Source organism: Mesosutterella faecium, from assembly GCF_022809315.2.
GTDB classification, from domain to species: domain Bacteria; phylum Pseudomonadota; class Gammaproteobacteria; order Burkholderiales; family Burkholderiaceae_F; genus Mesosutterella; species Mesosutterella faecium.
The window spans coordinates 1-40,950 of sequence record NZ_JAKZJU020000003.1; the positions used below are offsets into that span (position 1 = coordinate 1).

At 54.0% G+C, this 40,950-nt stretch carries 65 protein-coding genes and 1 pseudogene; 45 read left to right on the forward strand and 21 right to left on the reverse strand.

The genetic code is table 11. The features are described from left to right. The first annotated feature begins 149 nt into the window (after nucleotides 1–149). Nucleotides 150–1,325 carry a tyrosine-type recombinase/integrase gene (locus tag MUN46_RS11435; RefSeq protein ID WP_243377415.1) on the forward strand — a complete coding sequence of 392 codons (1,176 nt, stop codon included), beginning with the start codon at nucleotides 150–152 and terminating at the stop codon, nucleotides 1,323–1,325. Here the strand turns inward: MUN46_RS11435 and MUN46_RS11440 are convergent. The 18 genes from MUN46_RS11440 to MUN46_RS11525 all read right to left on the reverse strand — a co-directional run bounded on the left by MUN46_RS11440 (nucleotide 1,252) and on the right by MUN46_RS11525 (nucleotide 10,398). After that, complete coding sequence (locus MUN46_RS11440; RefSeq protein WP_243377414.1) at nucleotides 1,252–1,479, reverse strand: helix-turn-helix transcriptional regulator; 228 nt, start codon at nucleotides 1,477–1,479, stop codon at nucleotides 1,252–1,254. The two genes, MUN46_RS11435 and MUN46_RS11440, sit on opposite strands and share 74 nt — an antisense overlap. Then, the gene (locus MUN46_RS11445; protein WP_243377413.1) at nucleotides 1,463–1,852 is read right to left on the reverse strand and encodes a DUF3310 domain-containing protein; all 390 of its coding nucleotides are present in this window, start codon (nucleotides 1,850–1,852) and stop codon (nucleotides 1,463–1,465) included. The genes MUN46_RS11440 and MUN46_RS11445 overlap by 17 nt, the downstream gene beginning before the upstream one ends. Continuing rightward, nucleotides 1,836–2,075, reverse strand: coding sequence for a hypothetical protein (locus tag MUN46_RS11450; RefSeq protein ID WP_243377412.1), 240 nt, complete (start codon nucleotides 2,073–2,075; stop codon nucleotides 1,836–1,838). Before MUN46_RS11450 ends, MUN46_RS11445 begins: the two co-directional genes overlap by 17 nt. Next, complete coding sequence (locus tag MUN46_RS11455) at nucleotides 2,056–2,337, reverse strand: hypothetical protein (RefSeq protein ID WP_285230614.1); 282 nt, start codon at nucleotides 2,335–2,337, stop codon at nucleotides 2,056–2,058. The genes MUN46_RS11450 and MUN46_RS11455 overlap by 20 nt, the downstream gene beginning before the upstream one ends. Nucleotide 2,338: 1 nt before the next feature. Then, the gene (locus MUN46_RS11460; RefSeq protein ID WP_243377410.1) at nucleotides 2,339–2,644 is read right to left on the reverse strand and encodes a hypothetical protein; all 306 of its coding nucleotides are present in this window, start codon (nucleotides 2,642–2,644) and stop codon (nucleotides 2,339–2,341) included. Continuing rightward, nucleotides 2,645–3,202 carry a hypothetical protein gene (locus MUN46_RS11465; RefSeq protein ID WP_243377409.1) on the reverse strand — a complete coding sequence of 186 codons (558 nt, stop codon included), beginning with the start codon at nucleotides 3,200–3,202 and terminating at the stop codon, nucleotides 2,645–2,647. Continuing rightward, complete coding sequence (locus tag MUN46_RS11470) at nucleotides 3,199–3,552, reverse strand: nucleoside triphosphate pyrophosphohydrolase family protein (protein WP_243377408.1); 354 nt, start codon at nucleotides 3,550–3,552, stop codon at nucleotides 3,199–3,201. The genes MUN46_RS11465 and MUN46_RS11470 overlap by 4 nt, the downstream gene beginning before the upstream one ends. Further along, entirely contained in the window at nucleotides 3,543–3,851 is a 309-nt protein-coding gene (locus tag MUN46_RS11475) for a hypothetical protein (RefSeq protein ID WP_243377407.1), read from the reverse strand. The genes MUN46_RS11470 and MUN46_RS11475 overlap by 10 nt, the downstream gene beginning before the upstream one ends. Beyond that, entirely contained in the window at nucleotides 3,838–4,242 is a 405-nt protein-coding gene (locus MUN46_RS11480; protein WP_243377406.1) for a single-stranded DNA-binding protein, read from the reverse strand. The genes MUN46_RS11475 and MUN46_RS11480 overlap by 14 nt, the downstream gene beginning before the upstream one ends. 22 nt (nucleotides 4,243–4,264) lie before the next feature. After that, nucleotides 4,265–4,600, reverse strand: a complete 336-nt coding sequence (locus tag MUN46_RS11485; RefSeq protein ID WP_243377405.1) for a hypothetical protein — start codon at nucleotides 4,598–4,600, stop codon at nucleotides 4,265–4,267. An 11-nt stretch (nucleotides 4,601–4,611) separates the two neighbouring features. After that, nucleotides 4,612–5,133: a siphovirus Gp157 family protein gene (locus MUN46_RS11490; RefSeq protein WP_285230615.1), complete on the reverse strand. Its 522-nt coding sequence runs from the start codon at nucleotides 5,131–5,133 to the stop codon at nucleotides 4,612–4,614. A gap of 9 nt (nucleotides 5,134–5,142) precedes the next feature. Continuing rightward, nucleotides 5,143–5,679, reverse strand: coding sequence for a hypothetical protein (locus MUN46_RS11495; RefSeq protein ID WP_285230616.1), 537 nt, complete (start codon nucleotides 5,677–5,679; stop codon nucleotides 5,143–5,145). A gap of 52 nt (nucleotides 5,680–5,731) precedes the next feature. Continuing rightward, on the reverse strand, nucleotides 5,732–6,391 hold the full coding sequence (locus tag MUN46_RS11500; protein WP_243377760.1) for a DEAD/DEAH box helicase family protein: 660 nt from the start codon (nucleotides 6,389–6,391) through the stop codon (nucleotides 5,732–5,734). A gap of 99 nt (nucleotides 6,392–6,490) precedes the next feature. Further along, nucleotides 6,491–7,573, reverse strand: a complete 1,083-nt coding sequence (locus MUN46_RS11505) for a ParA family protein (protein WP_237980499.1) — start codon at nucleotides 7,571–7,573, stop codon at nucleotides 6,491–6,493. A gap of 425 nt (nucleotides 7,574–7,998) precedes the next feature. Beyond that, nucleotides 7,999–8,451, reverse strand: a complete 453-nt coding sequence (locus MUN46_RS11510) for a hypothetical protein (protein WP_237980500.1) — start codon at nucleotides 8,449–8,451, stop codon at nucleotides 7,999–8,001. Between the two features lies 1 nt (nucleotide 8,452). After that, nucleotides 8,453–8,944: a hypothetical protein gene (locus MUN46_RS11515; protein WP_237980501.1), complete on the reverse strand. Its 492-nt coding sequence runs from the start codon at nucleotides 8,942–8,944 to the stop codon at nucleotides 8,453–8,455. Between the two features lie 316 nt (nucleotides 8,945–9,260). Next, the gene (locus tag MUN46_RS11520) at nucleotides 9,261–9,518 is read right to left on the reverse strand and encodes a hypothetical protein (protein WP_285230617.1); all 258 of its coding nucleotides are present in this window, start codon (nucleotides 9,516–9,518) and stop codon (nucleotides 9,261–9,263) included. A gap of 199 nt (nucleotides 9,519–9,717) precedes the next feature. Beyond that, on the reverse strand, nucleotides 9,718–10,398 hold the full coding sequence (locus MUN46_RS11525) for a S24 family peptidase (protein WP_285230618.1): 681 nt from the start codon (nucleotides 10,396–10,398) through the stop codon (nucleotides 9,718–9,720). A 376-nt stretch (nucleotides 10,399–10,774) separates the two neighbouring features. Between MUN46_RS11525 and MUN46_RS11825 the strand changes: the two are divergent. From MUN46_RS11825 to MUN46_RS11570, 10 genes and pseudogenes are all read left to right on the forward strand, one after another. Further along, nucleotides 10,775–10,951 (forward strand): annotated as a pseudogene (locus MUN46_RS11825) (helix-turn-helix domain-containing protein); the annotation flags it as partial. A 351-nt stretch (nucleotides 10,952–11,302) separates the two neighbouring features. Next, complete coding sequence (locus MUN46_RS11530; protein ID WP_285230619.1) at nucleotides 11,303–11,626, forward strand: hypothetical protein; 324 nt, start codon at nucleotides 11,303–11,305, stop codon at nucleotides 11,624–11,626. Continuing rightward, nucleotides 11,613–11,996, forward strand: a complete 384-nt coding sequence (locus MUN46_RS11535) for a hypothetical protein (RefSeq protein WP_237980505.1) — start codon at nucleotides 11,613–11,615, stop codon at nucleotides 11,994–11,996. Before MUN46_RS11530 ends, MUN46_RS11535 begins: the two co-directional genes overlap by 14 nt. Beyond that, nucleotides 11,968–12,996 (forward strand): AAA family ATPase, encoded by a 1,029-nt coding sequence (locus tag MUN46_RS11540; RefSeq protein ID WP_237980506.1) that lies wholly within the window; start codon nucleotides 11,968–11,970, stop codon nucleotides 12,994–12,996. Before MUN46_RS11535 ends, MUN46_RS11540 begins: the two co-directional genes overlap by 29 nt. Then, on the forward strand, nucleotides 12,981–13,322 hold the full coding sequence (locus MUN46_RS11545) for a hypothetical protein (RefSeq protein ID WP_243377377.1): 342 nt from the start codon (nucleotides 12,981–12,983) through the stop codon (nucleotides 13,320–13,322). Before MUN46_RS11540 ends, MUN46_RS11545 begins: the two co-directional genes overlap by 16 nt. Continuing rightward, nucleotides 13,319–13,717 carry a DUF1064 domain-containing protein gene (locus tag MUN46_RS11550; protein WP_243377376.1) on the forward strand — a complete coding sequence of 133 codons (399 nt, stop codon included), beginning with the start codon at nucleotides 13,319–13,321 and terminating at the stop codon, nucleotides 13,715–13,717. Before MUN46_RS11545 ends, MUN46_RS11550 begins: the two co-directional genes overlap by 4 nt. 4 nt (nucleotides 13,718–13,721) lie before the next feature. After that, nucleotides 13,722–13,979, forward strand: coding sequence for a hypothetical protein (locus MUN46_RS11555; protein WP_243377375.1), 258 nt, complete (start codon nucleotides 13,722–13,724; stop codon nucleotides 13,977–13,979). After that, complete coding sequence (locus MUN46_RS11560; RefSeq protein WP_243377374.1) at nucleotides 13,969–14,319, forward strand: hypothetical protein; 351 nt, start codon at nucleotides 13,969–13,971, stop codon at nucleotides 14,317–14,319. Before MUN46_RS11555 ends, MUN46_RS11560 begins: the two co-directional genes overlap by 11 nt. 153 nt (nucleotides 14,320–14,472) lie before the next feature. Beyond that, entirely contained in the window at nucleotides 14,473–15,357 is an 885-nt protein-coding gene (locus MUN46_RS11565; RefSeq protein ID WP_243377373.1) for an LAPAL motif-containing putative phage structural protein, read from the forward strand. A gap of 272 nt (nucleotides 15,358–15,629) precedes the next feature. Further along, nucleotides 15,630–15,860, forward strand: a complete 231-nt coding sequence (locus tag MUN46_RS11570) for a hypothetical protein (RefSeq protein ID WP_285230620.1) — start codon at nucleotides 15,630–15,632, stop codon at nucleotides 15,858–15,860. On the opposite strand, the gene MUN46_RS11575 is transcribed toward MUN46_RS11570, so the two are convergent. Beyond that, nucleotides 15,841–16,188 carry a hypothetical protein gene (locus MUN46_RS11575; protein ID WP_243377371.1) on the reverse strand — a complete coding sequence of 116 codons (348 nt, stop codon included), beginning with the start codon at nucleotides 16,186–16,188 and terminating at the stop codon, nucleotides 15,841–15,843. The genes MUN46_RS11570 and MUN46_RS11575 overlap by 20 nt on opposite strands. A 78-nt stretch (nucleotides 16,189–16,266) precedes the next feature. Between MUN46_RS11575 and MUN46_RS11580 the strand changes: the two genes are divergently transcribed. Beyond that, a complete protein-coding gene (locus MUN46_RS11580) occupies nucleotides 16,267–16,605 on the forward strand; it encodes an HNH endonuclease (RefSeq protein ID WP_243377370.1) in 339 nt (112 codons plus the stop codon). On the opposite strand, the gene MUN46_RS11585 is transcribed toward MUN46_RS11580, so the two are convergent. Beyond that, complete coding sequence (locus tag MUN46_RS11585; protein ID WP_243377369.1) at nucleotides 16,594–17,184, reverse strand: DUF4145 domain-containing protein; 591 nt, start codon at nucleotides 17,182–17,184, stop codon at nucleotides 16,594–16,596. The two genes, MUN46_RS11580 and MUN46_RS11585, sit on opposite strands and share 12 nt — an antisense overlap. A gap of 10 nt (nucleotides 17,185–17,194) precedes the next feature. Between MUN46_RS11585 and MUN46_RS11590 the strand changes: the two genes are divergently transcribed. The 30 genes from MUN46_RS11590 (at nucleotide 17,195) to MUN46_RS11725 (ending at nucleotide 38,176) form a co-directional block, all read left to right on the forward strand. After that, nucleotides 17,195–17,416, forward strand: coding sequence for a hypothetical protein (locus MUN46_RS11590; protein WP_243377368.1), 222 nt, complete (start codon nucleotides 17,195–17,197; stop codon nucleotides 17,414–17,416). Nucleotides 17,417–17,496: 80 nt separating this feature from the next. Beyond that, a complete protein-coding gene (locus MUN46_RS11595) occupies nucleotides 17,497–17,955 on the forward strand; it encodes a phage terminase small subunit P27 family (protein ID WP_243377367.1) in 459 nt (152 codons plus the stop codon). Next, nucleotides 17,955–19,637: a terminase large subunit gene (locus MUN46_RS11600; RefSeq protein ID WP_243377366.1), complete on the forward strand. Its 1,683-nt coding sequence runs from the start codon at nucleotides 17,955–17,957 to the stop codon at nucleotides 19,635–19,637. Before MUN46_RS11595 ends, MUN46_RS11600 begins: the two co-directional genes overlap by 1 nt. Continuing rightward, nucleotides 19,634–20,884, forward strand: coding sequence for a phage portal protein (locus MUN46_RS11605; RefSeq protein WP_243377365.1), 1,251 nt, complete (start codon nucleotides 19,634–19,636; stop codon nucleotides 20,882–20,884). The genes MUN46_RS11600 and MUN46_RS11605 overlap by 4 nt, the downstream gene beginning before the upstream one ends. A gap of 7 nt (nucleotides 20,885–20,891) precedes the next feature. Then, nucleotides 20,892–21,560, forward strand: a complete 669-nt coding sequence (locus MUN46_RS11610; protein ID WP_243377364.1) for an HK97 family phage prohead protease — start codon at nucleotides 20,892–20,894, stop codon at nucleotides 21,558–21,560. Between the two features lie 18 nt (nucleotides 21,561–21,578). Then, on the forward strand, nucleotides 21,579–22,757 hold the full coding sequence (locus MUN46_RS11615; protein ID WP_243377363.1) for a phage major capsid protein: 1,179 nt from the start codon (nucleotides 21,579–21,581) through the stop codon (nucleotides 22,755–22,757). A gap of 55 nt (nucleotides 22,758–22,812) precedes the next feature. Next, the gene (locus tag MUN46_RS11620; RefSeq protein WP_285230510.1) at nucleotides 22,813–22,995 is read left to right on the forward strand and encodes a hypothetical protein; all 183 of its coding nucleotides are present in this window, start codon (nucleotides 22,813–22,815) and stop codon (nucleotides 22,993–22,995) included. Continuing rightward, a complete protein-coding gene (locus tag MUN46_RS11625) occupies nucleotides 22,988–23,308 on the forward strand; it encodes a head-tail connector protein (protein ID WP_243377362.1) in 321 nt (106 codons plus the stop codon). The genes MUN46_RS11620 and MUN46_RS11625 overlap by 8 nt, the downstream gene beginning before the upstream one ends. An 8-nt stretch (nucleotides 23,309–23,316) precedes the next feature. Next, nucleotides 23,317–23,667, forward strand: a complete 351-nt coding sequence (locus tag MUN46_RS11630; protein WP_243377361.1) for a phage head closure protein — start codon at nucleotides 23,317–23,319, stop codon at nucleotides 23,665–23,667. Then, nucleotides 23,654–24,142, forward strand: a complete 489-nt coding sequence (locus MUN46_RS11635) for a hypothetical protein (RefSeq protein WP_243377360.1) — start codon at nucleotides 23,654–23,656, stop codon at nucleotides 24,140–24,142. Before MUN46_RS11630 ends, MUN46_RS11635 begins: the two co-directional genes overlap by 14 nt. Beyond that, a complete protein-coding gene (locus MUN46_RS11640) occupies nucleotides 24,139–24,705 on the forward strand; it encodes a phage tail terminator protein (protein WP_243377359.1) in 567 nt (188 codons plus the stop codon). The genes MUN46_RS11635 and MUN46_RS11640 overlap by 4 nt, the downstream gene beginning before the upstream one ends. A 9-nt stretch (nucleotides 24,706–24,714) precedes the next feature. Continuing rightward, nucleotides 24,715–26,190, forward strand: a complete 1,476-nt coding sequence (locus MUN46_RS11645) for a phage tail sheath subtilisin-like domain-containing protein (RefSeq protein WP_243377358.1) — start codon at nucleotides 24,715–24,717, stop codon at nucleotides 26,188–26,190. 10 nt (nucleotides 26,191–26,200) lie between these two features. Beyond that, nucleotides 26,201–26,566 carry a phage tail tube protein gene (locus MUN46_RS11650; protein ID WP_243377357.1) on the forward strand — a complete coding sequence of 122 codons (366 nt, stop codon included), beginning with the start codon at nucleotides 26,201–26,203 and terminating at the stop codon, nucleotides 26,564–26,566. Further along, nucleotides 26,563–26,850, forward strand: coding sequence for a phage tail assembly protein (locus MUN46_RS11655; protein ID WP_243377356.1), 288 nt, complete (start codon nucleotides 26,563–26,565; stop codon nucleotides 26,848–26,850). Before MUN46_RS11650 ends, MUN46_RS11655 begins: the two co-directional genes overlap by 4 nt. Nucleotides 26,851–26,985: 135 nt before the next feature. Beyond that, a complete protein-coding gene (locus MUN46_RS11660; RefSeq protein ID WP_243377355.1) occupies nucleotides 26,986–28,437 on the forward strand; it encodes a phage tail tape measure protein in 1,452 nt (483 codons plus the stop codon). Continuing rightward, a complete protein-coding gene (locus tag MUN46_RS11665) occupies nucleotides 28,437–29,654 on the forward strand; it encodes a DNA circularization protein (protein ID WP_243377354.1) in 1,218 nt (405 codons plus the stop codon). The genes MUN46_RS11660 and MUN46_RS11665 overlap by 1 nt, the downstream gene beginning before the upstream one ends. A 5-nt stretch (nucleotides 29,655–29,659) precedes the next feature. Beyond that, nucleotides 29,660–30,028, forward strand: a complete 369-nt coding sequence (locus tag MUN46_RS11670) for an SANT/Myb-like DNA-binding domain-containing protein (protein ID WP_243377353.1) — start codon at nucleotides 29,660–29,662, stop codon at nucleotides 30,026–30,028. A gap of 52 nt (nucleotides 30,029–30,080) precedes the next feature. Next, nucleotides 30,081–31,202, forward strand: coding sequence for a phage baseplate assembly protein (locus MUN46_RS11675; protein WP_243377352.1), 1,122 nt, complete (start codon nucleotides 30,081–30,083; stop codon nucleotides 31,200–31,202). After that, on the forward strand, nucleotides 31,199–31,732 hold the full coding sequence (locus MUN46_RS11680) for a phage baseplate assembly protein V (RefSeq protein WP_243377351.1): 534 nt from the start codon (nucleotides 31,199–31,201) through the stop codon (nucleotides 31,730–31,732). Before MUN46_RS11675 ends, MUN46_RS11680 begins: the two co-directional genes overlap by 4 nt. Nucleotides 31,733–31,739: 7 nt before the next feature. Beyond that, the gene (locus MUN46_RS11685) at nucleotides 31,740–31,892 is read left to right on the forward strand and encodes a hypothetical protein (RefSeq protein ID WP_022443418.1); all 153 of its coding nucleotides are present in this window, start codon (nucleotides 31,740–31,742) and stop codon (nucleotides 31,890–31,892) included. Between the two features lie 81 nt (nucleotides 31,893–31,973). Continuing rightward, complete coding sequence (locus tag MUN46_RS11690; RefSeq protein WP_285230511.1) at nucleotides 31,974–32,390, forward strand: phage GP46 family protein; 417 nt, start codon at nucleotides 31,974–31,976, stop codon at nucleotides 32,388–32,390. Beyond that, on the forward strand, nucleotides 32,387–33,427 hold the full coding sequence (locus MUN46_RS11695) for a baseplate J/gp47 family protein (RefSeq protein ID WP_243377349.1): 1,041 nt from the start codon (nucleotides 32,387–32,389) through the stop codon (nucleotides 33,425–33,427). The genes MUN46_RS11690 and MUN46_RS11695 overlap by 4 nt, the downstream gene beginning before the upstream one ends. Further along, nucleotides 33,418–34,041: a YmfQ family protein gene (locus MUN46_RS11700; RefSeq protein WP_285230512.1), complete on the forward strand. Its 624-nt coding sequence runs from the start codon at nucleotides 33,418–33,420 to the stop codon at nucleotides 34,039–34,041. The genes MUN46_RS11695 and MUN46_RS11700 overlap by 10 nt, the downstream gene beginning before the upstream one ends. Next, a complete protein-coding gene (locus MUN46_RS11705; RefSeq protein ID WP_243377348.1) occupies nucleotides 34,041–34,793 on the forward strand; it encodes a phage tail protein in 753 nt (250 codons plus the stop codon). Before MUN46_RS11700 ends, MUN46_RS11705 begins: the two co-directional genes overlap by 1 nt. A gap of 77 nt (nucleotides 34,794–34,870) precedes the next feature. Continuing rightward, a complete protein-coding gene (locus MUN46_RS11710) occupies nucleotides 34,871–35,044 on the forward strand; it encodes a hypothetical protein (RefSeq protein ID WP_022443423.1) in 174 nt (57 codons plus the stop codon). Between the two features lie 8 nt (nucleotides 35,045–35,052). Then, complete coding sequence (locus MUN46_RS11715; RefSeq protein ID WP_243377347.1) at nucleotides 35,053–35,892, forward strand: hypothetical protein; 840 nt, start codon at nucleotides 35,053–35,055, stop codon at nucleotides 35,890–35,892. Beyond that, nucleotides 35,889–36,251: a hyaluronate lyase N-terminal domain-containing protein gene (locus MUN46_RS11720; RefSeq protein ID WP_243377346.1), complete on the forward strand. Its 363-nt coding sequence runs from the start codon at nucleotides 35,889–35,891 to the stop codon at nucleotides 36,249–36,251. The genes MUN46_RS11715 and MUN46_RS11720 overlap by 4 nt, the downstream gene beginning before the upstream one ends. Before the next feature lie 8 nt (nucleotides 36,252–36,259). Then, complete coding sequence (locus MUN46_RS11830; RefSeq protein WP_422732577.1) at nucleotides 36,260–36,775, forward strand: hyaluronate lyase N-terminal domain-containing protein; 516 nt, start codon at nucleotides 36,260–36,262, stop codon at nucleotides 36,773–36,775. A 9-nt stretch (nucleotides 36,776–36,784) separates the two neighbouring features. Then, the gene (locus MUN46_RS11835; protein ID WP_422732578.1) at nucleotides 36,785–37,276 is read left to right on the forward strand and encodes a hyaluronate lyase N-terminal domain-containing protein; all 492 of its coding nucleotides are present in this window, start codon (nucleotides 36,785–36,787) and stop codon (nucleotides 37,274–37,276) included. Between the two features lie 9 nt (nucleotides 37,277–37,285). After that, nucleotides 37,286–38,176 carry a hypothetical protein gene (locus MUN46_RS11725; protein WP_243377345.1) on the forward strand — a complete coding sequence of 297 codons (891 nt, stop codon included), beginning with the start codon at nucleotides 37,286–37,288 and terminating at the stop codon, nucleotides 38,174–38,176. Between the two features lie 503 nt (nucleotides 38,177–38,679). Here MUN46_RS11725 and MUN46_RS11730 read toward each other — a convergent pair. Continuing rightward, complete coding sequence (locus MUN46_RS11730) at nucleotides 38,680–38,829, reverse strand: hypothetical protein (protein WP_285230513.1); 150 nt, start codon at nucleotides 38,827–38,829, stop codon at nucleotides 38,680–38,682. Nucleotides 38,830–39,097: 268 nt separating this feature from the next. Here MUN46_RS11730 and MUN46_RS11735 point away from each other — a divergent pair, with 268 nt between their 5' ends. The 3 genes from MUN46_RS11735 to MUN46_RS11745 all read left to right on the forward strand — a co-directional run bounded on the left by MUN46_RS11735 (nucleotide 39,098) and on the right by MUN46_RS11745 (nucleotide 40,863). Further along, nucleotides 39,098–40,336, forward strand: a complete 1,239-nt coding sequence (locus MUN46_RS11735; protein WP_243377344.1) for a radical SAM/SPASM domain-containing protein — start codon at nucleotides 39,098–39,100, stop codon at nucleotides 40,334–40,336. A 110-nt stretch (nucleotides 40,337–40,446) separates the two neighbouring features. Beyond that, nucleotides 40,447–40,599, forward strand: coding sequence for a hypothetical protein (locus tag MUN46_RS11740; protein ID WP_243377343.1), 153 nt, complete (start codon nucleotides 40,447–40,449; stop codon nucleotides 40,597–40,599). Nucleotides 40,600–40,653: 54 nt separating this feature from the next. Then, nucleotides 40,654–40,863, forward strand: coding sequence for a hypothetical protein (locus MUN46_RS11745; RefSeq protein ID WP_237980357.1), 210 nt, complete (start codon nucleotides 40,654–40,656; stop codon nucleotides 40,861–40,863). Nucleotides 40,864–40,950 lie beyond the last annotated feature (87 nt).

Here is a 40,950-nt window from a genome sequence, read left to right on the forward strand (position 1 = left end):
CTTGGTTCTTCTACACTCCTACCCGTTCATCTAAACCCCCGAAAATTAAGGCTTCTTGCCAAACGCACATCATCTGCGTTACTCTCGTTTCATCACGTTTCGTTTATCGTCATGGTGGCAGGGAGGGTGGCACGGTGGCAGGAAAAAGGGTGGCACAGAAATTAAAACTCTCGGATCCCGCGCAGCTTGCGGACGGGCTTTACAGCGTGGGGAATGGACTCTATTTACGGAAGCGCGGGGTGGCAGCGTCCTGGTATTTCAGATATACAGAGAACGCCCGGCGCCGGGAAATTGGCCTGGGCTCCGCATCCAGGCTCACGCCAACGGCAGCGAAGCGCTTGGCCGTGAAGCTGCGCGCGGACATAGCCGAGGGGAAGTTTCCTGGGCACGAGCAGCAGAAGAAGATCGTGCCAACATTCGGGCAGATATGGGAGCGTGCCGTCGACCACTTCGCCACGCTCAAGGCCTGGCGCTCTAGCTACACGGATGAGAAGTGGAGATCGTCGATCCGGCTTTACATGCTGCCGACGCTCGCAGCCAAGCGCGTGGACGAGATCACCAGGGACGACGTGATCAGTATCCTCGGGCCGGTGTGGCAGCACCACGCTGAGACCGGCCGCAAGATCCGCATGCGGCTCGAGGCAATACTGGACTACTGCGAGTTCAACGGCTGGAGGACGGGCGACAATCCGGCGCGCTGGCGCGGGAACCTGGACCAGGTCTTCCCGCCGCGCGTGCACCCTACCACGCACCTGATGGCCTACCCGTGGCGTGAGCTTCCGGCGCTCTGCCAGGCGCTCTCGGAGAGCAACTCGATCGGATTTAAAGCGATACTGTTCGGGACATTGACGGCGTCCAGGGCGAACGAATTCGTGCCTGCACGCTGGGAGGAGTTTGATTTCGACAGGAAGGTGTGGCTGATGCCGCGGAGGAAAGACGGTAAAGATTACCCGCACCGCGTGCCGCTTTCGGCCCAGGCTCTATCTATATTAGAGAGCCTGCCGCGCGAGGGGGAGTTCGTCTTCTCGCGCCTGGGGCGGGGGCACATATCAAAAGAGACGCCGCGGGTTCTGCTGCAGCGTCTCACTGGAAAGGGCTACACAATGCACGGCATGCGCAGCGCTTTCCGGGACTGGGGAGCTGAGAACGGAGAGGACTTCGTTCTCTGCGAGCTCGCGCTCTCGCACGCGGTCGGCAACGCAGTGACGTCAGCATACCTGCGCACCGACCAGCTCGATCAGCGTCGCCCTCTCATGCAGCGCTGGGCCGACTTTCTTTTGCCCGACGGATATAGTCCAGCACGTCTTTCTTCTGCCAGCGCATAATGCCGTCGAAGCGCACGGGCTGAGCGATACTTCCGGAAGCGCGCAGCCTGTCGAGCGTCGAGCGGCTGATGTCCAAGAAGTCCATGATGTCCGCCGCTTTGACCCAAACCTCGCCCGAGGCAGATGGATCAGCGAGTTTATTCTTGCCCGTCATTTTCTTTCTCCTTCTCCCGAAGTTTTATCGCGGCGTCCAGGCTGTTGCGCGCCAGGTGCCAGAAGTCAAGCGCAATTAAATGCAGCGGGTACGTGAGCTCGGTGCGGTCGCCAAGGGCTTTAATGTTGTCCTCTATCATCTGCTGCCGCTGAGGATCTATCGGCTCGTAGCCCGCATAGTGCTCGTCGATCCAATGCAAATACCACTGCGCTTTCCGCAAGTCCTCGTCGTACGCACCCTTGAAGGGCGCGCGCATGAGATACTTAACCGCGTTGCCCTTGGCGAAAGACATGTAGCCGACGATAGATATAACTTCATGGGGCAGCGAGTTATAGTGCGCCGGGTGGTCGATTTTCTCAGTATTCTCGGGCATGTCTGTTGCTCCTTTCCTGCTTGAAAACCTTGCGGTGAACCTGGGTTATGCGGTTGCGCTGCGTGCCGATCTCCCAGGACTGCCTATTGATGTCCAAGCGCATATCCTCGAGCGTTCGCTCCATGGCTTTCTTGTCGCGCTCGAGCGCCTCGATCCGATCACGCAGCCTGGCGAGCTCCTCGTGCAGCCCGTCGATCCGCGCTTTAGTCCTCCCGAATATCATCTTCTTCCTCCTCGTCCGACCGCTTGCCGAGAATTGCGCGCTCGAACCCAGGCGTTTTTGTAAGCTCGTATAGTCGGCGGGTCGACGCCCTGGCGCGGTTCACAAGCTTGTAGTAGTCGCGGGGCACGACGTTACCCATGCGGGCGTCGTAGTAAAGCGCGTTGCCTAGCGCTACCTCCAGTGCCTGATTAGCTGACATGATCTGCCAGCGCAGGGCCGCTAGAACCCGGGCCGGGGAAGTGCTTGGGTTCAAGATTGTCATGTCATTCATGATCCTCTCTCCTTGATTCAGTCCAGTAATCGTGCTGCCACAACGTGACGTCCGGGTCGGTCCTCGTCGGCGCTGCAATGGCCGGCGGCACGGGCTTGTCGAACATGTCGATAGTCTTCGTGTCCTTCTTCGCGACATCGTCGAAGTGACGCAGCAGAAGGCCGATCTGCGAAACGATCCGGGCGGCGTCCGCCCTCTTCTCCATGTCGTAAGCAAACATCAGGCTGCGCGTCTGGCTGTTGCGGAACAGCAGTCTGCCGCCGTCTTCCGTGAGCTCAATCGATACTGCTATCTGCATTCAATCCTCCACTTTGTCAAGATCCACGACGCGGCGCCTTAAGCCAGGCGTCTTCTTTATCTTTACGTCAACTGACGGCACAACTCTTACCGGCGCAGATGATGGGGCTACAGAATCTTCGACCAAGTGCACCGTCGTCCTCGCCTTCGCCTTCCGCGCGAGTTCGCGGATGCGCTTGATCTCGTCGTACTCGTAGGCCGTCGTGATCGCGCGATCGACCTCCTCTTCCGAGTAGCCCGTCTGTAGCGAGATGTCCCAGTTCGACAGTCCACTCAGCATCATCCCGACCATCAAGCCCTTCTCTGCGCGAGTGATCGTCTTCTGAACCAACTTTCTGCGCGCCGGATCTTCGTAGACCCCAAGCCGCTTCAGATGATTTGAGATAGTCGTTTGCGTGACTCCGAAGTGGTCGGCGAGCGCGCCGCACGAGGCGCCAGCTAGATAGCGGCGGCACATTTCTTTCAGCGCCTCTTTTGTTTCCAGCATTCCGGCGCCGCGGTGGGAATATGTTTGTATGCGCTTCGCGAGCGCTTCCAGCACAACAGGATCTGGGTTCATACATCCCCCTGCGCACGGTGCCGGCTGCGCTCCGGATCAAACCCCTGCGGATAGCGGGCACGCAGCTTGCTGATGTTCAGACGCATGACATCGCTCAGTTTCCAGCCTTGCGCGGTGCAGTACTCGGCCACGAACCACAGCAAATCCCCCAGTTCACGCTTCGCATGCTCAGGATCTGGCTCGTGCCCTTGGAATGTCTTTTGATAGATTCCGCAGATCTCTCCGATTTCAGAGACCATGCCCAGAGTTGCGTGCTGCGCCATCTCGTCGCGGGTTAGTTCCGGGTTTATCGTCCGGGCTGCGTCACTCTGATAGACGTTCGCGTCATATTTGTCGTACGTTATTTCCATAACCTGCCTCCTTCATTCATCTCTACCCGCCATGTCGTCGTCCCGCTTCGGCTTTCCCACACGCTGAAGCGAACGATCTGCGTACGCTTATCGGGGCTGAAAGCCACATCGACAGGCTCCGGCTGGGTGTACAGCCCACCGCCAAGCGACTGCCAGAGGTACTTGCGAGCTGTGGATATCTGCCATTCCGTGATCCAGCCTTCGGGCTTCTCGTCGTACAGCACGCGGGGGGTGTTCTCGGCATCCTCGCCCTCGCGCTGCACGGTGACCTTCAGATGGCACATGTCAGAACGGGACATCTTCGTCGTCTCCGAATGCCTGCTGCTGGGCCGGGGTCTGCTTGGGCGCGGGCGGGTTGCCGTGCGCCTTGGCACCGAGCTGCATCTGCTCGGCAATGATCTCGGTCGAGTAGCGCTTGACGCCGTCCTTTTCATAGCTGCGGGTGCGCAGACGACCCTCGATGTAGACCTCGCTGCCCTTCGTAAGGTACTGCTTCGCGGTCTCTGCCTGCCGCCCGAACAGCACGACGTTGTGCCACTCCGTCTCCTCGGTGCGATTCCCAGACTGGTCTTTTCGTGTCCGAGACGTCGCGACGGCGAGCCGGGCGACAGACGTTGCAGACGTCGTCTGTCCCATCTCGGGATCGCGCCCAAGGCGGCCAAGAAGAATGACTTTGTTCACTGATGCCATTTGTTTCTCCTATGCGAGTTGGTTAGTTGATCGGTGTTTCGATCTTTTCTATCTGCAAGTCTTTGAAGGCGTCCGGGTGCATCAGCGCGATCAGCGCGATCAGTCGGTAGAAGTCCTGCAAGAGTCCGGGTTGCCCGTCCTTCTGCATGCCAGCCAGCCGACCGTAGATGTATGCGCGCTCATCAGGCTCCAGCCAGCCCTCAGTCTTCTTCGATACTCTGACAAGCAACCGCTCGCGCTCTTTGTCTGTCAGCAGACCGAGCACTTTCCATGCGACGGAGAAATCCATCAGGCACCGGTAGAGCGTCGCCACTAGCTCATCCCCGTTGACTTCTGTTTCGTCGATAATGATGTCCATGCCGTGCGCCATTACTTGATCCTCAGAGAAGTTCCTGCGGCGCCCAGCTTCGCGCCGGGGATGGTGGCGCCCTCTTTCAGTGCGGCCCGCAGGCCCGCTTTGTCCAGCCGCGGAGCCGGGTGCACCCAGTACTTATCCGGGATCTGAGCCTCGTCGAAAATCTCAACGCTGGGGGCCGTTTTGGCCACGCTGATCCGGAAGTCCGGAGATTCAACCTTCTTAATCCCCTGAGCAGTCATTGCGTCGAGAAGGTACTGCTTGAGGTGCTTGTTGCGATTCTCCAGAGCCTTTCTGCGTTTGTAGATAGCCTCTTCTCGATCCTTCATTTGCTCGATCAACGCCTGGCTGTCGTCCATAAATGCGGCGACAGCGCAAGCTTTGGCGTTGAATGTGACCTGGAGCGAGGAGAGTTCCAATTCAGCGGCGGCGAGAGCTTTTTCGTCATCCACCTCTCCTGTTTCTGCGTCAAAGCAGAGCTGGAGGCGATTGATGGCAGCAGAAAGCTGATCGTTAATTTCGTACAGAGAACTCATGGCCATTCCTTAAAACGGGATGTTTTCGTCAGGTTCGCTAGACGAGGCTTCCTGGATGGGCTCGGAAGTACGAACGCGGAGCGTACGGTCTTTCAGCGTCGCGAGCCTCTTTTCCATCGCCTTTGCCTCGGTGGCTCGGTCGAGGATCTCGGCCGCGGTCATCTTCGTCGTCTTGTCGAACGGCGTGATGATGTTCATGCTGTACGGGTAGCGCTCGTTGCTGGGATCGTTAATCCTCTGGAGGAGCAGGCCAATCGGCTTGTCGATGAGTTCAGGAAAGCGATCAACAGGCGTCACCGTTCCGTTGCGATTCACATCTCCGCTTACAGATACAACCTCCTTCAGGCGAAGAACTGTCATGATGGCGTCCACAATGGCGCGGTTGAATGTCGCTTCGCCATTGATCTTCTGAACGCACATCGAAATGTTGCACCGCTGTCCCTCAACAGACAGGAAGTCAAAATGCATGAACCCAGCGCCGCTGCGTGTTCTGATGAAATAAGCGTCCTTAAAAACGCCCTCATAGGCGCCGCTGATATCAATCATTTGTGCTTTTCCGACAGAGCGAGCGCCCTTAGGATCGAGAGAAAATTTCATTTCATGCTCCTTTAACGTTTGAAGTGATTCCGTAGTAGCTGCATATAGCCGCATCGACTGCAGCAAGGTCGTTGTCGATTTCTGGATCATTGAAGAGTCCCATGGGAGACTTGACGGTGTCTGACCCCGAGTTCTGCGTTGAGAAGAAATAGCGGCCATTGACGACGTGTGTTCTAAGAACTGTGGTGAACAAGCCCTCTACAACAATCTTGTCGTCCAGAAGCTTTCCGAGCGTCTTGATGCGCGTGTTTCCGAACTCGTCCGTTGCTGTGTGAGCAAGGACGTAAACCCGCTTGTCGTGATCGAGATCTGAAGCGGCTTTTGCGATATCGAATCCGGCGCCCCCGATGTCGTTGAACTTGTCGAACGATTTCTCGTTTCTCCGGTTCATGTACATATTCGCTAGGATGTACTGCCAGTCATCGATGACGATGATTTCATCCTTGGCTCTGGACATGACGGCAAGAATCGTTTTAGGGTTGTCGGCGACATAGATATTCCCGCCGTCATCCTTCACCTTAACTTCTCGCCACCCTTTCGGAGGGAAGGGGAGAGGCTTTCTCTCGGGCTGGATGAGTAGCGTTTTGCTCGGATCCAGGTTCCTGAGAGAGCAGGTTTTGCCAGTTCCAGACTCTCCCAAGATCAATGTGGCATAACTCATGTTTGCTCCATAAAAAAATCCGCCTGACTTGCGCCTGGCGGATCTGATGTAAAACTCTAAAATTTTCAACCTACTACAATTTGTAGTAAATTGCTTTGCTTAATTTGTCAGCATCTCAATTATTTTTGCTAGCCTATTAAACTGTTCTCGGAACGAATCCCTGCTGCGCTTCATCGTATCTAGTGCGTAGCCGAATTGTTTTTGCCCAATAATATCTTCGTCAGTAAGTGCAAAAACAGGTTTAGAAAGGCTCTGGCTCATTGCTATAAGTGAATTAAAGTCAGAGATGTGAGCAAGATCATAGGCATTAAGTCCCCCTCCATTTTTAGAGCGGTTGGCATTTAAAACATCCTGAACTGTTCCCCGATCAACTATGCAATCAATTTCTTTTAATGAGGGGATTAAAACGGTATCTATAGCCTTTCTTATCTCATTAATCCATCTGTCAAAGGATTTAGCCGGTTCTTGATTCCTAATGCGGTAGCGCTGTTGAATTGTCCCAAGAAATTGAGGATGATTGGTAAGAGAGGAGCTTGTCCGCCCTGGTACCGATAATTTAAAGCTGTCGATTTCCTGGTGCCATGATTTAATATGTTTTGATAGTGATGAAATTGCTTGCCAGCAGAAGAAATCCGGTGTCGTTGGCACAATGAAATAGTCGCTTGACATCAGCATTACTTCGTTAATTCCGCCAACATTGGGGCTCATATCGTAAATAATGAAATCAAACCCGTCTCTTTCAGCAAGCGATCTGATTAAACGAGGTAATGCCCCAGGAAGGTTTCGTGTGGCGGGGATGCCAACAGCAATTTTCAAAGCAATACTTACCTGAGAGTCCATATCTGAAATATTCAGGCTCCCAGGCAAAAGATATAAATTCTCATTTTGAGTGGGGAAAAGGTTACCTTTTTCATTCCCTAAAATGTTATCTGGAGTATCCCCGTCGATTAATTGCTCAACAATAGTCTTAAGAGTAAGGTTTGCCCGGCTTCCATAAAAATTGTCAAGTCCATCGCTCATTTTCCCGTAACCCAGAACAATCCCCGTCAGGTTACATTGAGAATCCAAATCAACGAGAAGTACCTTATAACCGGCGTCCGCCAGAGCCCACCCTAGATTAAATGCGGTCGTCGTTTTGCTGACTCCGCCTTTGTGATTAAATAAAGAAATTGATTTAAGCATTGCCCGGCCTCTTTGTAGGAAATACATTCTGTGTTCGGCTTATCGCCATTAAAACGTGCCACTAATTTTAACGGCTACTAAAGCGCCCACAGATGCCCTCTGTTAAAAGAGCATGTGTTGGCGTTTTGTCCTTCCTGCACCGGTGGAGACTGCCCCGGGCCTGTGGCTCAGAAGAGCTTCAGGAAGTGAGCCGCGTCAGGTCGTGCAGCTTGTCACTCGGGCTCCCCGGCATGCCGCTGCCGGATCAGAGCCGTCCGGGGAATTTCACCCCTTGAACTTGCCTTTATCGCAAGCCCTTGTGTCTGGATGTGGTCCAGAGATAAGGGTTCGCTTTTCTCCCTGTGGGATGATTGAGTTTGTAGAGGACCTAGCAAGCTCTCTTAGCTCAACCATCCCTTAGGAGAAATCACATGACAGAAAAAGATTCAAACGCCTTTACTTCCGAAGAGGCTGCCCAGATCATCATTGCTGGTATTGAAAAAGGAGCTATCCATTTCCCGTTCCTCCAGGCGTTCGATCATGAGAAGCTTCAGAGCCTTGTTAAGCAGGACATCGAAATGCGAACTTCCAGTAGAGTTCCGTTCGAGAAGGCAATAAACGAGGCAATAAGCAATCGTTTCGCGTCTCAACTTGGCTTTTTGGCTCGAATGGATGCCCTCTACCTTCTCTGTCTCAGGCAGATGCTTGTCACCGGACTTAAGGATGAAGAAGCCAAGAGGATCGTCGATATGGCCGCCAGTCAGTTCATGTAAGTCCTTGAGAACGTCAATCAGGTGGTTTGTTGTCGATCCCCACCTGTGAAAAGACTCAGTGCCGTTCTTGAGCTCGGCCGCCCAGATGTCGCGGGCGGCCTCAGCGGTGATCTTTTTGCCTTCCATCTCACCACTCCTTCCTGTTTCCATTGGTGAGCCCCTCTGTGAGGTAAAGTTCTTGGAGACCAATCCTTATTTCCCTCACAGAGGGGGTGCAGCAATGCTCAATTTCATCAAAGCCATTGAGCCGTTTTTCACTATCATTTCCGCCATAGGAGCCATAGCTACGGCCTATTTCGTCTTCACGGGGCTGGGTTTGAACAGGCCAGATATTTGGATTCACAGCACCGGAATGGTTTCCTCCGATGTTGGGAAAAGGAATCGCCTTTTCTTTGTTGTTCTTTCTGTAAACCGCGTGCCGCCAAACTTTGTGATCAAGAAAATCACAATCAAATGGTGCAAAGTGTTCCCCGAGATCGATCCAGGCAGGCTCTCCGAGAAAGACATTGAACGAATGCAAACGAGCTCCACGGGAAGCCTGACGATTCATAACCTCGACAGAGTTCAGAACCTGCAGGTGTTTTTTATCCCGCCAGAAAACTGGAATGGCATTATTCATTTGGTTCTCCTAGGCTCTTATCTGACGCGCATGAGCTTTGACGTAAGGTTCCGTGACTTTTTTTCAGAGTTCTAGAAAGCTCATCAATTGAAGCGCTTAGCGTGAGAAGGCCGGACCCGATTTGCACTGATAGAAACACAATGGCCACGCAAATCGCAATGCCAGTCAACGAAAGAAAAAATGCCGTCATCTCAGACCCCCGCGATCGCTCGCAGCGCCCAGAGCACCCAGCTGCCGACGGTGCATGCGCCGATGAAGACGAGACCCACAACAGCCGTTACGATCCAGTCTGCTTTGCTCATGTATGGCTCCTTTCTCAGATGCACCGGGCCGTTTTTGCAAGCGCCCTGTCGAAGCCGAAAAGCTCCAAAAGATCGGCTCTTGTGCTGCTGTCCGGGGCGATCCTCTGCCCCTTGTAGACGGCTGACATGTCCCCGTGGTCGTCAGTGAAGACCACTTGGGCTTCCCACGTGTGGCACGGGAAGTTCTTGTCACCAAAGGTGGCGGCCTCGGGCCGGCGGATGAAGACCAGTTTGGTGCCCTTGCTGGGGAAAACCGCGAAACAGAGTTCCATTTTCTTTTCCTCTTCGCCGAATTTGAAAACCGGCTCGCGTATGTAGTTTTAACTTCGTTATGAGGAACTATAGCTACAAATTTAAGAAAAGTAAAGCTACGCAGTTCCGAAGATAAAACTACGTAGCACAAGTTTGTCCCACATCAAGAGGAACAAAAAAACCGCCCTGCTAGGGCGGCGCATTTAAAGATTTGGCCTTTTAAAAGGGGCCGCTACCAGACCTGTCAACGACCCTCCCAATCAAGTAAAACTTCGACATTTCGTTTGGCAATATTTCTTCATCTTCCATGTTGGGGTTTTCGGAATGAACAATTACGCCGCCGTTCAGCTTTTTGTATAACCGTTTGACTCGCACTTCGTCGGCAAAGCAAAACGCATACACCTTACCGGAAACTATTGGGAATTTTCGGCAATCACAGAGGATCGTGTCCCCGTCGAACAGTATTGGCATCATGCTGTCACCGTGTACCTTTAAGCGGCGGCACTGAGCCGGATTTAGCCCGCGTTCCGTGAACCATTCTCTGCGATAGTATGCAGGCTTAGACTCTGTTGCCTCTTCAAAAGATGGGGAATCCTCAGATCCGGCTCCGCAGCGTACGCGATATTCGGGAATGATAATGTAGTCGTCGGAGCTTTTTGATTCATCTGAAGGCAACACCATCGAGTCGCCGGGATTTCCGACCCCTTCTGTGAGCCATTTCAGGCTAACGCCTAAAAACTCAGAAGCCTTAATTGCGTTGATGGCGGTCAATTGCTTTGTTTTTCCGTTGAACCAATTACTGACCGACGGATGAGACAGCCCGCAATATCTGGCCAATTCAATCTTTGTCTTGCCAGACTTTGTAAGCGCAATTTCCAATCTATCTTTAAGTTCTGACATAGAGCCTCCCGTAGGAAATACTACCGAACAAAAGAAAACCAAAGGACGGGGTTGTAGTTTCTTTTTATGTAGCTATAATTACTTAAAAGTAAATTACCACTACGTAAGCGAAATTATGACTACGTGTAGACGAAACAGAAGGCTCGACCCTGAAAGGTCAGAAAAGGTAATCGATGCCTTGGGAGGTGTTGTTTCTGTTGCCAAGACGTTCGGCATTCGACATCCGTCAGTTTCAGCATGGAAGAAGGTCGGCATACCAGAAGACAGACTCCAGTTTCTTCAGGTGAGATACAGAAAAGTGCCGGCTGTAGCCGAGACTCTCGATTTTCACCCGTGGCGCGACCGCGAATAAGAGAGTGCCATGTCGTACAGGGCGATGGACTGGGCCGCATCAGTTGATGTTGAAACTTCGCAACAGAGGCTTTGCCTCATGCTGTTGGCTTGGCACATGAGTGAAAGAACGGGGGAGTGCTTCCCGAGTCAAGCATTGCTTGCGAAAGAGGCACACATCAGTCTTCGCGCCGTGCAGTACGCCTTGTCTCAACTGGAACAAAAGAACCTCATCACCAGACGAGCAGAGAAGGATGATCGAGGCGTGATAGTCCGCACTCTCTATGCGATGTCTATATCGAATAGGGTGTCGCAAGGCGTGCAGGACGTGTCGCATACCGTGCATGAGGGTGTCGCACAGGGTGCGGGAGGGTGTCGCACGGATTGCACCGGGGTGTCGCATACCGTGCATGAGGGTGTCGCACAGGGTGCATGTAAACAAGGAATAGAACAAGGAATTAAACAAGGAACTGAACAGGGGATAGAAGCTCTTCCTCCCTCCCCGCCTCCGGCGAGGAGGAAGACCGCGTTCCCCTGCCCACCAGAAATCAACCCTGAGGCATGGGACGCGTGGATGCAGGTTAGGAAAGCAAAGAGGACGGGCGGAATCACGGAGTATGGGTGGAAGCTCTTCTGCAATCAAGCGGCTAAGGCTGGACTAACACCAGCGCAGGCGATAGATCTCTGCATAGAGCGGGGATGGCAAGGATTTAAAGCCGAGTGGCTGAAGAGAGAGCAGGAACCGGAGGACGACTTCAAACGCATGGGTAGGCAGGAACGAGAAAGGCAGAGGCTTGCGAAGCAGCAGGGTCAGGCGCCGGCGCCTTCTTCGAAGCCCGCTTCTGAACCACAGAACCACGACGACGAAATCTACGAGGAACTCAATGGACTCTTTTGAAGCCGCACGGATCGACCGTCATGCTCCATTCGGACCGGTGATCTACATCACCTTCCGATCAAAGGTTTTTCCGGATCACGCAACACCAAGGCTCAAGGTCAACTGGGGCTTCGGTGACGGCGAGGAAGATCTCGTTCCATACGTTGACGACGAGGTTTTTATCGATCCATTGGACAGGTTCCAGGACGTGGACTGGCGATTCTGCCGGGGGCATTCCGTTTCCGTGAAGTCTGAGGAGGGTATGGATCCGGTGATGTGGGCCTGCAGAGACAACATATTGAACGCTGATCCGTGCTTCGCTTCTTTCCTGGACTCAACCGACAGAATGGAGGTTTACAGAGATGGCAGATGTCTTTGCAGGGACCGTTGAACCGGCAAAAACCCGCGGCGCCTGGAGCGACTACAACGCCCGGATTGCCGAGGACATCGTCAAGTGCGGACAGCTGCAGGGCGATATCGCTTCGGAGTTGATGTACCCGGCCAGTCGGCTTGCAGGAAAGAATCCGCTCGTGAAGTCCTTTGACTTCCGTCCTTCGGAACTCACTATCTGGGGCGGCGAAAACGGAGCGGGAAAGTCAGCCCTTATGAATCAGCTTGCTCTTTCCATGATGTCTCAGAGCCAGAAAGTTTGTTTGTTCTCGTTCGAAATGGATCCGAAGCGGACGCTGATCAGCTGCATGCGCTGCGCTTTTGGCCGTTCGCCCACGACTCAGGATCTTTTCCCTTTCTTCGACTGGGCGAACGATTTGCTCTACATCTACAGGAACCAGGGCGCTATCAGCGCGGAGTACTGCGCAGACGGTGTCTTCTACGCCGCGAAAATGCTCGGGTGCCGGCACATCGTTGTGGATAACCTCATGATGCTCACGACTGGAAACAGCTCGGACTCGGTTATGCAGTCTCAGAAGCGCGTGGTCCAGACCATGAAAGAAATCGCTATCGCAACCGGCGCCCATATCCATCTTGTCGCGCATCTTCGCAAGCCGGCGAATGGTCAGGGGCAGAACGCGAAGCCGTCCCGTTTTGACATCTCCGGATCGTCAGACATCAGCAACCTGGCCGATAACGTGGCCTTGCTCAGGCGCAATCGAGAGAAGGAGCAGCAGATTATCGACGGCGGATTTCGTAATGACCAGTGGGACTCTGAACCGGATGTCCTTCTGACAGTAGATAAGCAGCGAGCAACCGGAGACTCAAGCATGACGCCGCTCTGGTACGACAAGCCTAGCGGCCAGTTCTGCATAAGCTCAGCTCGGTATCTGCAGGACTACATGCCGTCCGGGATGTCCGGAATCGACACGACAAAACCGCATCAGCTCGATGCCATTCAGGGACTTAAGGAAAGGAGCAAGCCATGGGAACCGATATGAGCTACTGGAGCAACCAGCTCGCAGCTATAGACGCAGAAGAACTCAAGAAACAAAAACGACGAGAAAGAGCTGTTAAAGAAAGAATGCGAGCGATTGGAAGACAAAAAAAGCCTCGAAAACCCCGAAAGCCCCGCACGAAACTCATCGCTTCCCAGGGAGAAATCGAAATTATTTCGAGAGCCTGGGCGTGCATGAATCATTCAGATTTCTGCGCGGGTTCAAAAGTAAGCAGGAAAACCGTGTGGGCAATTTTGAAAATGTATCCGGTGTCAAACTGGTCTATCGACAAAGCTTTGTCATTCGCGAAAACGGTGGAGATTAAATGATTTTTAAGACTCGGCATAAAAACTACGCCCTGGAGGGGCTCAGGGCCAGAGGTCGTCTCAAAACAGGCGAGCTGAACAAGACCGAGCAGTCGTACTCCGATTACTTGGAGGGAGAAAAGCGCTCAGGACGCATCTTAGATTTTTGGTTCGAGAGCATGAAGCTCAAAGTGGCTGATGGCTCATGCTGGTACACGCCGGATTTCGTCGTTCTTCGCCCAGATGGCAGGATCGAGCTGCACGAAGTGAAAGGCGCTCCAGCGGTGTTCATGGACGACGCGAAGATCAAGTGCAAAGTCATTGCCGACAAATACCCGTTCGATTTTTTTGTTATCTATCCCCGACGCAAAAAAGACGGCGGCGGGTTCGATGTTCTTCCTTACCCTGGCAGGAGATAGTCCGATGCATAGCTACACATGGCACGTCGTTGCGCAAATGCGGGATATGCCCAAAAACGGCAAGAGGGTTCTCTTCGAGGCCCGCTCCGGGTTTCGCTTCTATGGCAAGCGAACGGGCAGGGAAACAGTCGAGATGCTCTTAACTGGCAGAGAAATCTCATGGGTTCTTATCAAAATGTGGGCGGAGGAAGAAACGCCGGAGAACGAAGGAGCGATCGAGCGAGGACGGCGGTTTAATAGGAGTGGCTTCGATGGACGTTGAGCAAAGATTGCGCAACTGGGGGAGGTGGAGCAGGACTGGAAGCGGTTCGCACGCACAGGCTTCGCCTATCTACCGCATGATGAGGGAGAACAATCCGGACTACGAAGTGGAGCCTTCGGCGCGGCTGTTCTATGACGAGCAGGACGCAATGCGCGTGGACAAGGCGATCACAAACGCCAGGCTCTACCCGTATGAGAAGGAAATGCTGAAGATGCGCTACATCCAGCTCTGCAATCGGACTTTCATCTGCCGGTACGAGAGGATCCTTTACCGAGAATTCGACACTCTCATGGCGATAGCCGTAGCGAAAGTGAAGCACGAGCTTGAATTCGATGTATAATTTCCATTACAACTTGAACGGTGACCCTGTGTCTTTAAACCTGCCTTTTGGCGGGTTAGGCGCACCAAAAAGAAACGTGAACCCCGGTCAGAGATGATGCGGGGTTTGTTTTTGGGGTACGATTGTTTCGTACCATTTGCTCGACTTGTCGACATGGAAAAAAACAGTCGCAGTTTCGCCATTAGATTTGAAGGCCCGGCCCTGGACGACCATACAATGGATGTTGCCCAGCTGGCTCCGGCGCTTTTGGCTGTAAATGACGCACTAGTCGAGTTGAATTCTGCTGTCAATAAAGACGACGCCAAGGTTCGTCTTAAGGTTTCGGCCGACTTTAAGCCTGGCAGTTTTATCATCAACCTGACTTTAGACGTTGGCTTACTTACCCAGATTCAGGATTTTTTGCTCAGCCCGGCAACAACAGCAACATGCAACGCCTTCACCCTAATCGAAGCGTTTATTGAGATCTTGGGGCTTAAGAAGTTTTTGGAAGGATATAAGCCAGACGCCGTTAACTGGAACGAAGATAAATCAAAAGCAACCATTGTGTTCAATAACAACACGATGATTGTGAATAACTATACCTATTATGGGTATAAAAACATTAAGTGCCGCGAAGCTTGTTCTAGGATTGCCGATCCTCTTTGCCAAGAGGGAATAGACGCCATTTCTGTTGCGACAGAACAGCGAGAATTTAGGCTTGAAAAAGCTGATCTTGATTCCTTTCAGAGGCCGGAAGAAAGCCTGGAAATTAACTCTCATGTAAATGAAGCGGCTCTGCTTATTGAGACGGCGTCATTCAAAGATGGCGGAAAATGGAAAGTATCTTTAGGAGAAAAAAACTCGATTTTTGCTTCTATCGAAGATACGGAATTTCTAGCTCGCATCGATGAAGGAAAAGAAAGATTCGGCAAGGGCGATGTTCTCATTGTCGATCTTGAAACAAAGCAAATGGTGGAAGGTGGAAAGCTTGTTATTCGCTACTCCATCCTTAAGGTGAAGCAGCATAAACCAGGGGTGGAACAGCTAGAGCTTTTGTAACCTTCTATAGGAAACGAATTCAAGCCCGAAGGTCGGAAGATCTCCGGGCTTAATTTTTATGCCGGTGGAGTGTGGAAACGAGTTCTCGAAAGAGGCCGTCTTGCCAAGCGCATTCCATCGGCACCAGTTACGCCGGGGCTTCGCCCTCCTTTTAACGTACGCGATGCTGTTACCTGCAGCGAAGCTCCGGCACCCCTATTGCAGCCGACTCTCCTAAGTGCGGTGCTTTCGCCGGGGTCGAAAGGCTCCGGCTCTTTCTATTTGGAATCGCCATGTCCTTTATGAACACCGATGTTGAAAAAGCTATTGGTGATTTGGACCAGCGCCTGATGATGGTTGAGGCAAAGGTCCGGCTCGGCGAGCAGAAAGAGCAGAAGCAATGGGCAGAAAGTGCGGCTAGATCTGAGGCTCGCTTTAATCGTTTCATTGGCGGCCTGTGGGGCGCGATTATTGCGCTTTCGATTGTTCTTATCGTTCTCTGGGCTAAGAAAACAGGAATTTAATTGCCTCGCTTATCAAGACCACAACAAGGGCTACAGGCCCAGCAACGATGAGACTCATTCTCCTTGTTTGCTGTGCTCTTCTTTCAGCTTCGGCTTTGGACTCCAATGCGATTTGCCTTTGCAGTGTTTCGTTTTGCGCGTTGATTCTTTCAAGTGTTTGTACAAGGACACGGGCAAACGAGCAGGCGCTGTTATCAACGCTTGCAGCCATTTGGTGCGCGGCGTCACTAACAAATCCATTTGGAAATGGATTGGCTCTGATTAAGGTTTGAAATAAGCATGAGGATGCATAGTCAATTAGTTCTTTCTCGTGCTCTGTGATTGCCATTCTTGAACTCCTTTGTTTCGTGACGGTATGCCTCTGCTCCACATCTGCGCCTATCCGGGATGCCAGGCGGCCATACCTTTGACTGATAAGTATTGCTCAAGGCACAAAGAGAAAGGCAAAGAGCTAGCCGCCGAGCGCGAAGCGAGAAGAAAGAGATTCAAGGGAACGGCTTCGCAGCGTGGCTACGGTTCAAAGTGGCAGCGCCTGCGGGCCCAATTCCTTAAATCTCATCCTCTTTGTGAGGAGTGCAAGCGGCAAGGCCGGCTGACTAAAGCCACGGATGTTGATCACATCATCCCGCATCATGGCGACCCAAAGCTAATGTGGGATCAGAGCAACTGGCAGGCTCTGTGCCACGAATGTCACAGCCGCAAGACCGCTAAAGAAAACGGTGGGTTCGGTAACTCAGTGCTTTGAGAAGCGGTTGTTAAGGTCCGCAATGATTTTGGGTTGAGTAATAAGTATCTCGACGGCTGAATTGATCAGAGTGGATAAGCTTTCTGCGGTTCCTTTGGGGTCGAGCCCAGACTTGTCCAAGCTGTCTAATGTTCCCGCGTGAACAAATTCATTACCGGCAAATCGGCAGACATTTAGAAGGCTTTCGATCTGAGTGTTTCTCTTCGAAACTTCACTAATTTTAGAGGCTAAAGTTTTCTGGTCGTAGCCCAGCCAAGTTAAAAGTTGTTCGAGGCAAAGTCTTAACAGCATGCATGATCCTCTTGGCGATCTAGTGAGGATGCTCTGAGCTTCTCGAAATGTTTTCGCAGCTGGCTCCGGCATGTCTTTATGCGGTGCAACGTCTTTGTAATCCGGATAGACAAGCTCTTTATTCACCCAGAGAGCGGGCTTGTTGCAATTGAAGCAAACAGAGATGGCTGCTTCTTCGCTCTTAAAGTCTTCTGAGAAGTCCTTTTTTATAGAAACCCAGTGCATTGTGGCCAAAACACCACAGTGCGGACAGGTGAACGCGTGAGCCTTAAATTTAGGTTCGTTCATAGAGGTGCTTATGTCGGTTGAGAATAAAGTGTCCTGCCTTTCCTCTGTATATAAGGGCATTGGCGAGGCTAGAAAGATTTTAGATCGACTGGCCGAGATCACGGACAAAAGATTCAGCGGAGAAGTGCTGCCGCTTGAAGAGATCGTTTCTCTGTCGTCGCAGCTTGACGAATGCAAGACCGATATTGAAATCAAGCTCATTGAGTCCGAGCAGGTCGACAGCAGGGGGTAGGGGGATCAGATTTTGAAATCGAAAAACCTCAAGACCGCGCCCTTAGTCAATTTTTTGCGTACGAACATCGATTTTTGAAAATGCCGGCCAGACGAGTTTCAGACGAGGACAAGCGGGCGAGCGGGGTTCATTTGAGCGCGAGGAGCGTCACGGTGCGTCATGACGGCCGCCCCTGGCTGTCTTCTGATCCCCCGAAGGGGCTGACAGGAGACGCTCGCGACGCCTGGACGAATGTGCTCGCCAATGTCCCGGCGGGAACGCTTAAAGCCACGGATGTCGCGGTTTTCGAGCGCTGGTGCCGCAACTACGCCCTGTATCGGAAGCTGGCGAAGATGGTTGAAAGGTCCGACGGGTCGTGCCTGATCACCGTGGACGACAAAGGAAATAGGCGAGCGGCCCCGGAGTTTCTGATGATGCAGCAGGTCGATTCAACCCTGCTGAAGCTTGAGAAAGAGCTTGGTTTCACCCCCGTTTCGCGCACGCGCGCGCCCGTAGCGGAAAGCGAAGAAAAGGATTCAAGCAACCCGTTTGAGAACTGATGAAAAAGCCTGACTACGTTGCCATAGCAAAGAAGTATATGAGCGACGTGCAGGACGGGACTGTGCCTGCGTGCCGCTATGTGAAAGAGGCGGTAGAGAGGCAGAAGGAAGACCTGAAGCGGTGGCGGGGCAATGACGGCGACTTCTACTTTGATGAGAAAGAGGCCGGCCGCCCATGCTGGTTCATTGAGAACCTGACTCACACCAAAGGCGAGCTGGCAGGCCGGCAGATTCATCTCGAGCCGTGGCAGGTCTTCGTCCTCACGACGCTTTTCGGGTGGAGGTCGAAGGCTGGCAACAGGCGCTTCAGGTCGGCGTATGTCGAAGTGCCCAGAGGAAACGGAAAGTCGACCCTGCTCTCCGGCATCGGCCTCTTCTGTTTGTGCGCAGATCACGAGCCCGGCGCCGAGGTCTACAGCTTTGCAACGACCCGCGAGCAGGCGAAGATCGTCTTTGGCGACGCCCAGACGATGGCTGAAGGCAACAAAGCCCTTCAGGACGCTTACGGCCTTAAGGTCACAGCGCACGCCATTGTCGTCCCGGGCACGCACAGCATGTTCCAGGCGAAGAGCTCCGAGGGCTCCACGCTGGACGGCTTGAACACGCACCTCGCGATCATCGACGAGTTGCACGCGCATAAAAAACGCGATGTTTTCGATGTGGTTGAGACCAGCCTGGGTAAAAGACGCAATTCGCTGATGGTCTCGATTACGACCGCAGGCGTGGACCGTACGGGGATCTGCTATGAGCAGCGCAATGTCGTGACCAAGGTCCTTTCGAAGTCGATTCAGGACGAGTCCTACTTTGGAATCATCTACACGCTGGACCCTGAGGACGACTGGAAGACGGACGAGGCTCTGGCGAAAGCGAATCCGAACTGGGGCGTTTCCGTCCGACCGGAGGTCATCCGGGCGCTGCAAGCTAAGGCGATAGCGACGCCGGCGGCGGAAAACAACTTCAAAACCAAACACCTCGACATCTGGTGCAACGCTGATGTCGGATGGATGGACATGAAGGCGTGGGACGCCTGCGCTGACGAAAGTCTTGATGAGACGGATTTCGACGGCCAGCCCTGCTGGCTGGGTCTCGACCTTGCCTCCACTAACGACATGACGGCGAAGGTGAAGCTTTTCCATCGGACCATCGGTGGAGAAAACCACTACTACCTGTTCGGAGACTATTGGCTTCCGAGGACGGCCGTTGAGCGGGCAAAGAACAGCCAGTACCAGGGCTGGGAGTATCTGGGATGCCTGCATGTGAACGAGGGTCCGGTAACGGACTACGGGCTCATTAAGGATTCGATCCTTGAGGACTGCGGGCGCTACGAAGTTCAGTCCGTGGCCTACGACCCGTTTCAGGCCGTGCAGCTCTCCAAGGAGCTCTCGGACGACGGCGTCCCGATGGTGCTCTGCAAGCAGACGGTGGCGAACCTCTCGGATCCCATGAAGCAGTTTCAGGCGTTGGTGCTTGATCACCGCCTGCATTTCAACGGCGACCCTGTCCTCACATGGATGGTGAGCAATGTGGTCTGCCACGTGGACGCCAAAGAGAACATCTACCCAAGAAAGGAAGTCTCGGAGAACAAGATCGACGGAGTGGTGGCGGCCATCATGGCGCTCTCCCGCGCCCTGCTGAATGAAGACCACCAGGCAATGGATTTGAATGAGTTTCTTGAACTATGAAGATAGCTTCTATTTTTGGGTCCATCGCCCACTGGGCCGGATGGGGCTCGCCGATTGGCGATGTCTCAGGCCTTCAGCGAAGGGAGCCCACGGGGCCGGCGATAAGCGGCGTTCAGCCTATCCCTCCGGACCACGGGCTCCAGATGTCGGCGGTCTGGTCCTGCGTCACGCTGCTTGCTGAGACCATAGCGTCTTTGCCTGTCGTTGTTTATCGCAGGGATAGAGACGGAAATCGCACCGAGGCTCGCGATTCGCGGGTATGGCAGGTGCTGCGCAGCCCGAATGCGGCCATGACGGCGCACGATTTTTGGGTTGCGATGGGGCTGAATCGCTTCCTTCGCGGCAACGGCTACGCCCTGATCGCTAGAGACGGAGCGGGGCAGCTGGTGAGCCTCACGCCGCTCGCGGCCGATCAGATGGAAGTGGGCGTTGTCGACGGCGAAGTTGTTTACCAGTACTACAAGGACGGCAGCATCTATTACTTCAAGGCAGACAAGATCCTGCACTGGAAGGGTCTTGGAAACGGCATTGTCGGGCTTTCAACGCTTGAGTACATGCAGGCCACCACGACAGAACTCGTGAACGCCCAGAAGAACGCCACGACCATGTACGGCAACGGCAACCAGCTCACAGGCCTTCTCATGATTGATCAGGACCTGAACAAGGATCAGATCCGGCAGCTGAAGGAGCGCTATGCGAATCTGACGCCCGTGACAGGCAGTTCAGGGGACTGGCTGCATGTTTTACCGGGCGACATGAAGTACCAGCAGATTTCAATGTCGGCGGCAGACGCCCAGCTGCTTGAAACCCGGAAATTCGGAATAGAGGAGATCGGCCGCTGGTTCGGCGTGCCGAGCGCTCTTCTCAACAGTTCGGGCGGCGCCTCGGCAAGTGGCCTCGAGCAGATCATTGAAGGGTTCTACCGCTCGACGATTCAGCCGCTTTGCACGGGGCTTGAGCAGTCTCTTACGAAGACCCTATTCACCGTGGAAGAGCAGGAAACGCTCAACTGCGAGTTCAAGATGAGCGCACTTCAGAGGGCGAACATCGCGAGCCGCTATGACAGCTACAGCAAGGCCCTTCAGAACGGATTCATGACGAGAAACGAAGTGCGGAAGCTTGAGAATTTGCCGGTTGTTGATGGGGCTGACGCCCTGACGGCGCAGAACAACCTGGTGCCGCTTGACCGCCTTGGAGAACAAACGAACACCGACCAGACGCCGCTTGGGGACCCGGTGAAGCAATGAGGCGCATATGACTCAGATTATTGAAAAGACGCTCTCGCTTAACGATGTGGAGCTGAAAACAGAAGGTGAAGCGGGGATTTTCCGCGGGTACGCCTCGAAGTTCAACGGCATTGACAGCTACGGGGACACAATTCTCCCGGGGGCGTACCAGAAGGTGCTGGGCCGGATGCCGCCCATCTTTCTGAACCACAACACGATGGACCTTCCGATTGGCAGGTACACGGCGATGAAAGAGAACGTCCAGGGGCTGTACGTCGAGGGCCAGCTGACGCTGTCTATTCAGAAGGCCCGGGACGTCTATGAGGCGATGAAGGCGGGGACGATCGACGGTCTGTCGGTCGGGATCCTGCTTTCAAAGCAGGATTACGAGTGGAACGAGGCGGGCGGCAGGAACATCAAATCGGTTTCCGGTCTCCGCGAAATCTCGGTCTGCACTTTCCCGGCAGACGACCGGGCGAGGATCGGTCTCGTGAAGTCTGAAGACATTCAGAAAGCAGTTTCAATTCGAGAGCTGGAAGAGAGCCTGCGGGATGCCGGCCTGTCGAAAGCTCAGGCTCAGGCCTTTATTGCTAAGGCCAAGGAGCTGATCATCAGCGAAAAGGTTCAGAGGGATTCTGAGTCTGAGGCTGAAAAACAGGTGTTGGCAAGAATTAAGGCCATCGCCGAAAGGTTTTAACCACTAAAGGAAATACAAATGGCAGAAGATATCAAAATCGCTCTCGAGGCTCTGAACAAGATTGACGCCTCCATCGCGACCATGCAGGAATCCGTCAAGAAGGGCGAAGCCGCCCAAGCGGACGTTCAGAAGAAAATTGACGAACTGGGTGAAAAGCAGGTGCTCTTTTCCCGCCAGCTGCTCGACATTCAGCAGAAGGCTCAGAAGGCCGATGGCTCTGAAGTCGCCGACAAGTCTATCGGTGCGCAGTTTGTGAACTCCGAGTCCTACAAGCGCTTCAAGGGCGTGACCGGCGTTCGCTCTGCGTCCGCTGTTGTCGCGAACAAGGCGGCAGAAAACCCCGTCACGTCCGCGCAGGCTCACCTGACGCCGTACCGCGTCCCGGGCATCGTTCCGCTCGAAACCCGCGAGCTTTCGATTGAAGCCCTCTTCCCGAAGCTTCCGACCTCTGCTCAGTCGATCGAGTACCTCCGTGAAAAGACCTTCACGAACGGCGCCGCGACCGTTGCTGAAGCCGCAAAGAAGCCCTCGTCCGCGTTCGAGTTCGAACTCATGCAGACTCCGGTGCAGGTGATCGCCCACTGGACGAAGATCACCCGCCAGCTCGCTGACGACGCCCCGGCTCTTCAGGCTTTCATTAACGCCCGCATGATCTACGGCGTGAATCTCGCGGCCGAGGATCAGCTGCTTTCAGGCAATGGAACTTCTCCCAATCTGTCCGGCATTATGGCGACAGGAAACTACACCGCCCAGGCGTTCAAACTCGCTCAGCTGGGAGGATCCGGAGCGACGATGCTTGATCTGCTGCGCATATCCTTCGCGACCGTCAACGCCGCGGGTTACCGCACCAGCGCCGTTGTGCTGAACCCGATGGACTGGGCTGTGCTGCAGGGCCTCAAGGCCTCTGACGGTTCTTATCTGCTCGGATCTCCGGCCAACAGCTTCTCCGCCTCCACGATCTGGGGCGTGCGCGTTGTAGAGTCCGCCGCGATGGCTCAGGGTAAGTTCCTCGCCGGCGATTTCGCCCGCGCCGCTACGGTGTACGACCGCATGCAGACCGTGGTTGATATTGCCGCGCAGAACGAAGACGACTTCATCAAGAACCTCTACACGATCCGTGCGGAGCGTCGTCTTGCGCTGGCGGTTGAGCACTCCACTGCCGTTATCGGCGGCGCGCTCAGCGTTCCCACGGCCTGATAAGTCCGTAAACGCTTGACAGAGGCGGGAGGGGAAACTCTCCCGCTTTTCTTATATGCGCATTGAATTTCTCAAGGACTGCCTTTCGATGATCGGCCGCCGGAAAGCGGGCGATGTCGAAGAGGTTTACGACCCGTACGCCCTTGTGCTGATTGAGTCTGGGCTTGCCCAGGCCGCAAAGCCTGTCGCTGTGAAGCCCGTTCGGTCCCGCAGGGCTAAGGAAGAAAAAAATGAGTGACTATTTCGGCGCCGTGACGCTTGATGCCGCAAAGAAGCAGCTTCGCGTTGATTACGCCGATGAGGATGAGCTCATAGTCACCTACATCATGGCAGCGACCGCTCAGTGTGAGCAGATCTGCGGTCGTGAAATTGTGAAGCGATCAGATGAGAACGCGCTTTGTGACTCTGTTGACGATGTTCCGGAGGCTGTCAGGACATGGGTGCTTCTAACTGTGACAGATCTTTACGAGCACCGCGGGGCATCAGAGAGCCCTATTGCGACTGGCAGGCGGTTCTATGACCACCTGCTCGACGGCTATCGGATCTTTTAGGAGGCCGTATGCAGCTTCCAAAAGTAGGCGAATTGAAGCGTCCCATCGACATTTACAGCCTGGACACGAGCCCGAAGGATGCCTCCGACAGTACGAATAACCTGACGCTGAAGCTGCACGCCTGGGCGAAGGTGGAGGTGATCGGCGGGGTGAACTACTGGGGATCGGTGCAGGCGGGATATGACGTGACTCACCGCTTCATCGTCCGCTACATGGATGGAACGCGGCCTCAGGACCTGACTCATGCGACAAAGGTCCTCTACGAGGGCGTCTGGTATCTCGTGAAGCGCCTGACGGACATGAACGATGCCCACCGCTTCACGGCTTTGGAATGCGAGGCCCAGTATGGCGCTTCTTGATGTCGAGGTTCGCTTCCCGAAGTGCTTTAAGTACGCCGACTTCGATGTGAAGACACTAAAAAGCGGACTTCGGAAAGAGGGACGCGAGATCGCGCGAGTCGCAAAGAACCTTGTTCGCCAAAAGGGCGTTTCAAAGCCGGACGAATACCCGGGACGGGACACCGGCGTGCTGCAGAAGTCCATCAAGCCCAAGCCCTCGAGGTCCGGTTTTTCGGTGGTGATCAAGCCCTGGAAGACGGACCAGATGGGGAAGGATTTCTACCCGGCATATGTCTATTACGGCCACAGGGGTCCCAGAACGCGGACCGCGGCTGACAACCGGAGAAGGAAGAAGACTGCCGGGAAGAAGGTGGCCCAGCCCCGCAAGAACTTCATGGTGGACGCGACAAAGATGGTGGGCGAAGACCGCATCGAATCGAATCTCGCGCACCTGATGGACAAGGCGCTGGCCGCGAAGGAGATCACATTTAAATGAAGCTTGCACCGATTATCGAATGCCTTCGCGAGAACTGCCCGTCCTTTGAACGCCGGGTTTTCGGGGCCTACGCGTGGTTCAACATCGACGACAGCGTGAGTCCGGCGATGCCCTGTGCGTTCGTTCTCCCGTCCGGCGTGACCGCGGAAACGGCGACCACATCGACCAAGTACCGTCAGCCGATTGAAAACCACTTTTCGATCAACATATGCGTTTCGCTCACGAGCGACGACGCCCTGGGGAAAACCGGGCACGACTACCTCGAAGATCTGAAGGAAGAGGTTTTCAAGGCCGTGCTGGGGCTTCCGCTTGGCTATCCGGAGCAGACAAACCGGATCATTTATTTCGAGAGCCAGAGCGTAAATACGTCGGCTTGCAACCGCGCGAGGCTCGTCGAGACGCTCGACTTTGCCTACGGCGAGCTTTTGATGGGAAGTATTACGGCGCAGCAGCGAATCATTGACGCCCTGCCGGTTCTGCAGTCTGTAAGGCTCAAAGCTAAAGATTTTTCCACTACGGACGAGGATGACAAACTCGTCACCGCTGAACTTTTAACTAAATAAGAGGCAACTATGGCAGTTTCCTTCTCCAACATCCCGTCCGGGATTCGCGTTCCGCTTTTTTATGCGGAGCTCGACAACTCTCAGGCTAATACGGCGACGAGCGTTCTGAAAACGCTGCTGATCGGCCAGATGACAAAGGGCAAGGCCACGGCCCTTAAGCCGCAGCTTGTTTCTTCCTCCGCCCAGGGCGAAGAACTGTTCGGCCACGGCTCCCAGCTCGCGCTGATGAACACGATGTATCGCAAGAATGATACTTTCGGCGAGGTCTGGTGCATTCCTGTTGCTGATCCGACCGGGACCAAGGCTTCCGCTACGGCAACCATTTCCGGTACTCCGGCTGAGGCGGGCACGATCAATCTTTACATTGGGTCGGTGCGGGTAGCTGTCGCTGTTGCGACTGATGATACGGCGACCGCCATTGCTTCGGCCATCGCTTCTGCTGTGACCGCCAATGTCGACCTTCCGGTTACAGCCGCCGCGGCCGCCGGGGTGGTGACCTTCAACGCGAAGAACGCGGGCCTTGTCGGAAACGACATCCAGCTTGGCGTGAACCTGCAGGGCTATTCTGCCGGCGAGGAGCTTCCCGAGGGCGTGAATGTTGTGCTGACTGCGTTCTCGGGCGGGACTGGAACGCCTGATCTGGCCGGAGTGGTAGCTGCGATGGGCGAAGAGCAGTATGACGTGATTGCCTGCCCGTTTGCGGATGCGGCGAGCCTGACCACATTGGCGGAAGAGCTGAACGACAAATCCGGCAGATGGTCTCCGATGCGCCAGCTTTACGGGCACGTTTTCACGGTCAAGCGCGGCTCTGTTTCTGATCTTGTTTCCTTTGGAAAGAGCCGCAACAACCAGCACGAAACCGTCCTTGGCATCGAGTCCGCGGTGGCCTCCTCCTGCTCTGAAGTCCTCGGCGCATATGCCGCCCGGGCCGCGAGCGCTCTCAACAACGATCCCGCCCGTCCGCTTCAGACTCTGGAGCTGATTGGCGTGGCGGCGGCGCAGGCCGGCTCGAGGTTCAACCTCTCGGAGCGCCAGAGCCTCCTCACCTCGGGCATTGCGACCGAGTACACCCAGGGCGGCTACATGAGGATTGAGAGGGCGATCACGACCTATCAGACGAACGCCTTCGGGTCGGCCGACAACTCGTACCTGGATGACTGCACGCTCTTTACCCTCGCGTACATTCTGAGGGATCTGAAGACCGTCATCACGAGCAAATACCCGAGGCACAAGCTTGCCTCCGATGGCACGCACTTTGGCTCCGGACAGGCTGTCGTTACGCCCTCGATCATCCGCGCCGAGCTCATCGCCGAGTATCAGAAGCTCGAGGAGAAGGCTCTTGTCGAGAACCTGGACGCCTTCAAGGAGAACCTCATCGTGGAGAGGAACGCGGATGATCCGAACCGGGTCGATGTGCTTCTGCCGCCTGACCTTGTGAACCAGCTGAGGATCTTCGCGGTTCTCGCCCAGTTCCGTCTGAATTAAGGAGTGTTAAATGGCAAACCAGAGAATTTCAGGAACCTGCTATATCACGGTGGACGGCGAGGAGCTCAACCTGAGCGGATCCCTCCAGATCCCGGTCAACAAGTACACGCGTCAGGCCGTGACGGCCTCGGGCCGGGTGATCGGATATTCCGAAACGCCGGTCGTGCCGTCCATTTCAGGCAACTTCTACGTTGATTCGGATTTCCCGCTTGAGAAGCTGAGAACCGCGACTGACATGACGATCGTGGCGGAGCTTGCGAACGGCATGCGCTACACGCTCTCTGACGCTTTCCTCGCGGGCGACAATGCGAATTTCGCCCCGGAGGACGGAACGGTTCAGCTTGTTTTCAACGGCGTAAGAGGTGACTGGTCATGAGTCCGGTTGAGGTAAGTCTGAAGACACCGGTTAACTACCAGGGCACGACATACGAAAAGCTCTCTTTTCGCGTGCCGATCCTTGCGGACGTCCGGGCGCTCAAGATGATGGGCGATGAGAAGACCAACGCTGAGGCCTTTGATCATGTCATGCAATACGCGCAGCGTCTTTGCACAACCATAGATTCGAAGGCTTTCGGGCAGGTGACGGTTGAAGACAGCATGGCCATCGCGAAGGCGATAGCTCCTCTTTTTGGAGTGCCGCCGGTGGCTGAAAGCGATTGACGGCGTCGAGGAATCGATCTTTCGAATGGCGAGGTTCTGGAGCATGTCGCCGGAGGAATTCGGCGGCATGACTCTTGAGCGCATCTGCCAGTACGCGGAAATGACGAATAAGGTTCATGCCGAGGAGTGTGAGTGATGGCAGGGCAGGAATATTTACTGCAGACCGTTCTTCAGCTGAGGGACAATTTGTCAGCTCCGCTGAAGGATGTCCGCAGACGCATGAACGCGTTTGGAAGGTCGATTCGCGAGCTCAATCAGGCTTCGATGGATCTGGCCGGGGTGATCGCCAAGCCCTTCGCCATCCTTGCCGGCGCCGGCGGTTTTTCCATTAAAGGCGCGGTTTCTTCGTACCTCGAGCTGGCCGATGCGATTGACAAGGCTTCGATCCGGGCTGGAGTATCGGTTGAGGCTCTGCAGAAGCTTCGCTACGGGGCTCAGCTCTCTGGCATGACAGCCGATGAGCTCGACGGAGCGCTCACCAAGCTCACGTCCAACATGAGCAAGGCGGCCGCGGGTCAGAACGCCGACCTTGTGGCCATGTTTAAGCACCTTGGCATTGCGCTTAAGGACAGCAACGGGCATATCCGCAGCGCGGCCGATGTGATGAATAACCTCGCCCAGGCGGTGAAGAACAACGAATCGACTGCGGCGCGGATGCAGATTCTGACAGCGGCCTTTGGCGACAAGGTGGCAGCGAGGCTGATCCCGCTTCTCAAGGATGGGGCCGAGGGGCTCCAGGCTTTCGGAAAGCGAGCCGAAGAGCTGGGCCTTGTCATGTCGGCCGCGGACGTCAAGGCGGCCAACGAGTTCGGCGATCAGCTCTCCGAGCTCCAGTCGGTCACAAAAACGCTCTCTACCGCGATCGGATCCAGGCTCCAGCCGGTTCTTCAGGGCCTGATCGAGCCTATGGAGCAGACGATCGTCAAGTGCCGGGACCTGATTGCGACCAATGTCCAGTATTTTGTGGAAGAGCTGACAAAAGAGCTGAAAGACGTCAACTGGCAGTCAATGATCCAGGGCGCGTTTGATTCGATCCGTGCTTTCACGGACTTCATTCGATCCGTTGGCGGCGTATCGACGATTCTGAAGGCTTTTGGCGTGCTGATCGGCATGGACCTTGTGATCAAGGTCGGGGCGTTTGTGAAATCGATCGCCACAGTGATCGGTGCGCTGAGGCTCCTTGGAGTCGCGGCCATGACGAATCCTGTGGGACTTGTCCTTACGGCGCTGGCCGCCGGCATTGCGCTGGCCATCAAGTTCAAAGACACCTGGATGCCGGTGCTGGACAGCTTCCTCGACAAACTGTCCGCTGTCGGCGGTTTCCTGAAGAAGCTTTTTGGTGAAACTGAAGAGTTGTCGAGCCGTGGGAACAGGCTCTCCGACAGCTACGGCAGGCTTCCTGCGGGTTTCAGGGGCGTGGACGAAGGCGTGGTGGCAGGCAACGGCAGAGTGACCGCCCAAAGTGAAGTGCGCCTTCGCATCCAGACGGATAAGGGAACAACGGTTAGGACAGAGGGCGTTGCGTCGCGCGGTCCGATGTCGCTTACGACCGATTACAGCTATGACGCGATTCCGGGGACTGATTGATGGCTACTTTTGAAGAAAAGCTGTGGCCGGCGTCTTTCCGGGGCGTGCCGTTCAACGCAACGGCGAGCACGCTCACGATTGGCCGCCGGACGCATGTGTTTGAATACCCGCAGCGCGACAAGCCCTTTGTCGAAGACTTGGGCAAAAGCGCTCGCGAAATCACTCTGACAGCGGTTTTCGCGGGCCCCGAGTACATCACTGGCATGAACCGCCTGCTTGAGGCGATGGAGCAGGAGGGCTCCGGCGTCCTCGTCCACCCAATGCTTGGCAGCATGACGGTGACGCCCAAAGCAACGACCAAGGTCACTTATTCGACGACCAAGCTCGGGTTTTCGTCCGCCGATCTCGTTTTCGTCGAATCCGGGGACTATGTTTTCCCGACTTCCTCGAATGATACGGCGGCGGTAAGCGCCTCGGCCTCAGAAACCCTGAAGCAGAGCGCACTGGACGCATTTCTCGACAAGTTTGATCTTTCCGGCGCCCAGGACTTCGTGAAGGCGGCGGTTACGGGAAATCTTTCGAAGTTCTTCGAGCTCAGCGACTACAAGGAGCTCTGCCGGCTGTTTTCCGTGTCCGACGAGATGTCTGAGCTGTCGGCCAAGGCAATTTCCCTTGTGAGCAGCGATGTCGAGGTGTTTGCGAAGACCGTCGTCGACTCCTTCGGGTATTCGAGGCTGGCTTACAGCGTCAACAACTGGAGGCGTGTGACGAGGCTTTTGAGCCGCCTGGTGAGATCGGACGGCATGAACAACGATTACCAGACGGGGCAGGTTTCCGATGAAGAAGCGAGAACGACGGCTCAGTCTTCAACCCTCCAGTCTCTTGCTCGTCAGACGCTGCTTGCTGAGGCCGTTTCGGCGTCGGCTAAGGTTGGCGGTGATGAAGATACGGCAGAAGGCGGCATAGCCTACGAGGACATGATCGCGGTGCGCGACCAGGTTCTTGCGGCGCTCGACGCTGAGATGCTGGAGACCGAGAGCGACGATGTTTATCTGGCGCTGGAAGACGCCCGATCGGCGGTGTCTGATGACATGACGACTCGGGCTCAGGACTCGGCTCGTTTAATATCTGTTACACCTCCGGACGTACAGCCGGCCCTGGTGGTTGCCTATAATTTTTATGAGGATGCCGATCGGGAGAAAGAGATCATCGACCGCAACGGCATTCGGCACGGCGGGTTCGTCCCCGCCAGGGAGTTGAAGCTTCTGAGCCGGTGACCGCCATGAAAAAGATCCTTGCTGTTGTTGCTGCTGTGCTTGGTGTTTGCTTAAGCGTCAACGCATTTGCGTATCATCGTGTTGCAAAAGAATGGGTTGATGCAGAAGGAGTAAAGCATCAGGAACTTATCTTGGTTCCAGATCCTCCAGGAACAAAGTATGCCCCTTATAAATTGACGCGCGAGCAGGAGCTTAAAGCGGATTATGAGCGGAAATTAAAAGAAATACAGGAAGAGCAACGCTGGCGCGATGAACACAATAAGTTCGTAGAAAACGGAACAATAGGAAAATACACCAATTACTATAACCCTGTAACGAAGCAGAGTATTTTGGTAGATCCCAAAACCGGTACTATCAAAATAGATAAGCCTTAATGGGATTGGTTTAAATAGGAGCACCTCAAGAAATTGGGGTGCTTTTTTTTTTATGGCACCAGAAAACGAAGTCACACTATATATAAACGGTCGTAAATATATTGGCTGGCGGTCTGTTCAAATTGATGTCAGTGTGAATTCTTTAGTTCGCGTATGCGAACTTGGTGCGGCACGAACTTCCAATAGAACGAGTCTTTGCGATGGCATAGAAGAAGGCGCTGATGCTGTTGTTAAAATAGGTTCTGATACTGTTTTGACAGGATATGTCGTTAGCAAAAAAGTTAGCTATTCTGAAAACAGCACACAGATCCAAATAACGATTAAAAGTAAAACCGTTGATTTGGAAGAATGCATGATTCCGCCAAAAAAACCAAATCAATGGAAAAATGCGCGGATTTCTTCAGTAATAAAAACGGTGGCTGGGTATTACGGAATAGAAACAATTGATAATGGCTTAGCTAAAAACGCTCGGAATATTGATTTTTCTACCCACGAAACTATAGGCAAGGGGATCGTAAACCTGCTTAAAGCTGACAGCCTTCTTATAAATGATGATGAATTTGGTGATTTAGTTATATGCGATATTGGTCAAAATGGTGACGCTCATGACCAACTTATATATGGTAAAAATATTTTGAGTGGGTCAAGGGACCACGATATATCAAAGGTTTTCAAAACATATGTTGTTATTGGGCAAGGCACAGATCCGGAAAGTAAAAGCAAAAATCCGGCAAATTCTTTGTCTGAGCCTTCGGAAAATGCAGAGTTTCCTAGAAATAGGGTCTTGGTTACTGAACAATCAGGAAATAGAACAAGAAAAGAGCTTAAAACTAGAGCAGATAATTTAAAGTTCAATTCTGTAGGAAATGCGGATGTTTTAACCTATCAAGTGCAGGGTTGGCGGCAAAGCAACGGGGATTTGTGGAAACAAAACATGAATGTCGTAGTAAAAGACCCAATGCTTGACATTAGCCAAACGCTCTTTGTTTCAAAAATTAGCTATAAGCTTGATCAAGACGGATCTACGACAACGATGGTGCTGAAATCCCATTGGGCGTTTGCGGTGACGGATCTACCAGATGCCGAAAAAGGCAAAACGACCAAAAAAACTAAAACGAAGCAGGCCAAGAAAGGAACGACATTCCTTGCCAAAGCGGGGTCCGGCAAACTATGAGCAACGGTCTGATTGATCTGGTCACGAGAGGAGTGCTGCTGGCCAAGAACGCCGCCCGGAAGATGCGGACGGTGCAGGTGCAGCTCTTTGCCGATGACCTGCGGGACGATGTCGAGCATTTCGAACCGTACGGCTTCACATCCGAGGCTAAAACGGGGGCTGAAGTGCTTGCGGCCTCCCTGGCAGGCGACAGAGAGCACACGATCGCTTTCTGCATCACCGACCGGCGCTACCGCCCAACGGGACTCAAGGATGGCGAGGTCTGCGTTTTTGACGATCTGGGGCGAAAGGTCTACTTCTCTCGATCCGGGATCGTGGTCGAAGGCAAGGATTCGCCAGTGACAGTAAAGAGCTCTGGATCTGTGACGATTGACGCGCCCGAGACCACCATCACGGGAAAGCTGATCGTGAATGGGGACATTCAGGGCAAGGCCCAGATTTACGACTCGAAGGGCCGGATGCAGAGTATCAGGGACACCTACAACGGACATACGCATAACGGCGGCGTTAGCCCGGATCAAAAGATGTGAGGTGAAGATGATTGATTACGACAAACTGGCAGAAGATGAAGCGCAAAGACTTTTTATGAAGATTTTTGCCAAAGGCTTTGTGGCTGGTGGCGTGACGGTATTCATCTTTGTTGTTCTGCTTGTAGGCGTGATTTTTTGCGTTTCTTATTTCATGCGGTAAATCTGCGCTCTTTACCGCCGAGGAAAAGTAAAACCCAGTCAGACGGGCATCTGGCTGGGCTTTTTCGTGGAGCTTGATCAAATGATTCTGATGCTCAACGGCGTTGAGTCGACTTTGTCCGATTTTTGTGACGATGAGTTAAGACGGGCTGTGTACAACAGCCTTTTTTCATGGGCGCGGGCTTCGGATTCAGACGAGCTCCCTGGGGACTCGAAGCAGGGCTGGTGGGGTGATACCTACGCGGATGACACCGGCGATCAGTTCGGGTCGAAGCTTTGGCTGCTGGCCCGCTCGAAGGTGACTCAGGAGACGCTGCTTAAAGCGCAGGAATACGCCGCGGCGGCGCTGCAGTGGATGATCGATGACGGCATTGCCAAAAGCGTAGACGTTTCCGCAGAACGGGGAGGTGCCGACCAGCTGAATCTCACGGTCACGATTCAGAGGCCGAGCGATGCAGACCTTATCGGCATGAGGTTTCAAGACATTTGGAGCGAATGATGGCATTTGTTAGACCAACACTGCGGGAGCTGATTTCCCGCATCAGCTCGGGAATCCAGTCGCGCCTGAGCGTTCCGCAGGTGCGCAGAAGCAATGCGACTGTTTACAGCCGGGTGCTGGCAGGGGCGAGCCATGAGCTGCACGGCTTCATTGAGTACGTCTCCAAGCAGATTTTCGTCGACACGGCAGACTCCGAGCATCTCGACCGCCATGCTTCAATCTTCGGGATCACAAGGAAGGCCGCTTCGAAAGCCTCTGGAACAGTGAAATTCAGCTTTCAGGACGGCGTTGTGAACGTGCCTGTAGGGACCATTCTGCAGGGCGGAGACGAGCAGCAGTTCCAGGTGACTGTCGCTCCGGATTCGAGCGGCGTTGCGTCTGTTGAAGCTCTGGTGGCCGGCGAGGCGGGGAACATCGAATCGGGCGACACTCTCACGCTGATCTCTCCGATCGAAGGCGTGATGTCCGAGGCTGAGTCTCAGGGAATAGCGGGCGGAGCTGATGCAGAGGACGACGAAAGCCTGCGGGCCCGCGTGCTCGCAAGGCAGAGAGAAACGCCGCACGGCGGAACCTCATCCGACTATGTCCAGTGGGCGCTGGCCGTCCCGGGGGTGACTCGAGCCTGGTGCTATCCGCTTGAAAACGGGGACGGGACCGTTGTCGTGAGGTTTGTCTGCGACGATCTGGCTGACATTTCACCGACCACCGAAATGGTGAAGCAGGTCCAGGCCTACATCGACGAGAAGCGCCCGGTGACCGCCGATGTGACAGTCATGGGCCCGACGCTTAAGGCGGTCGACATCGAAATCAGCACGCTCACGCCGGACACGTCTGACGTCAGGGCGGCGGTCGAGGCCGAGCTTAAGGACCTCTTCATGAAGGAAAGCGAGCCCTCGAGAAGCATTTATCTGTCGCACATAAGAGCGGCCATCTCCGCAGCCGCGGGCGAAGTCGACCACACTCTTGTTTCCCCGACTTCCAATCCGACGGCGGGGACTAATGAGCTGCTCACCCTGGGGACGATCACATGGAACTGACGACGCAGGAAGAGTACTCCCGGATGCTGAAGCAGTTGCTTCCTCCTGGTCCAGCCTGGCCGAGGGGCGACGCCACATCCCTCATGGGCATGATGATCGAGGTTTGGGCCGAGGAGTTCAGCCGCGTTGATTCCCGAGTGCGGACGCTGATGCGAGAAGCCGACCCTCGCTTCGCGGTGGAGACGTTTGAGAACTGGCTGGACGACTGGGGATTGCCTGACGACTGCATTCGAGCCTGGTCCAGTGCCAATCAGACGACGCTGCGCACACTGCTCATGTACAAGATCAAGAACATCGGCAGGCAGGATCGGTCCTACTTTGTCGAGCTTGCAGAGATGTTCGGATACCGAATCGTCATCGATGAGTTCCGCCAGCACTCCGTGCAGTCAACCTCAATGGACGCTGTCTGCGGGGAGAACTGGCGGCACATCTGGCGGGTCGACGTAATGACAGGGGCCGGGTCGGTTATGGGGTACCACAACATGCTGGGGCCGGTGAACGAGGCGCTCGCCTGGTGGGGCGACCGACTTATTGAGTGCCTGATCAAGCGGTACAAGCCAGCTCATACCGACTTGTATTTCGGCTACTACAGCTTTGAAGGAGACAACGCGTAATGGACAGGATCTTTCTTTCCGGCGCCGTGCAGAACGAGCCCAACATTCCCGATGACGTCGACCCAGGGTATCCGACAGACGGTTCGTCCGGCGGCGGCATAGCGTCAACCGTTCCCGGGGCCATCTGGTACAACGCGGTCATGATGGAGCTGATCAACGCGATCAAAGGCGGTGGCGTTACCCCCGACAGGCATGACAATGCCCAGCTCGACGCGGCCATCAAGGCCCAGATCAAGACCGTGAATCAGGCTCTGTCAGACGCAGTGGCCCAGATTCAGGCCAAGGTGGCTCAGGTGGAAATCGTACCGGCAGGAGCCATTATGTTCTTTCCGACTTCTTCTTCTCCGAACGCGAACTGGCTGATTTGCAACGGCCAGGCGGTGAGCCGCTCGGCCTATGCGGGCCTGTTCTCCGCGATTGGGACCAAATATGGCTCGGGCAACGGGAGCACGACATTCAATTTGCCGTATCTGATCGACAAGACGGTGTGGGGCGGGCAGAGCAACGTTGGCGAGCAGAGAAGCGCCGGCCTTCCGAACATTACCGGCACCTTCCTGAACTGGACTCGTGGGAACGCCTCGGCAGACGGTTCTTTCTACGCGTCAGATGTCACAAGCCGTGGTCTGAAGGGCGGATCCGGCGGTGATGAGGGGCGGTATCACTTCGACGCCTCTCGCTCCAACGGGATTTATGGACGGTCAGGCACAGTGCAGCCTCCGGCTCTTGTTTTGCTCCCGTGCATTCATATTTAAGCTTTTAGTAGAAAGACAAGCCCCGCCCAGACGGCCATCTGAGCGGGGTTTTTGTTATCGAGAAGAAACGGTTCCCGATGAATGAAATTATACCCGTGCTGGCGGCACTTCTGCCGCTGAGAGAGGCCATGATGAAGCCAGACAAGGAACTTCCTGCTTATCTGCGAGTGTTGCGTTGGGGAGTGACGATCTTTGTTCTCGCTTACGGGATCCTGCTTATTGCCGAGAAGATGAAAAGCATTTTCTTTTAGAGGTAAAGATGAAGAGACTTTATTACTCAGACGCGTCTGACACGCCGCCTTCTCCGCCCAAGAATCCGATCACAACTCAATATCCGCAGGATGGAAACAGAGCGAAAAAGCAAATGCCGACAGTGATCGGGGCCTACTGGTATCACATGATCACCGAGGAATTCATGGCGGTGATCGAGCAGGCCGGGCTGGAGCCGTCGCTTACAAACCTGCATCAGCTGGCGGATGTCTTTGCTGACTTCAAGACGCGGGCCGCAGGGGCCGAGGCTTACAAAACAGCGGCTGAAGCGGCCGCGACCCGGGCTGAAACGGCCGCTAACGGCGTTGTCACCGAAACTGCTTCAAAGATTAAGGAAATTGACGCCGAGGGCGACAAGCAGGTTAAGGCTGTTCAGGACGCAGGATCAACCGTTTCTTCGGATATCGAGGCAGGTAAAACCGCCCTGCAGACCAAGCTCACAGAGCTGATTGCAAAGCTGGATACAGAGGGAGGAACCGAGGCCGCTTACGTGAAGCAGCAGGCGCAGGACATCCTCGATCAGATCACAACCTCTGAATCTAATGCCAAAACATACGCTGAGAATGCTGCGGCCAGCGCGTCCTCTGCTGCAACCACGGTTTCGGATGGAAAACAGGCGATAACAGATCTTCAAGCGGCTGCAACAGCGGCAGTACAGGCGCAGCAGACCACTTCTGTTAAAGCTGTGAGCGATGCTCAGAGCACCGCGCAAACCGCTGTTGCATCCGCTCAGTCCGCAGCTGTTTCTGCTGTCAAAGCTCAGGAAACGGCCAGCCTCCATACGATTGAAACAGAAATGGAAACAATTGATCTTGGAGGGCTGTCATGAAATCCAAGTATCTGCAGCTTCGCGGAGGGACGACGGATCAGAATGACGCTTTCACAGGAAAAAATCGGGAGCTTACGGTCGACACGGACGAGAAGCGCCTTCGGGTTCATGACGGCACAACGGCCGGCGGCCATCCCGTAGCGAAAGCGTCCGAGATTCCAACAAAGACAAGCGAGCTTGAGAACGATGCCTTCGAGACAAAGGCCATTCTCAGCAAGCTATCACAACTGACGGATGACGTGGGGTACTGGAAGAAGGCGAAGCTCACGAAGCTCTCTCAATTGGAGAATGACACGGGGTTCGTTGCCGGTCACTGCACCTACTGCACCTACTGTTCGTACTGCACAAACTGCACATGAGGTTTTAGATGTCTTTAAAGGAAATCTTGTGGAAGGGCGGAACTGCGGCCAAGAATGATGCCTACACCGGAGAGCCTGGTGAAATCACCATCGATACGGACAATCACCGCATCAGGGTGCATGACGGAGCGACCGCCGGAGGAACGGCTCTGGCCCTCAAGTCCGACCTGCCGACAAAGCTGTCCCAGCTGACTGACGATGTTGGAATGTGGGCAAAGGGCGCCCTGACAGCCCTGTCTCAGCTGACCGATGACGTTGGCTATTGGAAAAAGTCAGGTCTGACGAAAATCTCTCAGCTCACGAACGACAGCGGCTTTCAAACCGGGCACTGTTCGTATTGCTCTTACTGCTCGTACTGTTCACAGTGCAATAACTGCCTCAATTGCAACACGGTTCAATGTACGACCGTGAACTGCACAACCGTAAATTGCACAACCGTTAAGTGTTCTGTTTATACAGACTGCAGTTACTGCAGCAACTGTGATTGCAACTGTGATTGCAACTGCAATTGTTGTGACGCATAAGGGGCTGTTATGGTTAAGAAAATTCTTTTAAAGAGAGGAACGATCACAGCCACATCCGTCTACACGGGCAAATCCCGCGAAGTCACCGTCGACACAGACAAAAAAATCCTTGTTGTGCATGACGGAGTAACGGCGGGCGGAACAAGTCTTGCCAGGCTTTCAGAGTTGCCTACAAAACTATCTCAGCTGACAGAGGACAGCGGAATCTGGACAAAAAATGCTCTTACTCTTGCGAGCCTTACAGACGATGTTGGGTACTGGAAAAAGTCTGATCTAACAAAAGTCTCACAGCTCACTAACGACAACAAATACAAGACCGCGCACTGCTCCTATTGCAGCCATTGCACGTACTGCTCTAACTGCGGGCGCTGCAACAACGTTCACTGCAGCCAGGTTCAATGCGGTCAGGTTCAATGCAATCAGGTGCAGTGTTCGCAATGTTCAGGGCAATGCACAAACTGTAGCAATTGTAGTGGCAGCAGTGACTGCTGCGACAACTAGGGGGGATTTATGAAAAAAATAGCAGCGTGCGCCCTTGAAGACCACAATCATTTTGTCAATATTTTCGTTACTGACGAGGCCATGAGTGTTGCGCTATTTTCGCCGTATAGCGGGGACCAGGACGCGATCTCTTCTGACCAGTGCGGAACCTTTTTGAATCAGCACAACACATCCCCCTTCATGCTCAATAACGGAATCGTTGTGGCGGGAGCAGACCTCAAGGAAGGTCTGGCAGGTAAATTCATCTGCATTGGAAAAACTACGTATTTTTCCAGCCCTGTTGCCGCAAAAAATGCTTCTGTAGAGTGTTATGGGAGCGGGGAAATCACGGATCGTCGCTCCATGGCGTGGTTTGTAAAAAATGGATGGCTTTCTGCCCCGACCACTCGTAACCCGATGAGCTACTTCACGAAAGCAGGGACGATGCGCACTTTGCAGCTTGAACGCATGCAGCTTGCGGTACAGCTCATTATGCCGTTTGCCTCTGAGTCGGTGACGAGCGACTACAACAGCATTCAGTTCAACTACTCTCCCACATACGGGTATCGTTGCAACCTTCCTGTTGAAGAATTCACGCTTGAACAGCTCCAGAATCACGGGAACGGATGGTCTCCGAACCCGGTTTTGGCTCTTTCTGGTCCTGAATCGACCGAGGAAGACAAAGATGCGGAATTCTCTGTCTCCATGTCATGGGAAGACGGAACAGCAATTGAACACGATTCTGAAATTTATATTGATTCCACCGGTGGATACGTTCCTCTGCGCAGGCTTGAACTGAGCAATGGAGTGGGTAAATTCCGCATCCGGGCTCTGGGTCTCAAGGCAGGCGAGTCGTTCAAGGTGAAGGTGGGATGGCGGTATTTCACTGGTGCGGCTGAAAAGACGGTGCTCGTTGTATGATCCGGCGCCTGAATATCGTACTGGGTGCGGCATGCAATAGGCATTGCTCCTACTGTTGCCAGGCGGCTCCCGCAGACAGGTTGTCGTGCGGCAAAACAGACTGGTCGGATCTCAGAGAAAAGCTTCGCTTTTATAACGAGCGTGGCGCCTTCAGAAAGCTTGAGCGCATCAGTTTCTGGGGTGGAGAACCCATGCTTTATTGGGGCGTTGTTAAGGCGCTCTACCAGGTTCTGTGTGACGACGGCGTTTATCCAGAATCCATTTACCGTGTTGCTACAAACGGGGATCTTATAAACGAAGATTATGTGCAGTTCGCCAACAGCACCCCAGGGTGGCTGACAACGGTGAGTTGGCACGACGGTTCTATATCAGAGAGCCAGTGGTCAGTTCTGAGACGTCTTGCTAACTGCTTTATAACGGGTCTGGTCACTAGCCGGTGGAGAGATGAAATTCCTGCCATGAGAGATAAATATGAATCTCTTGGCCTGAGCCTGCCGGTACAGCTATGGCCAGTCCACCTTGTGGGCCAGTGCTCTGAGGATGACAAGCTCACCGCTAAAAGCGTTGATGATGCCCTTGAATACATTCGAATCCTTGTCGCCAACCCTCAGGACCGTTTTTCTGCGTTTCTTCGAAAAAGCATCATTGTCCATGCATCCAGGCGCGGGCGAGAGAGGCCTGATTGTGGGGACGAGTCGGTTCTAACAGTTGATTTACATGGCCGTGAATACCTATGTCAACACAATCCGGTGCCTGAGACATTGAGTTCTCATCGTCTAATGTCCGGAGCTGAAAACGTCAGAACTGGATGCCGCGAATGTGTTGCTTGGGACCATTGCGGAGGCGGATGTTTTCTTACTTCAAATCGAAAAGCAGAGTGCCGATTCTACCGGGGGTACGTTCGGCTAGGGAGATCTTTGAATGAAACTGCGTCTTAATGTTAGGGAGCGAGATGGATCGCGCCACGGGTGGGAATACGACAACGTGACGAACGAGCTGTGGCGAGAGGGCGAACTTCTTGATCTGTCGAAAGATGGGCGCTTATCACAGTATATGAGCGGCCAGACTCATAGAGGACAGGTTTTCTCCGACAGCAAGAGCAAGGATCTCTACGATCTGAGAATACAGTTAGGTCTCCGCTGCAACATGCATTGCCGTTATTGCGCGCAGTCGGATCGAGCTTTAGAGAAGGTGTGCTGGGGGCCCAAGGACGTACCCGCGTTCATCGCAAAACTCAAGGCCGGCAACGTCAATGTGACTGGCGTCATCGAACTCTGGGGTGGAGAGCCTTTTGTTTATTGGAAGACTATTAAAAATCTTGTCCCTCAGTTGCGCGAAATGTATCCCAACGTCCGGTTTGCCATGATCACAAATGGGACGCTTCTAACTGAAGACAAGATTTCATTCTGCGAGAAATATCGTATTGATCTTACATTTAGCCATGATGGACAGGGCTATCAGCTCCGCGGTGCGGATCCCCTGGACGATCCAAAAATGGTTGATCTGTGGAGGCTTGCGTTCTCAAAACTTCGCTGCAACATCAATTGCGTTCTATCCCCGGCAAATACAGATATAGAGCAGATCATTGAACACATTCATTCCCGACTCGGGGCTGTGCCTATCAACTTCGAAGGCATCATGACCCATGTAGGAGTGACAGATAAAGAATTGATGTTCTCAGACAAGCAGTTGCTCACGCTCCAAAAAAACATTTTTACAGCAATGACATCCGGACCGTGGGCTAAATTTCCGGCGCTGGAGCAGCAGTGCCGCAGCCTTATCCAGATGCTAGTGAATCGAAAGAGACTGAACCCGAGAGCAGTTAAGTGCTGCATGCATTCTCCTGATAATGCTGCAGTTAATCTCAACGGGGATGTACTTTCTTGCCACGATCATTGCACACCGGACAAGTTTGTCGGGAGGATAGAGGACCTGGAGGGCGTGGATATCTCTCGCTGTTTTAAACCATGGAGCGAGAGGCCGGAGTGCCGCAGATGCCTTGTGCTGTCCATGTGCCGCGGCGCATGCCCGCAGATCGAAGGGCTGGCGCGCACGCTCACCTGTAAGAATGAGTTCGCGTACAAGTTCGCAATCTTCCAGTCTGTGTTCTGGCTGCTGTTTGGCCTGACGCTCGAATCGTATGCGCCGGCGGAGGGCTGACCATGTGCACGACTCAGTCAAGATTTTTAGACAAGACGGCCGCCCGAATAGGCGGCTTTTTTAATTCCCCGAATCTAGCTAAGGGGGCTTTACCGATGGGAGTTGCTGGAATGGATTTTGCAGGACTGACGCTTGGCGAGCTGGTTCAGCTGCTGACTCTGATCTATACAGCGCTTCTCATCCTCGGGGCGATCCCGAAAGCGATAGCGGGCATCCAGGCGCTGAAGGATCGGTTTAGATCCAAGGGGAAGGAAGAAGAATAAAAGCAAACCCGGCGGGAGCTGGAACTCCGGCCGGGCACTAAATACACGACATAGATGGGTGGCATCTATATGGAAGATGATACCAAAGAAAGATTAGACAGGCTAGAGGCTTTTATGGATGAGCAAAGGTTGGAAAAAGTTCAGCAAGCCGCCATTGATAACTACAAAAAAGAGCGTTTCCATTATTGGAAAGAGAGAGTCTTAGTCGCTTGCGCTCTTATCGGAGGTGTTCTCGGCGTAATCGGGTTCGTCCGATCACTGTGAGGACTCAGGGAGCTTTTCTCATGAATCGCTATCAAATAGCAGCCATGACCGTATCAGCCGCCACGTTGGTAGGGATCGCCGGGTACG

Excerpts from the sequence above, each read along its gene's own strand:
- MUN46_RS11495 (WP_285230616.1), bottom strand. The coding sequence starts at position 5,679 with ATGATTGATATCAGCGGCGCCTATGAGGGCGTTTTTAAGGACGCTTAT.
- MUN46_RS11615 (WP_243377363.1), top strand. The coding sequence starts at position 21,579 with ATGGCAGAAGATATCAAAATCGCTCTCGAGGCTCTGAACAAGATTGAC.
- MUN46_RS11830 (WP_422732577.1), top strand. The coding sequence starts at position 36,260 with ATGTCTTTAAAGGAAATCTTGTGGAAGGGCGGAACTGCGGCCAAGAAT.
- MUN46_RS11545 (WP_243377377.1), top strand. The coding sequence starts at position 12,981 with ATGGGAACCGATATGAGCTACTGGAGCAACCAGCTCGCAGCTATAGAC.
- MUN46_RS11590 (WP_243377368.1), top strand. The coding sequence starts at position 17,195 with ATGTCGGTTGAGAATAAAGTGTCCTGCCTTTCCTCTGTATATAAGGGC.
- MUN46_RS11585 (WP_243377369.1), bottom strand. The coding sequence starts at position 17,184 with ATGAACGAACCTAAATTTAAGGCTCACGCGTTCACCTGTCCGCACTGT.
- MUN46_RS11675 (WP_243377352.1), top strand. The coding sequence starts at position 30,081 with ATGGCACCAGAAAACGAAGTCACACTATATATAAACGGTCGTAAATAT.
- MUN46_RS11450 (WP_243377412.1), bottom strand. The coding sequence starts at position 2,075 with ATGATATTCGGGAGGACTAAAGCGCGGATCGACGGGCTGCACGAGGAG.
- MUN46_RS11565 (WP_243377373.1), top strand. The coding sequence starts at position 14,473 with ATGGAAAAAAACAGTCGCAGTTTCGCCATTAGATTTGAAGGCCCGGCC.
- MUN46_RS11525 (WP_285230618.1), bottom strand. The coding sequence starts at position 10,398 with ATGTCAGAACTTAAAGATAGATTGGAAATTGCGCTTACAAAGTCTGGC.
- MUN46_RS11640 (WP_243377359.1), top strand. The coding sequence starts at position 24,139 with ATGAAGCTTGCACCGATTATCGAATGCCTTCGCGAGAACTGCCCGTCC.
- MUN46_RS11520 (WP_285230617.1), bottom strand. The coding sequence starts at position 9,518 with ATGGAACTCTGTTTCGCGGTTTTCCCCAGCAAGGGCACCAAACTGGTC.
- MUN46_RS11685 (WP_022443418.1), top strand. The coding sequence starts at position 31,740 with ATGATTGATTACGACAAACTGGCAGAAGATGAAGCGCAAAGACTTTTT.
- MUN46_RS11670 (WP_243377353.1), top strand. The coding sequence starts at position 29,660 with ATGAAAAAGATCCTTGCTGTTGTTGCTGCTGTGCTTGGTGTTTGCTTA.
- MUN46_RS11725 (WP_243377345.1), top strand. The coding sequence starts at position 37,286 with ATGAAAAAAATAGCAGCGTGCGCCCTTGAAGACCACAATCATTTTGTC.
- MUN46_RS11635 (WP_243377360.1), top strand. The coding sequence starts at position 23,654 with ATGGCGCTTCTTGATGTCGAGGTTCGCTTCCCGAAGTGCTTTAAGTAC.
- MUN46_RS11445 (WP_243377413.1), bottom strand. The coding sequence starts at position 1,852 with ATGCCCGAGAATACTGAGAAAATCGACCACCCGGCGCACTATAACTCG.
- MUN46_RS11695 (WP_243377349.1), top strand. The coding sequence starts at position 32,387 with ATGATGGCATTTGTTAGACCAACACTGCGGGAGCTGATTTCCCGCATC.
- MUN46_RS11490 (WP_285230615.1), bottom strand. The coding sequence starts at position 5,133 with ATGAGTTCTCTGTACGAAATTAACGATCAGCTTTCTGCTGCCATCAAT.
- MUN46_RS11550 (WP_243377376.1), top strand. The coding sequence starts at position 13,319 with ATGATTTTTAAGACTCGGCATAAAAACTACGCCCTGGAGGGGCTCAGG.
- MUN46_RS11440 (WP_243377414.1), bottom strand. The coding sequence starts at position 1,479 with ATGACGGGCAAGAATAAACTCGCTGATCCATCTGCCTCGGGCGAGGTT.
- MUN46_RS11745 (WP_237980357.1), top strand. The coding sequence starts at position 40,654 with ATGGGTGGCATCTATATGGAAGATGATACCAAAGAAAGATTAGACAGG.
- MUN46_RS11600 (WP_243377366.1), top strand. The coding sequence starts at position 17,955 with ATGAAAAAGCCTGACTACGTTGCCATAGCAAAGAAGTATATGAGCGAC.
- MUN46_RS11480 (WP_243377406.1), bottom strand. The coding sequence starts at position 4,242 with ATGGCATCAGTGAACAAAGTCATTCTTCTTGGCCGCCTTGGGCGCGAT.
- MUN46_RS11610 (WP_243377364.1), top strand. The coding sequence starts at position 20,892 with ATGACTCAGATTATTGAAAAGACGCTCTCGCTTAACGATGTGGAGCTG.
- MUN46_RS11460 (WP_243377410.1), bottom strand. The coding sequence starts at position 2,644 with ATGCAGATAGCAGTATCGATTGAGCTCACGGAAGACGGCGGCAGACTG.
- MUN46_RS11470 (WP_243377408.1), bottom strand. The coding sequence starts at position 3,552 with ATGGAAATAACGTACGACAAATATGACGCGAACGTCTATCAGAGTGAC.
- MUN46_RS11540 (WP_237980506.1), top strand. The coding sequence starts at position 11,968 with ATGGCAGATGTCTTTGCAGGGACCGTTGAACCGGCAAAAACCCGCGGC.
- MUN46_RS11630 (WP_243377361.1), top strand. The coding sequence starts at position 23,317 with ATGCAGCTTCCAAAAGTAGGCGAATTGAAGCGTCCCATCGACATTTAC.
- MUN46_RS11510 (WP_237980500.1), bottom strand. The coding sequence starts at position 8,451 with ATGGAAGGCAAAAAGATCACCGCTGAGGCCGCCCGCGACATCTGGGCG.
- MUN46_RS11740 (WP_243377343.1), top strand. The coding sequence starts at position 40,447 with ATGGATTTTGCAGGACTGACGCTTGGCGAGCTGGTTCAGCTGCTGACT.
- MUN46_RS11595 (WP_243377367.1), top strand. The coding sequence starts at position 17,497 with ATGCCGGCCAGACGAGTTTCAGACGAGGACAAGCGGGCGAGCGGGGTT.
- MUN46_RS11535 (WP_237980505.1), top strand. The coding sequence starts at position 11,613 with ATGGACTCTTTTGAAGCCGCACGGATCGACCGTCATGCTCCATTCGGA.
- MUN46_RS11650 (WP_243377357.1), top strand. The coding sequence starts at position 26,201 with ATGGCAAACCAGAGAATTTCAGGAACCTGCTATATCACGGTGGACGGC.
- MUN46_RS11735 (WP_243377344.1), top strand. The coding sequence starts at position 39,098 with ATGAAACTGCGTCTTAATGTTAGGGAGCGAGATGGATCGCGCCACGGG.
- MUN46_RS11620 (WP_285230510.1), top strand. The coding sequence starts at position 22,813 with ATGCGCATTGAATTTCTCAAGGACTGCCTTTCGATGATCGGCCGCCGG.
- MUN46_RS11485 (WP_243377405.1), bottom strand. The coding sequence starts at position 4,600 with ATGGACATCATTATCGACGAAACAGAAGTCAACGGGGATGAGCTAGTG.
- MUN46_RS11665 (WP_243377354.1), top strand. The coding sequence starts at position 28,437 with ATGGCTACTTTTGAAGAAAAGCTGTGGCCGGCGTCTTTCCGGGGCGTG.
- MUN46_RS11690 (WP_285230511.1), top strand. The coding sequence starts at position 31,974 with ATGATTCTGATGCTCAACGGCGTTGAGTCGACTTTGTCCGATTTTTGT.
- MUN46_RS11835 (WP_422732578.1), top strand. The coding sequence starts at position 36,785 with ATGGTTAAGAAAATTCTTTTAAAGAGAGGAACGATCACAGCCACATCC.
- MUN46_RS11570 (WP_285230620.1), top strand. The coding sequence starts at position 15,630 with ATGTCCTTTATGAACACCGATGTTGAAAAAGCTATTGGTGATTTGGAC.
- MUN46_RS11505 (WP_237980499.1), bottom strand. The coding sequence starts at position 7,573 with ATGCTTAAATCAATTTCTTTATTTAATCACAAAGGCGGAGTCAGCAAA.
- MUN46_RS11475 (WP_243377407.1), bottom strand. The coding sequence starts at position 3,851 with ATGTCCCGTTCTGACATGTGCCATCTGAAGGTCACCGTGCAGCGCGAG.
- MUN46_RS11455 (WP_285230614.1), bottom strand. The coding sequence starts at position 2,337 with ATGACAATCTTGAACCCAAGCACTTCCCCGGCCCGGGTTCTAGCGGCC.
- MUN46_RS11700 (WP_285230512.1), top strand. The coding sequence starts at position 33,418 with ATGGAACTGACGACGCAGGAAGAGTACTCCCGGATGCTGAAGCAGTTG.
- MUN46_RS11500 (WP_243377760.1), bottom strand. The coding sequence starts at position 6,391 with ATGAGTTATGCCACATTGATCTTGGGAGAGTCTGGAACTGGCAAAACC.
- MUN46_RS11660 (WP_243377355.1), top strand. The coding sequence starts at position 26,986 with ATGGCAGGGCAGGAATATTTACTGCAGACCGTTCTTCAGCTGAGGGAC.
- MUN46_RS11515 (WP_237980501.1), bottom strand. The coding sequence starts at position 8,944 with ATGAATAATGCCATTCCAGTTTTCTGGCGGGATAAAAAACACCTGCAG.
- MUN46_RS11605 (WP_243377365.1), top strand. The coding sequence starts at position 19,634 with ATGAAGATAGCTTCTATTTTTGGGTCCATCGCCCACTGGGCCGGATGG.
- MUN46_RS11530 (WP_285230619.1), top strand. The coding sequence starts at position 11,303 with ATGCAGGTTAGGAAAGCAAAGAGGACGGGCGGAATCACGGAGTATGGG.
- MUN46_RS11730 (WP_285230513.1), bottom strand. The coding sequence starts at position 38,829 with ATGGACAATGATGCTTTTTCGAAGAAACGCAGAAAAACGGTCCTGAGG.
- MUN46_RS11625 (WP_243377362.1), top strand. The coding sequence starts at position 22,988 with ATGAGTGACTATTTCGGCGCCGTGACGCTTGATGCCGCAAAGAAGCAG.
- MUN46_RS11715 (WP_243377347.1), top strand. The coding sequence starts at position 35,053 with ATGAAGAGACTTTATTACTCAGACGCGTCTGACACGCCGCCTTCTCCG.
- MUN46_RS11680 (WP_243377351.1), top strand. The coding sequence starts at position 31,199 with ATGAGCAACGGTCTGATTGATCTGGTCACGAGAGGAGTGCTGCTGGCC.
- MUN46_RS11465 (WP_243377409.1), bottom strand. The coding sequence starts at position 3,202 with ATGAACCCAGATCCTGTTGTGCTGGAAGCGCTCGCGAAGCGCATACAA.
- MUN46_RS11705 (WP_243377348.1), top strand. The coding sequence starts at position 34,041 with ATGGACAGGATCTTTCTTTCCGGCGCCGTGCAGAACGAGCCCAACATT.
- MUN46_RS11645 (WP_243377358.1), top strand. The coding sequence starts at position 24,715 with ATGGCAGTTTCCTTCTCCAACATCCCGTCCGGGATTCGCGTTCCGCTT.
- MUN46_RS11720 (WP_243377346.1), top strand. The coding sequence starts at position 35,889 with ATGAAATCCAAGTATCTGCAGCTTCGCGGAGGGACGACGGATCAGAAT.
- MUN46_RS11560 (WP_243377374.1), top strand. The coding sequence starts at position 13,969 with ATGGACGTTGAGCAAAGATTGCGCAACTGGGGGAGGTGGAGCAGGACT.
- MUN46_RS11710 (WP_022443423.1), top strand. The coding sequence starts at position 34,871 with ATGAATGAAATTATACCCGTGCTGGCGGCACTTCTGCCGCTGAGAGAG.
- MUN46_RS11655 (WP_243377356.1), top strand. The coding sequence starts at position 26,563 with ATGAGTCCGGTTGAGGTAAGTCTGAAGACACCGGTTAACTACCAGGGC.
- MUN46_RS11575 (WP_243377371.1), bottom strand. The coding sequence starts at position 16,188 with ATGGCAATCACAGAGCACGAGAAAGAACTAATTGACTATGCATCCTCA.
- MUN46_RS11555 (WP_243377375.1), top strand. The coding sequence starts at position 13,722 with ATGCATAGCTACACATGGCACGTCGTTGCGCAAATGCGGGATATGCCC.